Raw genomic sequence first — 57671 nt, forward strand, 5'->3', positions numbered from 1 at the left:
TTGAAATCCGGCAACCAATATCAATACCGATAACAATGTGGTTAGGTTGTTTGCGAGTGTATAGGGCGTTATGTTCTTTTTTTGTTGTTTTCTCTACAATATCATTATTTGTGGTAAGGGAAACAACTTTCATAACTTTTGTTTATACTTGCATACTCATTCACATTACTACACGACTTTGGGTCATCCGTAACGTATTCAGATAAATCTGTCAGGCATATATGTAAGATAAATGTTGAATCATTGTCAAATAAGATAAGCACATTTATATAAAATGTTTAAATCGTGATCCTTCTCACTGTTCGGGCTAAATGTCTCCAAACCTTTTGTGTGGGAATTGTAATAGCAATGTGAAGACTTTATACTGACGCCAGGTCTCCGGATTACCCTGAGTAGGAGTTCCCAGCGTGATCAGTATGCAACTTTATTCAAACATGATGGATTAAAGTTTGTGTTAAGTTGCATTTTGTACCCCTGTCGCTGTCTGATTTCCACCCCAGGTCCGGAGGATGGAAAATAATAAAGAGCTGTGTGGGCAAAATTGTGAAAAAACAAAGACCTGTCAACCTTGATTTGCAGACGATTCACTTTCCGATTACTGCAATATCGTCGATCTTGCACCGTGTCTCTGGCGTCATTACTCTCATCGCAGTTGGTATTCTGCTTTGGTTGCTAGGGACTTCTCTCTCCTCTCCAGAAGGTTTTCAATACGCGTCTGAAATAATGACTGGCTTTTTTGCTAAGTTCATTCTTTGGGGGATCTTAACAGCGCTGGCATACCACATTTGTGGTGGTATTCGTCATATGCTGATGGATTTCGGTTGTGTTGATGAAACCCTTGCTGCGGGCAACTCATCCGCAAAAATTACATTTGTAATTACTGTAATTCTGGCAATTCTGGCGGGGATCTTAGTATGGTAAGTAATGCATCAGCTTTAGGCCGTACTGGTATCCAGGACTGGCTGCTAATTCGTGGTTCGGCGATCGTTATCGTCCTCTACGTACTCTACATTGTTGGCTTCGTAGCAATTAATGATATTACCTATGAAGTATGGCGTGGCTTCTTTGCCTCCTCTGTGACCAAAGTATTCACTATCCTCACATTGTTCTCGATTCTTGTGCATGCCTGGATTGGTATGTGGCAAGTACTGACTGACTATGTTAAGCCGCTGGCGATTCGCTTAGTGCTGCAACTGGCCATTGTGGTTGGTTTGCTGGCTTACTTAATTTACGGAACAATTGTTGTGTGGGGTGCATAAAATGAATCTGCCAATCAGAGAGTTTGACGCTATCGTTATCGGTGCGGGCGGTGCAGGTATGCGCGCAGCACTACAAATTTCTCAACAAGGCCTATCTTGTGCTTTGTTATCTAAAGTATTTCCAACTCGTTCTCATACTGTGTCAGCGCAAGGTGGTATCACTGTTGCACTCGGTAACACACACCCTGATAACTGGGAATGGCATATGTACGATACTGTTAAAGGTTCCGATTATATCGGTGACCAAGACGCTATCGAATACATGTGTAAAACAGGGCCGGAAGCTATCCTTGAATTAGAACATATGGGATTGCCTTTCTCTCGTCTTGATGATGGTCGTATTTATCAACGTCCATTCGGTGGTCAGTCTAAGAATTTCGGTGGCGAGCAAGCGGCACGTACTGCTGCGGCAGCGGACCGTACTGGTCACGCGCTGTTACATACTCTGTATCAGCAAAACTTAAAAAATCACACTACGATTTTCTCTGAATGGTATGCACTGGATTTAGTGAAAAACCAAGATGGCGATATCGTAGGCTGTACTGCAATCTGCATGGAAACGGGCGAGCTGGTTTACTTCAAAGCGAAAGCAACCATCTTAGCAACGGGCGGTGCAGGTCGTATTTACCAATCCACCACTAACGCACACATCAATACGGGTGACGGTGTGGGTATGGCAGTGCGTGCTGGTGTTCCATTACAAGATATGGAAATGTGGCAGTTCCACCCAACGGGTATCGCTGGCGCAGGTGTTCTGGTCACAGAAGGCTGTCGTGGTGAAGGCGGTTATCTGCTGAACAAAGATGGCGAGCGCTTCATGGAACGTTATGCACCAAACGCAAAAGACCTTGCTGGTCGTGACGTTGTTGCACGTTCAATCATGATTGAAATCCGTGAAGGTCGTGGTTGTGATGGCCCATGGGGTCCACACGCGAAACTGAAACTGGATCACTTAGGAAAAGACGTTCTGGAATCTCGCTTACCGGGTATCCTTGAATTATCTCGTACCTTTGCCCACGTTGACCCAGTTAAAGAGCCAATCCCAGTTATCCCAACGTGTCACTATATGATGGGTGGTATTCCAACTAAAGTGACGGGTCAAGCGATTCGCTATAACGAAAAAGGCGAAGACGAAGTGATTCCGGGTCTGTTTGCTGTGGGTGAGATTGCATGTGTATCTGTACACGGCGCTAACCGTTTAGGTGGTAACTCCCTGCTTGACCTCGTGGTATTTGGTCGTTCTGCTGGCTTACATCTGAATGAATCCATCATGGAACAGGGCCCAATGCGTGATGCATCTGAATCAGACATCGATGCAGCAATGGCTCGTTTCAATCGTTGGGAAAATGCGCGTACGGGTGAAGATCCAACTGATATCCGTAAAGCACTGCAATCTTGTATGCAGAACAACTTCTCCGTATTCCGTGAAGGGGATGCAATGGCGAAGGGCTTAGAAGAGCTGAAAGAAATCCGTGAACGTCTGAAAAATGCGCGTCTGGATGACACTTCAACTGAGTTCAATACCCAACGTATCGAATGTTTAGAGCTGGATAACCTAATGGAAACTGCTTATGCCACGGCACAAGCTGCAAACTTCCGTACAGAGAGCCGTGGTGCTCACAGCCGCTTTGACTTCCCAGATCGTGATGATGCAAATTGGTTATGTCACTCATTATATCTACCGCAATCTGAAACGATGACTCGTCGTGAAGTGAACATGCAACCTAAGTTGCGTGAAGCCTTCCCACCGAAGATTCGTACCTATTAATGCGTGGTGTTAATCCAGTTGCGGAGAAATAAACTATGAAACTAGAATTTTCGATTTATCGCTACAATCCTGATGTAGACAATGCGCCACGCATGCAAGATTACACCCTTGAAGTGAAAGAAGGGCGTGACATGATGCTGCTGGATGCGTTAATTCAGTTAAAAGAACAAGATCCAACACTCTCATTCCGTCGTTCTTGCCGTGAAGGTGTGTGTGGTTCTGATGGTCTGAACATGAACGGTAAAAACGGACTGGCTTGTATCACGCCATTGTCTGCTTTAACCCGTAGTGGTAAAAAAATTGTGATCCGTCCATTACCAGGTCTGCCAGTGATTCGTGACCTGATCATCGACATGACACAATTTTATACTCAATACGAAAAAATTCGTCCGTATCTTCTTAATGATAATAAGAATCCGCCGGCGCGTGAAAACTTACAGCTACCAGAACAACGTGAAAAACTTGATGGTCTTTACGAGTGTATTCTGTGTGCATGCTGTTCAACTTCATGCCCATCTTTCTGGTGGAATCCGGACAAATTTATCGGTCCAGCAGGTCTATTAGCTGCATATAGATTCTTAATTGATAGTCGCGATACTGAAACAGATTCACGATTAGATGATCTGAACGACGCTTTTAGTGTTTTCCGCTGTCATAGCATCATGAATTGTGTCAATGTATGCCCTAAAGGACTAAATCCAACGAAAGCTATCGGTCACATTAAGTCTATGTTATTGAAACATAGCGCCTAAATCGATACAGCCTGCGGCGCTTAGGTGCCGTAGGCTAAATTTGGATAGCACAAAATACGTACTTAAAGTAAAAAATAAGCGTAAAGTAAGTATAAGTCTTAAATTGAATCACTGAAACGTAAAGTAAAAAGTCAAAAAGTGAAAGTAAAAAGCCAACTGCAAAACCAGATGAAGACACTTGCGAAAGCAAGGAACCTTTAAAAACCGTAGACAGTTTTTAAAGGTTCCTTAAAAGGGAAACCCTTAATTGATAAGAGGGACTCCCAAAGTGAGAACATGCAAAAAGCACGTCCAAGAGAACCTTTATCGAGGTCGCTTAAATGCGGCGATTAGTTAACCACGGCGAAAACTAAAGCTTATAAAGCTTAAGGGATCACAATGCAGAACGGCGTAATGAAGGACTGGCTGGATTCAAGCTTTCTGGCAGGCGCGAACCAGTCTTATATAGAACAGCTCTATGAAGATTATCTGACTGACCCTAATTCCGTAGATGTCGAATGGAGAGAAATCTTCCAGCAACTACCTGGAGCGGGTAATAGCGGTGAGCAATTACACTCGCAAGCACGAGAATACTTCCGTCGCTTAGCAAAAGATTCTACCCGTTACCACACCTCTGTTAGCGATCCAACGATCGACGCAAAACAAGTTAAAGTTTTGCAGCTTATCAATGCCTTCCGCTTCCGCGGACATCAAAATGCAAATCTCGACCCGTTAGGACTTTGGAAACGCGAAGCCGTTCCAGATCTGGACCCTACATTCCATAACCTAACCAAAGAAGATTTCGACGAAACTTTCAACGTGGGTTCATTTGCAATTGGCAAAGAAACCATGAAACTCAGCGAGCTATATGACCACCTGAAACGCATCTATTGCGGCTCCATTGGTGCGGAATATATGCATATCACTAACACAGAAGAAAAACGTTGGATTCAACAACGTTTAGAGTCTGTGAATGTTGCGCAGCAATTTTCTAAAGAAGAAAAACGTCGCTTCTTAGCTGAATTAACAGCAGCGGAAGGTCTTGAGCGTTACCTTGGTGCAAAATTCCCAGGCGCAAAACGTTTCTCTTTAGAAGGTGGTGATGCACTGATCCCTATGCTGAAGGATCTTATCCATCATGCAGGCAAACAAGACACCCGTGAAGTGGTGCTTGGTATGGCGCACCGTGGCCGCCTAAATGTCCTGATCAACATTCTGGGTAAAAAACCAGCTGAATTATTTGATGAATTTGCTGGTAAGCATAAAGACCATTCAAGTGCTGGTGACGTTAAATATCACCAAGGTTTCTCTTCTGATTTCGAAACTGCGGGTTCCCGTGTTCACTTAGCACTGGCATTTAACCCATCACACTTAGAAATCGTAAGCCCTGTAGTTATCGGTTCTGTACGTGCTCGCCGTGACCGTCTGGACGAAGGGCGCAGCAACATGGTTCTGCCAATCACCATTCACGGTGACTCAGCAGTAACCGGTCAAGGTGTTGTACAAGAAACTCTGAACATGTCTCAGGCTCGTGGTTATGAAGTTGGCGGTACCATGCGTATCGTTATCAACAACCAAGTTGGTTTCACAACCTCCAACCCGAAAGACACACGTTCAACAGAATACTGTACTGATATCGTGAAAATGGTGCAGGCACCTATTTTCCACGTTAATGCTGATGACCCTGAAGCCGTCGCATTTGTGACTCGCTTAGCCTTAGATTTCCGTAACACCTTTAAGCGCGATGTGATGATCGACTTAGTGTGTTACCGCCGTCATGGTCATAACGAAGCTGATGAGCCAAGTGCAACTCAGCCAATCATGTACCAAAAAATCAAACAGCATCCAACTCCACGTAAAATCTACGCAGACCGTTTAATCGAAGCTGGCGTGGTTTCTGCGAATGAAGTCACTGAAATGGTTAACCTGTATCGTGACGCATTAGACCGTGGTGATTGTGTTGTTGAAGAATATCGTGAAATGGGTCTGCATTCTTATACATGGGAACCGTACTTAAACCATGAGTGGAATGAGCAATACAAATCTAACTACGATATTAAACGTTTAACTGAGTTAGCAACTAAGCTGAGCACGATCCCTGAAGGCATCGTTGCGCAATCTCGTGTTGAGAAAATTTATTCTGACCGCGCTGAAATGGCGAAAGGCGAAAAATTACTCGATTGGGGTGCTGCAGAAACTCTGGCTTACGGTACGTTAGTCGATGAAGGTATTCCAATCCGTTTATCTGGTGAAGATGCGGGTCGTGGTACGTTCTTCCACCGTCATGCCGTTGTTCACAACCAAACCAATGGTTCTGTGTACGTGCCTCTGCAAAATGTTCATAGTGGTCAAGGCGTATTCAACGTTTGGGATTCTGTTCTGACTGAAAACGCAGTATTGGCATTTGAGTATGGCTATGCAACAACTGAACCGCGCGCACTGACTATTTGGGAGGCTCAGTTCGGTGACTTTGCTAACTGTGCGCAAGTTGTTATCGACCAATTCATTAGCTCTGGTGAGCAAAAATGGGGTCGTATGTGTGGTCTGGTCATGTTACTGCCTCATGGTTATGAAGGTCAGGGCCCAGAGCACTCATCTGCACGTTTAGAGCGTTACCTGCAACTGTGTGCGGATCAAAACATGCAAGTGTGTGTGCCATCAACACCAGCTCAGGTTTACCACATGTTACGCCGTCAAGCACTGCGCGATATGCGTCGACCTCTGATTGTTATGTCACCTAAGTCACTGTTACGTCATCCATTAGCAGTTTCTAGCATGGATGAGCTGGCAAATGGTTCATTCCAACCAGTTATCGGTGAAATTGACGAAATTAATCCGAAAGATGTGAAACGCGTCGTTATGTGTTCCGGTAAAGTTTATTACGATTTATTAGAACAACGTCGTAAGAAAGAGCAAAAAGATGTGGCTATCGTGCGTATTGAACAGCTGTATCCGTTCCCACGTGAAGATATCCAAAAAGTATTCGCTCAGTATGCTCATGTGAAAGATTTCGTTTGGTGCCAAGAAGAGCCACTGAACCAAGGTGCTTGGTATTGCAGCCAGCACAATTTCCATGAAGCTATCCCAGCAGGCGCAACTTTACGCTATGCGGGTCGAGCAGCTTCTTCTTCTCCAGCAGTTGGTTATACCTCCGTTCACCAGGAACAACAAGCGGCCCTGGTTAATGACGCTTTGAACATTGCATAATTAAAGGATAGAAAATGAGTAGCGTAGAAATTCTTGTTCCCGATCTTCCTGAATCCGTCGCTGATGCAGCGGTTGCCACATGGCATAAAAAACCAGGTGACAGTGTTCAGCGTGATGAAGTTCTGGTTGAGATCGAAACAGACAAAGTTGTTCTTGAAGTTCCTGCAAGTGAAGCAGGTGTTCTGGAAGCCATTATTGAAGAAGAAGGCGCAACTGTTTTATCTAAACAGTTACTGGGTCGCATTCGTTTAGGCGATAGCACCGGTATTCCTGCTGAAGTTAAAGAAGCAGCACCTGCACCAGCAGCACGCCAAACAGCGAGCTTAGAAGAAGAAAGCAACGATGCACTGAGCCCAGCGATTCGTCGTCTGGTCGCTGAGCACAACCTGAACCCTGCGGATATCAAGGGAACTGGTGTTGGCGGTCGTCTGACTCGTGAAGATGTTGAAAAACATTTAGCAGCTAAACCAGCTGCGGCACCTGCGGCTCAAGCACCAGCTGCAGCTCAAGCACCATTAGCTCACCGTAGTGAAAAACGTGTTCCGATGACTCGCCTGCGTAAACGTATTGCAGAGCGTCTGTTGGAAGCGAAAAATAGCACGGCGATGTTAACAACCTTCAACGAAATCAACATGCAGCCTATTAAAGACCTGCGTGCGCAGTACGGTGAAGCATTCGAAAAACGTCACGGTGTACGTTTAGGCTTTATGTCTTTCTACATTAAGGCGGCGGTTGAAGCACTGAAACGCTATCCAGAAGTGAACGCTTCTATCGATGGTTCTGACGTGGTTTACCATAACTATTTCGATATCAGTATTGCGGTATCAACACCGCGTGGCCTGGTAACACCAGTTCTGCGTGATGTGGATGCAATGAGCATGGCTGATATTGAGAAAAATATTAAAGAGCTGGCTGTCAAAGGTCGCGACGGTAAATTAACTGTTGAAGATTTAAGTGGCGGTAACTTCACTATCACTAACGGTGGTGTGTTCGGTTCTCTGATGTCTACTCCAATCATTAACCCACCACAAAGCGCAATCTTAGGCATGCATGCCATCAAAGACCGCCCAATGGCAGTTAATGGTAAGGTAGAAATTCTTCCAATGATGTATTTAGCGCTGTCTTATGACCACCGTTTAATCGATGGTCGTGAATCAGTTGGCTTCTTAGTGGCTATCAAAGATATGTTGGAAGATCCAACTCGTTTACTGCTAGACGTATAGAAACATAACAGGGCAGGGGGACAACCTGTCCGGTCTGAGGTAACCGATGCAGCCAGTTCGCTGGCTGCTAAATCTGTAACAATTGCAAGGGGCGATAAACGCTCCTCCAGACTCAATTATGGATAGAACATCATGAATTTACACGAGTATCAGGCAAAACAGCTTTTTACACGCTATGGTTTACCAGCACCAACTGGTTATGCCTGTTCATCAGTAGAAGAAGCAGTAGCTGCGGCGAAAAAAATCGGTAATGGTCCATGGGTTATCAAATGCCAAGTTCACGCAGGTGGACGCGGTAAAGCTGGCGGCGTAAAAGTTACAAAAGATATCAATGACATCCGCGAATTTGCTGAAAAATGGTTAGGTAAGAATCTGGTTACTTACCAAACTGATGCAAATGGTCAACCGGTTAACCAAATTTTGGTTGAAAGCGCGACTGACATCGCTAAAGAACTGTATTTAGGTGCAGTCGTTGACCGTGGTACACGTCGTGTTGTATTCATGGCATCAACTGAAGGCGGCGTTGAAATTGAAAAAGTTGCTGAAGAAACACCAGAACTGATCCACAAAGCTGTTATCGATCCACTGACTGGTCCAATGCCATATCAAGGTCGTGAACTGGCGTTCAAATTAGGCTTAACGGGTAAACAAGTTAGCCAATTCGCTAAAATCTTCATGGGATTAGCGACCATGTTCTTAGAGCGCGATTTAGCGCTGATCGAAGTTAACCCATTAGTTATCAATACTGAAGGCGATTTAGTTTGCTTAGACGGTAAATTAGGCGTGGATAGCAACGCTCTGTATCGTCAAGCTGAAATGCGTGAAATGCACGATCCATCTCAAGAAGATGCGCGTGAAGCTCAAGCGGCTAAGTGGGAACTTAACTACGTTGCTCTGGATGGTAACATCGGCTGTATGGTTAACGGTGCGGGCCTTGCAATGGGTACCATGGATATCGTTAAACTGCACGGCGGTGCGCCAGCTAACTTCCTTGACGTTGGTGGCGGTGCAACCAAAGAACGCGTAACTGAAGCGTTTAAAATCATTCTTTCGGATAAGAGCGTTAAAGCTGTATTCGTAAACATTTTTGGTGGTATCGTTCGCTGTGACCTGATTGCAGACGGCATCATTGGTGCAGTAGAAGAAGTTGGCGTGAATGTACCAGTAGTTGTACGTTTAGAAGGTAACAATGCAGAGTTAGGTGCGAAAAAACTGGCAGACAGCGGCTTAAATATTATCGCTGCAAACAGCCTGACAGATGCAGCTAAGAAAGCAGTAGCAGCGGCGGAGGCTAAATAATGTCTATTTTAATCGATAAAAACACCAAAGTAATTTGCCAAGGGTTCACTGGCGGTCAAGGTACTTTCCACTCCGAACAAGCTATTGCTTACGGTACAAAAATGGTTGGCGGTGTAACGCCAGGTAAAGGTGGTACAACTCACCTAGGTTTACCGGTATTTAACACTGTGCGTGAAGCAGTAGAAGCAACGGGTGCAACAGCATCTGTTATCTACGTGCCAGCACCATTTTGTAAGGATTCTATCCTTGAAGCGATTGATGCAGGTATCAAACTGATCATCACTATCACAGAAGGTATTCCAACACTGGATATGCTGACCGTTAAAGTGAAATTAGACGAAGCTGGCGTTCGTATGATTGGCCCTAACTGCCCAGGTGTTATCACTCCGGGCGAGTGCAAAATCGGTATCCAACCTGGCCACATTCATATGCCAGGTAAAGTTGGTATTGTTTCACGTTCAGGTACACTGACTTATGAAGCGGTAAAACAAACAACGGATGCAGGTTTAGGCCAATCTACTTGTGTTGGTATCGGTGGTGACCCAATTCCTGGTTCAAACTTTATCGATATCCTGAAATTATTCCAAGAAGACCCACAAACTGAAGCGATCGTGATGATCGGTGAAATCGGTGGTAACGCGGAAGAAGAAGCGGCTGCATACATCAAAGAGCACGTTACTAAGCCTGTTGTTGGCTATATCGCGGGTGTGACTGCACCTAAAGGTAAGCGTATGGGACATGCTGGTGCAATTATCGCTGGTGGTAAAGGTACTGCCGACGAGAAATTTGCTGCTTTAGAAGCAGCTGGCGTGAAAACTGTACGTAGCTTGGCTGATATCGGCGATGCTGTGAAGTCTATGCTAAACAAATAAGCGCAATATGAGCTTATAGCTCGTATAACGTAAGAGACGAAGCCCGTGCTTTCTAGGAAGCGCGGGTTTTTTTATGGCTAATGATTGTACTTATTTCATGTAATTCCTACTAAAAGCTTAAAAGGTAGGATTTTTAATGAGTAATACCAAAATAAATCAGCATAAATAGTAAGTTTTGAGTAAGTTTATTATTGAATATGAAATAGCACAAAATGGGAAATAGCCTAATTTGATATTAGATCAATTTTTTATTTTGAAATTATTTTGATTAACTGAATATAGGGCTTTTTCTACGATAATTATCTTTATTAATAAATAAAGTAATAATTTAGAAATGGGCTGCTATTATAAATAAACATTCTTTTTTAGATTGAGAAAAACAAAAGTTATCATTTTGTTTTAATCTTATTAAAAAAGTAAAAAAACCTATATCAATTAAAATAACAGATAGTTAACAACTGGCTAACTATTATTTGAATCGGGTCGAGAACAATTAACAAGTGAGAAAAAATTGACGTAAATCAATTTATTACCACTAGCTTTATTTGCCCAAATTGCTTAAATTGGTGCTCGATCAAATACTCATTTTTCTATTAAAGGGTATAATTATTGATATAACTTCAGAATTCAAATCTGAATCACGTAAAAGAAGTTTATTGTATGTGAAGATAGGCGTACTATTATTATGGTAGGTTTTTTCTTTTACTTTTGTTAATTATTTGTTGTTTTGAGGCATTTTTTGCTGGTAGTTAAGAGGCTTTCCTGTTTAACACTGGAAGCTGGGTTGCCGCAAGTCGGTGTCTTCCTGCTAGGAGCAAGGAGTCAAGATGTTTGATATTGTCGAACTGTCACGATTACAGTTTGCCTTAACTGCGATGTATCACTTCCTGTTCGTTCCATTAACGCTCGGTATGGCGTTTTTGCTTGCGATTATGGAGACGGTATATGTGCTGTCTGGTAAACAAATTTATAAAGATATGACTAAGTTCTGGGGCAAGTTATTTGGTATTAACTTCGCTCTGGGTGTTGCGACTGGTCTGACTATGGAGTTCCAATTCGGGACTAACTGGTCATACTACGCCCACTATGTTGGAGATATCTTCGGTGCGCCTCTGGCAATCGAAGGTCTGATGGCATTCTTCTTAGAATCTACCTTTGTTGGTTTATTCTTCTTCGGTTGGGATCGTTTAAGCAAAACTCAGCACCTTGCGGTGACTTGGTTAGTTGCTTTAGGTTCTAACTTCTCTGCGCTGTGGATTCTGGTTGCGAACGGTTGGATGCAAAACCCTATCGCTGCAGACTTCAACTACGAAACAATGCGTATGGAAATGGTTAGCTTCTCTGAGCTAGTCCTGAACCCAGTTGCGCAAGTTAAATTCGTTCACACAGTTGCTGCTGGTTATTGTACTGGTGCCATGTTCATTCTGGGTATCAGCTCTTACTATATGCTTAAAGGTCGTGACTTGGCATTCGCTAAGCGCTCTTTTGCAATTGCTGCAAGCTTTGGGATGGCTGCCGTTCTTTCTGTTATCGTTCTTGGTGATGAATCAGGTTACGAAATGGGTGACGTGCAGAAAACGAAGCTGGCCGCTGTTGAAGCAGAGTGGGAAACCCATGCGCCTCCAGCTGCATTTAACCTAATCGCATTCCCAAGCAATGAGAAACAAGAGAATACATTCTCTATCTCAATTCCATGGGCGATGGGTATTATTGCAACGCGTTCTATCGACACGCCAGTATTAGGTCTGAAAGATCTTATGAAGCAACACGAAGTCCGTATCCGTAACGGTATGGTTTCTTATGGTCAATTACAACAGCTGTTAGCTGGTGATAAGAGCCCAGAACTGCGTGCTGCGTTCGAAGCAAGTAAAAAAGACCTTGGTTATGGCCTTCTGTTAAAACAATACACACCAAACGTTGTTGATGCGACAGAAGAACAAATTCAGAAAGCGGTTAAAGACAGTATTCCTAATGTTGCACCACTGTTCTGGGCATTCCGTATCATGGTTGCAGTCGGCTTCGCGTTACTGTTAATCATCGGTTGGTCATTCCTGTCAGTTGTTCGTAACCGTATTGGTAAGAGCAAACTGCTGCTTCGTCTGGCTCTGTTTGGTATTCCATTACCATGGATTGCTATTGAATCAGGCTGGTTCGTGGCTGAGTATGGTCGTCAACCGTGGGCAATTGGTGAAGTGTTACCGGTTTCGGTCGCACACTCTAACTTAACCCCACAAGACCTGATCTTCTCTATGGCTCTGATCTGTGGTCTGTATACACTGTTCTTAATTGCCGAAATGTTCTTAATGTTCAAATTCGCTCGCAAAGGGCCTAGCAGCCTGAAAACCGGTCGTTACCATTTTGAACAGAAAAATAGTTCAGCACACGACGTTCAGTAAACAGGAGTCCACTTATGTTTGATTATGAAGTTCTTCGATTTGTGTGGTGGATCCTTATCGGCGTACTGCTGATTGGATTTGCCGTCACGGATGGCTTTGACATGGGCGTAGGCTTCTTATTACCTATCTTAGGTAAAACAGATACTGAACGCCGCGTTATGATTAACTCAGTAGCACCGCACTGGGATGGTAACCAAGTTTGGTTAATCACAGCGGGTGGTGCAATGTTCGCTGCATGGCCTCAGGTTTATGCTGCTTCATTCTCTGGCTTCTATGTTGCTATGATTTTGGTATTAGCTGCATTGTTCTTCCGTCCGGTTGGTTTCGACTACCGTTCTAAACTGGAGAACCCAAAATGGCGTAGCATGTGGGACTGGGGTCTGTTCATCGGTGGTTTCGTGCCTCCGTTAGTTATCGGTGTTGCGTTTGGTAACCTGTTACTGGGTGTTCCACTGCAAATCGATAACCAACAGTATCTGACTTATACAGGTAACCTGTTTGGTCTGCTGAACCCATACGGTCTGTTAGCTGGTGTTGTCGGTTTAATGATGATTGTTACCCAAGGTGCAACTTATCTGCAAATGCGTACAACGGGCGAACTGCACTTACGTACCCGTAAAGCAACTTACATCTGTGCGTTTATCACTTTAGCTGCTTTTGCTGGTGCTGGCGTATGGTTAGTGATGGGTATCGATGGTTATGTTGTGACTTCAACGATTGATACATTAAGCCCGTCTAACCCACTGAACAAAACTGTAGAAGTTGTTTCTGGTGCATGGTTAACTAACTTTAATACGTATCCAATCCTGTGGGCTTTACCTGGCCTGGGTCTGGCATTACCTCTGTTAACGATGATTGCAACTAAAGCAGATAAAAATGGTTGGGCGTTCCTGTTCTCCTCATTGACTATCGCGTGCATTATCTTGACATGTGGTGTTGCAATGTTCCCATTCGTCATGCCTTCAAGCATCATGCCAAATGCAAGTTTGACCATGTGGGATGCGACATCTAGCCTGTTCACTCTGCAAGTTATGACTGTTGTTGCTATCATTTTTGTTCCAATCATCCTGTGCTACACCGCGTGGTGTTACTACAAAATGTTTGGTCGTTTGGACAAAAACTTCATCGAAAGCAACAAGCATTCACTGTATTAAGGAGCATAACATATGTGGTATTTCGCCTGGATCCTCGGCACTCTGTTAGCTTGTAGTTTTGCAGTGATTGCAGCATTAGCCCTTGAGCACTCTGAAAGTGCAAAAGAAGCTAAAACAGCTAAAGATGGTGAGTAAATAGTATGCTGATGGATAAATCCTATCAGCTATTAGGAAAGGGCCCGATAAGGGCCCTTATCCTTATATTAGCTTTAGTAACCGCTGGTGCAGTAATGTGGGATCCTTCCCTGTTTGCAGCCAATACCAGTGCATTTCCAATCTGGCAAGGTCTTCTCATGATATGGGCAACTTGCAGCGCCATCATTTTTGGAGTGGGTTTCCTACCCAACAAATTGACGTGGCGAGTGCTGTTCCACCCATTACCTGCAGCCATCATTCTTATCTGGGGACTTGTAAAAGTCTTTAGTTAATCTAAATTCAGATTGTGGGTCATGCGACCCGCAATTATTTTTGATATCTTTACCTGCAAAGTGATTCCAAAGCGGCACTGTCTTGCGTATAGTGACACCGTTAATTAATTTAACCTAAGACGGAGTGGTTTTTTTATGTTATTTCGCTGGCCTGTTCGCGTGTATTATGAAGATACAGATGCGGGCGGAGTTGTATATCATGCACGTTATCTGGCTTTTTTTGAGCGGGCAAGAACGGAAATGTTGCGGAATAAAGGTATTAACCAACAAAGTTTACTCGCTGAGAGCCTTGGTTTTGTCGTCCGTAGTATGACCATCGACTTTATTAAGGGGGCTCGGTTAGATGACCTGCTGGAAGTAGAAACGGAAGTCGTTGAAATAAAACGCGCTTCTTTACTCTTTCAGCAAAGGTTAGTTGATTTGCAAGGTAACTTGCTTTGTGGGGCAACAGCCCTAATTGCTTGTGTGGACACATCTAAAATGAAGCCGAAAGCGCTTCCTAAGTCTATTGTCGCGGAGTTTAAGCAGTGACTGACATGAATATCTTGGATTTATTCCTAAAAGCGAGCCTATTGGTTCAGCTGATTATGTTCGTTTTGATCGGTTTTTCTATTGCATCGTGGGCGATTATTATCCAGAGAACGAAAGTTTTAAATGCCGCCACGCGCGAAGCGGAAGCATTTGAAGATAAATTCTGGTCAGGTATCGAGCTGTCCCGCTTATATAAAGAAAGCCAAGCTCGTCGTGATGCATTAGGTGGCGCTGAGCAAATTTTTTACTCTGGCTTCAAAGAATTTGTTCGCTTACATCAAGCAAATATTCATGCGCCAGATGCAGTTGTGACTGGTGCATCTCGTGCTATGCGCATTTCCATGAACCGTGAGTTGGAATCCGTTGAATCGCATATCCCATTTTTAGGTACCGTAGGGTCAATTAGTCCTTATATCGGTCTGTTTGGTACCGTTTGGGGGATCATGCACGCATTTATCGCACTGGGTGCGGTAAAACAAGCAACACTACAAATGGTTGCTCCGGGTATTGCGGAAGCTCTGATTGCAACAGCAATCGGTCTATTCGCGGCAATCCCAGCTGTTATGGCATACAACCGTTTAAACTTACGTGTGAATAAACTTGAGCAAAGCTACGATAACTTTATGGAAGAATTCCTCGCTATCTTGCATCGTCAAGCATTCTCGGCTGATAAGAAATAAGACGAGGGAGAAAAGCGAATGGCGCGCAATAGTAGACGCAGACGTGAGCTAAAATCCGAAATCAACATTGTTCCATTACTGGATGTATTGTTGGTGCTTTTGCTGATTTTCATGGCAACGGCACCCATTATCTCTCAGAGCGTGGAAGTTGACTTGCCGGATGCAACAGATACCCAAACCGTCTCATCCAGTGATAATCCCCCCGTCATTTTAGAAGTGGCGGGTGTTGATCAATATAATTTATTGGTCGATGGTGAGCGCATGGAATTACTGCCACCTGAACAAATTTCAGCGGTCGCAAAAGAACAGTTAGAAAAAAATCCGAAAACGATTTTCCTAATTGGTGGTGCGAAAGAAGTTCCTTATGACGAAGTCATTAAGGCGCTGAATATGTTACACAGTGCCGGGATCAAATCTGTTGGTTTGATGACTCAACCTCTTTAATTTGCTGATGCCACTTTGAGAGTGGCGCAGATATAATTGAAAAGAATCGATTCTTTTTTTGGAAACCAGAGTGGGAAAGACAAAAGAGAAACAGGATGACTTGAAGCGCTCATTAATGATGTCAATTGGATTGCACATCTTACTGATCGCTTTAATTGTTATAGGCTCTTTAGTGACTGTCGTCCAACTTGGCGGCGGTGGGGAAGAGGGGACTGTCATTGATGCAGTTATGGTCGACCCTGGTGCAGTTGTTGAGCAATATAATCAATCTCAACAGCAGCAAAAAAGTTCCCAGCAAGCAGCTAAAGAGCGTAAAGAACAGCAACAAAAACAAGATGCTGAGCTAAGAGAAAAGCAAGAGCAGGAACAAAAACGTCTGCAAAAACTTGAAGAAGAACGGATTCAAACTCAGCGAGAAACGGAACAACAGCAGAAACAAGCTGAAGAGCAGAAAAAGCAAGCCTTAGACGCAGCTAAAAAAGCGAAGGAAGAGCAAAAAATAGCGGAAGAAGCCGCTGCTCAAGCTAAAGCTGAAAAAGAAAAACTCGTGAAAGAACAAGCGGCAGCGAAAGAAAAAGCTGACGCACAAGCTAAGAAAGAAGCTGAAGCTGCTAAGGCTAAGGCAGAAAAAGAAGCTAAAGAAAAAGCGGAAGCGGACGCTAAAGCTAAAGCAGACAAAGAAGCTAAAGCCAAAGCGGATGCTGATGCTAAAGCAAAAGCTGAAAAAGAAGCTAAAGCTAAGGCAGATAAAGAAGCTAAAGAAAAAGCGGACAAAGAAGCGAAAGCAAAAGCTGCGAAAGCCAAAGCTGAAGCTGCGAAAAGTGCATCATCGGTTGATGATTTGCTGGGTGATTTAACTGCATCAGGACCAAGCAAGCAAGGTGGACAAACGGCTGCGGGTAGCGGTGGTGGTAAAAAATCAGGCGCATCAAATGCTGATGTTGATAGCTATGCCGGTAAAATTAAGGCTGCAGTTCAAAGTAAATTCTATGATTCAGAAAGTTATCGTGGACGTACTTGTGAATTGCAATTGAAGTTAGCACCAGATGGATTGTTGGTGAATATTTCACCGAAAAATAATCCAGCAAATGATCCTGCGTTATGTGAGGCGGCAATGAGAGCAGCAAAACTTGCGACTATGCCAAAACCACCTAGCAGAGAGGTCTATGATACGTTTAATAAATCGGGTAGCACATTGGTATTTAAGCCTTGATTTTCAATAACTCAGAGCAGTCTGTATTGTAAGTTTTGAGGCAATGTAATAAATAGTTTGTGTGCTATCTAGTTTTGTTAGTATACCTTTGTTAAAATTCAGCGAATTATTGCGGTGGTGAATATCGCAGTAAGGGAGATTAGGATGAAGCATGCGTTTAAAATAGTTCTCGGGTTCTTAATGCTATGGGCTACTGTTGCTCAGGCAGAGATCCGTATTGAGATTACTGAAGGTGTTAACTCAGCTCAGCCAATCGGCGTTGTCCCATTTAAATGGGCAGGTGCAGGTGCACCACCACAAGAAGTGGGCGGAATTGTTGGTGCTGATTTACGCAATAGCGGTAAATTTAACCCTATTGAACCAAGTCGCATGCCTCAGCAACCAGGCACGGCTTCAGAAGTGACGCCAGAGGCTTGGACTGCGTTAGGTATTAACGCGGTTGTTGTTGGTCAAGTTCAACCAGCAGCTGATGGTAGCTTTGTTGTTAGCTATCAGTTAGTGGATGTTGCCGCTAACCCAGGTGCAGTTTTAGCGCAAAACCAATTTAAAGTGACCAAAGATTGGTTACGCTATGCGGCGCATACTGCAAGTGATGAAGTATTTGAGAAATTGACTGGTATCCGTGGTGCTTTCCGTACGCGTATTGCTTACGTGGTGAAGACCAATGGCGGTCAATATCCGTTTGAATTACGAGTTTCTGACTATGACGGTTTTAACCAATTTACGGTTCACCGTTCACCAGAACCTTTAATGTCGCCAGCTTGGTCACCAGATGGCCAAAAGATTGCGTACGTAACGTTTGAAAGTGGTAGTTCTGCGCTAGTTATCCAGACTCTATCAAGTGGTGCCGTTCGTCAGGTTGCATCATTCCCACGTCATAATGGGGCACCTGCATTCTCACCAGATGGGACTAAACTAGCTTTTGCTCTGTCTAAGACAGGCAGCCTGAATTTATATGTGATGGACTTAGGTAGTGGTCAAATTCGTCAAGTAACAGATGGTCGTAGTAACAATACTGAACCAAGCTGGATGCCGGATAGCCAAACTTTAGTTTATACCTCAGATCAGGCAGGACGTCCGCAGATTTATAAAATGAATATTAATGGTGGTAGTCCTGTGCGTGTTTCCTATGAAGGATCGCAAAATCAGGATGCTGATGTAAGCCCGGATGGAACTTTCTTAGTGATGGTCAGCTCCGGGGGCGGTCAGCAGCATATCGCCAAACAGGATCTGGCAACGGGTAACGTTGAATATTTAACGTCAACGTTTCTAGATGAAACGCCGAGTATCGCACCTAACGGCACTATGGTAATTTATAGCTCCTCTCAAGGCTTGGGGACTATATTGCAGCTAGTTTCGACCGACGGGCGTTTCAAAGCGCGTCTTCCGGCAACCGATGGACAGGTTAAATTCCCTGCCTGGTCGCCGTATCTGTGATGCATAATAATAATGTGTGGCAAAAATATTAAGGATCAAAACGATGCAACTGAATAAAGTGCTTAAAGGGCTGATGATCGCATTACCAATCATGGCAGTCGCAGCTTGTAGCTCTAACAAAAACAACGACCAAACTGGTGACGATTCTTCTATGAATCAAACTAACACTGGTCTGTCTGCGGAAGAGCTGGCACGTCAGCAAATGGAACAACTGCAACAGAACAACACTGTTTACTTTGGTTTCGATAAATACAACGTATCTCCAGAGTACGCTGAAATGTTAGATGCACACGCAGCATTCCTGCGTAGCAACCCATCTGTACGTGTTGTTGTTGAAGGCCATGCGGATGAGCGCGGTACTCCAGAATACAACATCGCACTGGGCGAGCGTCGTGCTAACGCAGTTAAAATGTATCTGCAAAGCAAAGGCGTTTCAGGTGACCAAGTTTCACTGGTTTCTTACGGTAAAGAAAAACCAGCTGTGTTAGGTCACACTGAAGCAGACTACGCGAAAAACCGTCGTGCAGTCATTGCATACTAATAGATAAGCGAAATTATCTATTATGAACAGTAACTTCAGACAATTACTAGTTGGTCTGTCGTTATTGGTTGGCGTAGCGGCCCCTTGGGCCGCTATTGCCCAAGCGCCAATCAACAATGTCGGATCGGGTTCTTCCGCAGACCGCCTCACTCAACTTGAGACAGCTGTTAGCTCTCAAGGTCAAATGATTTATCAAATCCAGCAGCAATTAGCCGATAACCAACGTGATATTGATATGTTACGTGGACAGATTCAAGAAAGTGAATACAAATTGAATCAGGTTGTTGAGCGCCAAAAAGATTTGTATATGCAATTAGACAAAGCGAGTGGTGGTGATTCTTCAAGCTCTTCAGATGCAACTGATACTAGTGCATCAAATGCGCAATCATCTTCTTCAGATACGCCAGCTGCAAGCTCTGGCGGTAATGAAAAAGATGATTACAATGCAGCTGTTAAACTGGCGATGGAAAGTAAGTCCAAAGCACAGATTGACGAAGCGATTGGTGCATTGCAAGGGTTTATCAAAGCATATCCAAAATCTGGATATCAATCGAATGCCAACTATTGGCTAGGACAGTTAAACTACAACAAAGGTAGCAAGGATGACGCCGCATTCTACTTTGCGACTGTAGTTAAGCAGTATCCGAAGTCTCAAAAAAGCAGTGAAGCCTTATTTAAAGTGGGCTTGATCATGCAAGATAAGGGACAGAAAGATAAAGCGAAGGCTGTTTACCAGCAGGTATTACAACAATACCCAAATAGTTCTGGTGCAAAACTTGCAGAGAAGAAGCTCAGTACACTGTAATTGATAACCCCGAAGCGATGTAGCCGAATATTTCGGGGTTATCCGTATGTTTAGTGTGCACTTAATCTTTTTTTTAAAAAAAAGCATTGCACCCTCGTCAGAAATCAGTAATATAAGCCGCCGTTGATACGAGAAAGCGCGGGTTGATAAATCCGAGCCATATCAGCAAGAATCGATTAAACATTGATTCTAAAAACATTTAGATGGGTCGTTAGCTCAGTTGGTAGAGCAGTTGACTTTTAATCAATTGGTCGCAGGTTCGAATCCTGCACGACCCACCATCTAAAAGCAGTAAATAGTTCAAGCAGTTCAGATGGGCCATTAGCTCAGTTGGTAGAATTGTTAACTGTTAATAAGATGGTTGCAGGTTCAGCCCGTAGGGTGAGACCAAAGGTCGAAGAATCCTGTACGTTCTCGACATTATATTAGTACAGAAAATCAAAAATTAGATGGGTCGTTAGCTCAGTTGGTAGAGCAGTTGACTTTTAATCAATTGGTCGCAGGTTCGAATCCTGCACGACCCACCATCTAAAAGTAGTAAACAATTCAAGTATTTCAGATGGGTCGTTAGCTCAGTTGGTAGAGCAGTTGACTTTTAATCAATTGGTCGCAGGTTCGAATCCTGCACGACCCACCATCTCAAGTAAAACTCCAGTGATTGAATCATACCTCGACAAGATGGTTGCAGGTTCAACACGAAGTGTCAGTTCGAAGAACTGAAATCCTGCACGACCCACCATCTCAAGAAAACTCCCCAATCACAAACAACTCTGTCATTTGCATATTGTACATTGAGTGCGAGTGAGAGGCTGCGTTCAGGTTTGAGCCGAGCGAAGCGAGACAGCGTTGCGCTTGCCGCAACGACCCGAAGGGCGAGGGCAAAGCCCGAGTGATCCTGCACGACTATCTCTTTCTGTACCCTTAGAAAATCCCAAAAAACTAGCATTCCCTCGCCAGCCTAATACCATTTATTCCAGATTTTCAGGAATTAACCCATTATCCTTTAAGATCCCGATAACGATTTCTTGCACTTTTAAACCCACCGCACGGTTATCTTGATAACCAAACAGTTCAATGGCCTCAGTCATCGCTTCCATAAAATGACCCATCAAGCAATGTAGAGATAATGCAGCTTTTTGCGCAGTACCGCAGTCAAAAATCGTTTCAGTAGCTTGAATAACATGCTCTGGCATCCATTGTTGGTAATGTTTACCGTTATACCAAACATCGTGTTGTGTATTTCCATGAGCAACAGTTTGCTCAAGTAAGCTGAGAAAGAAACGTTTCATGTCAGTACTTCTTGACCAAGCGCTCCATAGCTCATTACGCGTTAATGCAATTGCCACTTGGTGAGCCTCAAACCAAAAATCCGTAATCAGCTCATTAAACTGATGCCCACTCAACGGCGCGGGCTTTAATACGCTAGGGTTGGGTGACGGTAGTGCATCTGTGATCCCAGTTTTATCTAATAGCACCATAAAACCACGTGAGTAAGTACTATCTAACCCTTGTTGCTGCATTTTGAGTAATCGAGAAGGTTCTGCAAATGTAAAATCAACTTTGCGTCCTTCTTCATAAATCACTAAACAGGTGGGATTTTCTGGCTCATTTTCACCACCATTTTCTAAATGTAATGCGATTAATGGATTGGCAATAAGGCTAACCCATTGCTTATCATTGAAAAGTGCAGTCACACCATGACCAATAAGTTCAATATCAATGTCTGAATAGCCATCGATGTCTAATTCTCGTCCTCTAGAGCCCGTCAGTATGACGGCTTCAATTCTAGGTTCGAGTAATGAAATAGAAATTATTTTATTTAATAGCGTTGCAGGTGATTCCATAACTAACCTATTGGAGTTAACAGAAGCCGCTAAGATACCGACAAATGAAGAGAAAAGCGAAAAACAAATCGTGAAAAAGGGCGCTACGGTAAAATCATTCGCTCATTGATGAAAAGGTTGGAGACATCTTAGCCAAATAAGCGTATCGTGTTTAGTATATAAAACAAAAATATGCAGAATTAGGGGTTTTATGAATATTTTTAAGCATAAAATAACTTTCTGCTAAACAGAGGCGAGAAATGAGCGAGTTTATCGATTTTGACCATGCTGTTTATCCTTTTCCTCCTAAACCAGCACCGTTAAATACCGATCAGAAAGCGTTTTACCGTGAGCGCATTAAACAATTATTGGTCGAAAAAAATGCGGTGATTGTCGCGCATTACTATACCGATCCTGAAATACAAGCATTAGCGGAAGAAACTGGCGGCTGTGTTGCTGATTCTCTTGAAATGGCGCGCTTTGGCGCTCGGCATGATGCATCAACCCTGGTTGTTGCTGGCGTACGATTTATGGGGGAAACAGCCAAAATCCTAAGCCCAGAAAAAAATGTCTTGATGCCAACACTCGACGCACAATGCTCGTTGGATATTGGCTGTCCAGATGAAGAATTTACCCGCTTTTGTGATGCTCACCCAGATAGAACGGTGGTGGTTTATGCGAATACCTCCGCAGCGGTAAAAGCCCGTGCAGACTGGGTGGTGACCTCCAGTATTGCAGTAGAGCTGATTGAGCACTTAGACAGTCTCGGAGAAAAGATCATTTGGGCGCCGGATAAGCACTTAGGACGCTATGTTCAACAACAAACCGGCGCGGATATTCTGTGCTGGCAAGGGGCCTGTATCGTTCACGATGAATTTAAGACCCAATCATTAGAGAAAATGAAAGCCATGTACCCAGATGCGGCGGTACTGGTTCACCCTGAGTCACCCCAAGCTGTTGTTGATTTGGCGGATGCGGTTGGTTCCACGAGCCAATTAATTAAAGCTGCACAAACATTACCGAATCCATCCATGATAGTGGCGACTGATAAGGGCATTTTTTATAAAATGCAGCAAGCATGTCCAGATAAGTCACTGTATATCGCTCCAACGGCAGGTGAGGGGGCCACATGCCGTACTTGTGCTCATTGTCCTTGGATGGCGATGAATGGCTTACAGGCAATTACAGAGGCCTTAGAAGGCAATGGTATCGAGCATCAAATACATGTAGATGCACAGTTGCGTGAAAAAGCCCTATTACCATTGGATAAAATGTTAAAGTTTGCAGAAAGTCTAAAATAACAACCAAGAATACGCGGTTTAATTTCAAATAAGTTAACCGTGTGATATTGATGAGCAATGCTATTTTAACTATGAATGATAAATAGGATTTAAAAATGGAGTTTTTTAGCACCGCAAATACGTTAGTGCAGATCCCTGTATGGGGTTCTGTGTATGATCTGTCTTATATTGAAGCCGTAGGGACGATCGCGGGTTTATTGTGTATTTTATTGGCAAGCTTCGAAAAAACCATTAACTACTTATTTGGTCTGATTAACGTGACCTTATTCGCAGTGATTTTCTTTCAAATTCAGTTATATGCTAATTTGCTTTTACAGGTGTTTTTCTTTGGTGCCAATATTTATGGTTGGTATGCTTGGAGTCGAGTATCAAACTCTCAAGAAGCCGAGTTGAAAATCCGCTGGCTAAGCCTTCCTAAAGCGTTAACAACGCTAGTCATCTCTGTGTTAGCTATCATTTTCCTCACCTTTAATATTGATGCGGTATTTGGACGCCTTGCGACTTGGGCTGTTGAATTATTAAACCTCTTTGGTGCTAATTTAACCTTACCAACAATAGACCCAGATGCTTTCCCATTCTGGGATTCCACGATGACGGTGTTATCTGTGGTTGCGATGATTTTAATGACCCGCAAGTATGTCGAAAACTGGCTACTTTGGGTGGTGATTAACGTTATTAGCATTGTGATTTTCTTTATCCAAGGCGTGTATGCAATGTCACTGGAATATTTAATTCTGCTTGGCATTGCATTGAATGGTTCTCGGTTGTGGATCAAATCCGCGAAAGAAAATGGCTCAACGGCGTTATCTCGTGACTAAGCCTCTTGTTGAGTCAGTTACTCAATAGGAAAAAATGCAAAAAACGGCTAAAGTAACATCATCGTTATTTAGCCGTTTCTTTATATTTTTACTCTGTATTATCCCTCAACTGTTTAGCTATTGTGCTAGATATCACAGTTTCACCTCATTTTATAATTGGAAGCGGAATAATGAGTGATTATCTCGCCATTTTGGCTGTTTACAGATGGCTGGGGAACAGTTAGATTGAAATTTCGATACCTGTCGCATTTTAAGTTAATTGTTAGCTATTGAGACTCAAAAAGGTATGTAACTCAACTTTAGGAAAAATAATAAACATTGGATATACCAGTATGAACTATCAGAACGATGACGTCAGAGTAAAACAAATAAAAGAATTATTACCCCCTATTGCACTGCTTGAAAAATTTCCAGCAACCGATAAAGCGGCGTTTACCGTTCATGAAGCTCGTCATGCTATTCATAATATCCTAGTAGGGAAAGATGACCGTCTTGTGGTTGTTATTGGCCCTTGTTCGATTCACGATACAAAAGCGGCTTTAGAGTATGCCGAGCGCTTGAAAAAATTACGCGAAGAGCTAAACGGTTCTTTAGAAATAGTGATGCGAGTTTATTTTGAAAAACCGCGTACTACCGTCGGTTGGAAAGGGTTAATTAACGATCCTCATATGGATCACAGCTTTGATATTAACGAAGGCTTACGTATTGCGCGTGAATTGCTGTTAACAATCAATGACCAAGGTTTACCAACGGCAGGTGAATTCCTTGATGTGATCAGCCCACAATATGTGGCCGACTTAATGAGTTGGGGTGCCATTGGTGCGCGTACGACTGAATCGCAAATTCACCGTGAATTAGCTTCCGGCTTATCTTGCCCTGTAGGGTTTAAAAACGGAACTGATGGCACGATTAAAATTGCGATTGATGCGATTAACTCAGCACGCTCGGCGCACAGTTTCTTATCGGTCACTAAATGGGGGCACTCTGCTATTGTGAATACGAGCGGAAACCCTGACTGCCATATTATTTTGCGTGGTGGTAAAACGCCAAATTACAGTGCTGAACATGTTAAAGAAGTGCGTGAAGGACTGACGAATGCAGGGCTTATCCCAAGCATTATGATCGACTTTAGCCATGCTAACAGCAGCAAGAAATTTGAAAAACAGATGGAAGTTGCAACGGATGTCAGTGCACAGCTGAGTAATGGTGATCGCTCAATCACGGGCGTGATGATCGAAAGCCACTTAGTTGAAGGTAACCAGAATTTAGAATCTGGCGAACCTCTAGTGTATGGCAAGAGCGTAACTGACGCGTGTATTGGCTGGGATGATACCGAAAAAGTTTTACGTCAATTATCCGATGCAGTGATTGCTCGTCGCCAAAAGTAATTAATAAAAAACGCGTTTAAAATCTGAAAAAAGCCAGTTCGTTAATTTAGGAACTGGCTTTTTTTGTGATTATTTCTGCACTCGATTTAATAATTTTTCAATGCTTGCCTGATCTTCAGGTGCCATATTTGCAGGATTAGCAGAGAGCTGAATATCTGAACCATCCACTTTGGCTATGAAAAATAATTTTCCTTTTTCACTTTTTACGTAGAACACATCTTTGAGTGGAATACGGTAGCAATAAGCAAAGATATTCGGGCGAATATAAAAATGCGCATCTTTAATTGCTAAGTAGGTACTGGTGCTGGCTTTTTTACCAAAGAAACCTAAGAAAACGGCCAGTACGAATAAAAACATACCTAGGCTTTGGCTTAATATAATCAATACAATACCTAAAATCGCAATTGGGAATACCATCATTGTATTGCTGCGTTTATTCATCGGGATACTGACGTCGAAAGGGACATTGATGGTGGTATCAAATGGCGTGAGTGGGTGGTAACGCCAGCGAATGGCAGAAAAGACCATCCCCATCGCAAATACAATAGTAATTGGCATGAGTGCGACGCTGCTGATCACGGCAAGAACAATGGCGAATGTAGGTTTATAATTGAGTACCATCATACTGACGATTTGCAGTGGGAAGCTGACACACGCAATAATCATCAATGTTTTCATCAGCTCAGGGTTTGCACTCCCCGCAGGTCCTTCAAGGGTCATTTCCCCCGTTTGTAACATATACAGTAGCGCACCTAAAATACTGGCGCTGAGGATTAACCCCACCCAGACATAAAGATTAAACTTATTCATTTTCTTGATTTATCAACCTTTCAGTGAATTTTTCCCTATGATAGTCGGTTATCGGTATTTTCGACACTCCGAGGTGATGGATTTTATAATCAAACTCGAAAAATAAAGAAAAATGCCAATAAAAAAGGGCTAAGCCATTGGCTTAACCCTCAATAGGCATAAAGAAAAGTTAGTAATTACTTCGCTTTACCTTGGTTTGCAACCGCGGCTTGTTTTGCTGCGATTTCATCTTGGTTACCCAGATAGTAGCGTTTGATTGGTTTCATGTTCTCATCGAACTCATAAACCAGTGGCACTGCTGTTGGGATGTTCAGGTTCAGAATCTCTTCTTCACCCATGTTGTCCAAGTATTTAACCAGTGCACGCAGTGAGTTACCGTGAGCTGCGATGATCACTTTCTCGCCTTTTTCAACACGTGGTTTAATCACTTCTTCCCAGTAAGGAACAACACGGTCGATAGTGGTTGCTAAGCTTTCAGTGACTGGCAGTTCAGATGGTTTCAAGTTTGCGTAACGTGGGTCATGACCAGGGAAACGCTCATCATCTTTAGTCAGGTCTGGTGGAGTGATAGCAAAACCGCGACGCCACAGTTTTACTTGCTCATCACCGTATTTTGCAGCAGTTTCTGATTTATCTAAACCTTGCAGTGCACCGTAGTGACGCTCGTTTAGTTTCCAGCTTTTTTCAACTGGCAGCCATTGCTGTTCAACTTGATCCAGAATGTTCCATAAGGTGTGGATAGCACGTTTTAGAACGGAGGTATAAGCGAAATCAAAAACAAAGCCTTCTTTTTTCAGCAGTTGACCTGCATTTTTGGCTTCTTCACGACCTTTTTCTGACAGTTCTACATCAGTCCAACCGGTGAAGCGGTTTTCTTTGTTCCACTCACTCTCACCGTGTCTTACTAAAACCAGTTTAGTTACAGCCATAGCTAAAACTCCTATCAGTACATTCAAATTAGAAATGAATTATTGCTGACCTACATTATAGGGATAGTCGCCCCGAACGCTAGTGACAACATGACGTTTTCTCAGTTTTAAGCCAAAAAAATCAATAATATCTAGGGATTAGTGATTTTAATTTAACTTAAGGTTAGGCGAAACGATTTAGTTTATTAGGTGTTTTAGCACCGTGTCACTGACTCAGTAAATCAGAAGGTATGGCATAGATTTAACCCTAAGTGAATCGATACAGCAAGTGAAAAATTCAATAATAATATGTGCTGGATTAATTTATTGGGGAATTTGATAAGCGGTAATAAATGATGCTGGTAAGTAAATACTTACCAGCAAGATAACGGAGTTATAGTTCTGATACGACTTCAATATCGTAGTGGTATTTATCCCCATCAGGAACAAATTTCAGTCGATGGGTAATGCACGATGGAGCATCTTCTTGGTGATGTGAAACAAACAATAGCTGAGTATTTCCTCGGCTAAGCATAATATCGATAAAACGCAGAACCAGCAGGCGATTTAGCCCATCAAGCCCTTGAAGAGGTTCATCCAAAATAAGCATGGTAGGGTGTTTAACCAAAGCGCGAGCAATCAGAATTAATCGCTGTTGACCCCACGATAAGCTATGAAATGGTTGTTGAGCCGTTTGTGGCGCAAATCCAAGTAGTGCTAGCCATTCATAAGCTAATTGAACTTGGCGGTCTGAAGGTGTTTGATACAGACCAATGGAGTCATGGAAACCGGAAATAATGACGTTGAGTACACTGGTTGCCACACGATATTCTTGATGAATACTGTTACTGACATAGCCAATATGGCGCTTAATATCCCAAATCGTTTCTCCACTGCCGCGACGGTGTCCAAACAAGGTTAAATCATTACTATAACCTTGAGGATGGTCACCAGTGATCAGGCTTAATAGCGTGGATTTACCTGCACCATTTTCACCAATGATCTGCCAGTGTTCTCCGGGATTAACTTGCCAGCTTAGCCCATGCAAAATGGGTTTATCGTTGTAGCTAACGACGCCATTATTTAAAACAATACGTGGTGTCTCTTTATCAAGCGTATCTTCAAGAGTTGGGTCTTCTTGTTCAGGAATAGTAAGTTGCTTGATTTTTTCGCTGTGCTGTAGCTGGTGGATCAGCGTGTTAGCAAGCACTGACTCTCTCTCGCCACTTAGAGTGAGTTTACAGTCAGCGACAACACCAATGTGCTCAACAAAATCGGGGATCTCATCAAAGCGGTTGAGCACCAATACGACAGTGAGTCCTTTATCATGCAGGCTAAAGAGCAGTTCGCTAAGGTTGCTTCGTGAATAAATATCTAAGCCATCAAAGGGTTCATCGAGGATCAGTAAGTCTGGAGAACCCATCAACGTTTGGCACAGTAGGACTTTGCGAGTTTCCCCCGTAGACAGGTATTTAAAGCGACGTGATAGCAAATCGCTGATACCAAATCTAGCCGCAAGCTCTAAGCACAATTCATTATCTTTATGATGAAGTTGAATAATCTCCGCGGCAGTAAAGCCAGTATCTTCTTCATCGTCACTGAGTAAGTCGGTGTTATTACGTTGCCACTCTTCTGCGATGATTTTTTGTAGCTGCTCAAAAGAGAGGCGAATAGGGGATTTGAGGCCGCTTTGGGTGATACCGGAAAGGGATTGCAACTCCCCAGAGAGTACGCGTGCTAGCGATGACTTTCCGCTACCATTGGCACCAATAAAAGCCCAGCTTTCACCCGAATGAATTTCGAGATGAGGAATATCGAGCGTTTGGGTTTCGCTCAGTTTAAAGCACCCATTTTGTATTGTTATCGAGCTCATTTAGCTTCCTTATCATTGACCTGCCTGCTATCACAAATAATCAGGTTTACAAGTAAAGTCAATAAGTCGACATGAGAGGAAGCTAAAAAATAGTGAATCAGGGACAATATTAGGGGCATTAACCCCTAAAAATCTAGCAAAGTGTAGCGATAATCACTTGATCAGCATTAAATAGCGCTGTAATTGGATCGTTAATCGCCAGCTTTAACGCATCAACTTCTTGATTTGATAAGGTGGAGCAGAGTGTTTCTCCACCCGCTAAAGTGACAAGGATTTCGCTGTTTTCAGGGCCTCTTTCGAGGGTTGAAACGGTGCCTGAGAGTTGATTATCAAAATGGGTTTCGCTTGGTTTCTTGGTCAGTTTGACCCACGGCGCTTTAATCAGGGCGAGGACTTCTTTTCCTTCAACTAAGCCAAGGCGGTTAGCGCTAGATTCGGTGAGTGCGGCGTTAATGACGGTTTTCTTGTCGGCCAGTTTCACTTGAACGTGCTGTAAAACATGGTTGTGATCTCGTGCAATCAGAGTGCCGAAAAACTGGTTGCGGGCACTGGTTTGTAATGAAAAGCGAGAAATTGCAGCGAGCAGGCTATCAAGAGGAAGGCTATCATCTTTGAGCACATCAAAAGCTTTTTGTTGAATTTGCCCCAGTAAATCATAGAGCTGGATTAATCTTTCCCCATATTGGGTGAGCGTGGTTCCGCCACCACCTTTGCCTCCGGTTGATCTATCCAACAGAATGTCATCAGTGAGTTGGTTCATTTCATTGATGGCATCCCACGCACTTTTATAGCTGATCCCTGCAAGTTTAGCACCTTGGCTAATTGATCCTGTCGCTTTTATTTGCTTTAGTAAAGCAATTCGGCGAGGGTCGGCAAATAAACTTCCCTGTAGCTTCAATGTAAGTAAGATTTCGGCCTGCATTGTTAAGATCTCCCTGCTAGGATTGTGGCGGCAAAGGCAAAAAGCACGTTTCGTATCTTGCTAGTATAATAATTTGTCTAAAATAGTATGCAATATAATGCTATTGTGCGTTATTATTTTCATTGTATCGATTTTTCCCTCGTCAGCGTATCAGAATGCTGGTGAGCACAGTATCACTGAAGAGGCTTAGATGTTAGAACTTATCAAAAGTTTGGGCTTTGCCCTGTTAATGGTTCCGGTTGTAATGGTAATGATCATGGGTCTGATCTATGGCTTAGGTTCATTCTTTAACCTATTGTCTAAAGCGCACGTCCCGCATCACCATCATGAAGAAAGAAAATAACCTTTTAAAGGTTTATTTTCGTGCTAATTATTGCCCTCTGGCTATTCCATAGTCGGGGGGCAAGTCATTTTTATCCCCTAAAAAATAGTCCGTTATGCTAGCGGAGCTACGGTTATGGGAAGCGCATCAAAAATTATCAATTATAAATTTATTTCCGCTGTAATTATCCTACCTAATTCGATATACATAGCTATGCGCATTAAGACGCTAAATTATTAAATTGATAATTCATATTACATTAATTCTGTACGTATTATTTAAAAGGATGGTTTACTATGAAATTAGTTATGGCTGTTTTTATTCAATTATTATTTATATTTGGTATTAATATAGCGAATGCTTCAACTCTAATAGAGTCTTTATCGCAGTGTAATGCGGAATTCTTTAAAGATGCTAGTAAAAACAATAAATTAAATCCTATTATTGATGAATTTTACCAGCAAAAAATAGTTGATGGTCAGGATTTTATAAAACCTATCGAACTGAAAGAAGATAATTTAGTTTTCGAACAATTTGCGGTTAATTACACGAATTTTAACAAATATAAGGATGTTTCTCCTAGTGCGCCTTCTGGTGAATACTATTATTGGGGATTTGAAACAACTCAGCCTTTTAATGATGTAATTAAAGCATTGTCTAAAAAAATAGACCTCGTTAAAGTTGCGGATGGTGCTTACGTATATAATGCGATGTATCGTAATTCAGTATCGGATAAATGGTTAAAAAATAATTCTCCTGCATCAAGCATTGCACCAGATGAAGAGTCTGCTGAAAAATTATTTATCGTTGAAGAAGGTCGCGATAAAACTGTGACTTTGTTTTGTACGGTTCAAGGTAAACTCGATCAGAAAGATCTACGAGAAGCAGGGCTAATCAAATGAATATTAAATTGATTATCTTTTCGTTGGCCTGTTTTGCTGTCATGGGTTGCCAAAATATCAGTAAATCCCCAACGCAACCTGATACTCAATCTTCTGAATTGCCCGAAGGATATGTAAAGTGGCTTGAAACTAAATCGAGCCATTTGTATATGGCTAAACCAGATTCCCATTACTACCAAGGTAATCCTGATCTTGTTCAAATCGATATCGTTACATCATTTAAAAAGGAAGAAGAATTCCGTGGCGTTAAAATGAAGTCGATGAGAGCGACTCATGTTTTTGATTGCCGAAAACCCAATAAATACACAGAACGGCCAATTGGTTTTTTCGCTAATCAATACGCCACTGGCAAGCCAGACATTCCTTATCCCGAAACAAGCAGTAAATGGGAAATAGCAGGGGAAAACAATTTCAATGCTATGTTTTGGAAAAAATTATGTGAAATCCGTGCCGATGTTGATAAATCTACTGATATTTTTGTCGATGTCTTAAACAAGCAAAGCCCGATAAAAATAAATGATTGGTTAAGTGTAACTGGGGCTGAAAAGCAAGCCAATGTTATTCGTATGTCATATCAAGTTGATAACATGACAAAAGCGGCATTCCATCAAAAATTTGACAATGAAATTAAGCATCAACAGATTGAAAGGTACTGTGACCTGTTTATGAATAAGTTTGGTATGGCGAAACCTAAAGCGATGTATTTAGATTTTTACATAAAAGGCTCAGTTGCTGAATCTCTCGAGATTGATGACCAGCAATGTCAATCTTTCGTTAAGTAGTTTAATCATCACTATAGGATAGGCAATAGAAACACTAATGTTGTCTATCCTCCTGTCGATATTATTGTTATGAGTTCGTAAATTCATCAATTATTGAGCTAGCACACCTTTATGCATTGTTTGACTTTAAGTTAACGCTGTATCTTGATATATATAGCGTGTTAAATAATACAATGGTGGATTAACATGAAAAAAGGTTTGATATCTCTGGTTGCGGGTGCCACGTTAACACTGACTATGGTGGGTAATAGCTTCGCGGCTGAAAAAATTACCGTGTTTGCAGCAGCGTCACTGACTAACGCACTGAATGAAATTTCAGAGCAATATAAGAAAGAAACGAATGTTGAAGTGGTGGCTTCTTATGCTTCTTCTTCAACGCTGGCTCGCCAGATTGAGCAAGGTGCACCGGCAAATATGTTTATCTCTGCTGATCAGCAGTGGATGGACTTTGCGATTGATAAAAATCTGATGGTTAAAGACACCCGTTATACTTTATTAGGTAACGAGTTAGTGCTGATTGCACCGAAAGATTCAAAAATCGATAAAGTGGAAATTAACAAACAGACCGATTGGAAAAAACTGTTAGATGGCGGCCGCTTAGCAGTTGGCGACCCTGATCACGTTCCTGTTGGGATTTATGCAAAAGAAGCATTGACCTATTTAGGGGCTTGGGAAACGGTTGACCCATTATTAGCGCGTACTAACAACGTACGTAGCGGTATGGCACTCGTTGAGCGCCAAGAAGCACCATTAGGTATTGTGTACGGCTCTGATGCTGTTGCAAGCCAAAAAGTAAAAGTAGTGGGTATTTTCCCTGCTGACACTCATAAACCTGTTGAATATCCAATGGGAATTGTGAAAGATCAGGATAATAAAGCGACCCGTGATTACTATGAATACCTGAAAACCCCTGCGGCTTCAGAAATATTCAAGCGTTACGGCTTCACTCCAAATCAAAAATAATTAAGAGATCATATCGTTGCAGATGTTAAGTCCTTATGAATGGGAAGCGATTTACCTCAGTTTAAAAGTTTCCAGCGTGGCGGTGCTATTTAGCTTACCGTTTGGTATTTTGATGGCTTGGGTATTAGTCCGCTGCCATTTTCCTGGCAAAACATTGCTCGACAGTATTATCCACTTACCACTGGTGCTGCCACCAGTGGTAGTGGGGTATTTGCTACTCGTTAGTATGGGAAAGCGAGGGTTCATTGGCGAATGGCTGTATGACTGGTTTGGTTTCAGTTTTACATTCAGTTGGCGAGGAGCCGCATTAGCATCGGCGGTGGTTGCATTTCCATTAATGGTGAGAGCGATACGCTTAGCGCTAGAAGCCGTAGATAAAAAGCTGGAACAAGCCGCACGAACCCTTGGTGCAAGCCCATTAAGAGTTTTTTTCACGATCACCATTCCATTATCGTTGCCGGGAATTATCGTCGGTACGGTTTTAGCGTTTGCACGTTCTCTTGGCGAATTTGGGGCAACCATTACGTTTGTGTCTAATATTCCAGGGGAAACTCAGACAATCCCACTCGCTATGTATACATTGATAGAAACGCCGGGAGCAGAAACTGATGCGGCGCGTCTGTGTATTATTGCGATTGTCTTAGCATTAATTTCGTTATTAATTTCAGAATGGCTCACCCGTTGGGGCAAGAAGCGTCTGGGGGTAGCCTAGTATGTTAGAACTAAATTTTGCGCAAAAATTGGGTGATTTACAAATGGAAGTGAATACCCAGTTACCCACGGAAAGCATCACGGCAGTTTTTGGATTATCCGGTGCGGGAAAAACATCACTAATCAATGTGATAGGCGGATTAACTAAGCCAAATAAAGGGCGGATAGTCCTAAATGGACGTACGCTGGTGGATATCGAAAAAGGCATCTGTCTACCCCCAGAAAAGCGCCATATTGGCTATGTTTTCCAAGATGCTCGGTTATTTCCTCACTACCGCGTAAAAAGTAATTTACGTTACGGTATGGCGCCGCAAATGAAAGAGCGATTCGACGATATCGTTGAATTGTTGGGAATTGAAAAATTACTAAATCGCTTCCCAATGACCCTATCCGGTGGGGAAAAACAGCGAGTGGCGATTGGGCGCGCATTATTAACAGCGCCTGAAATTCTGTTGATGGACGAGCCATTAGCCTCCCTTGATCTCCCACGTAAGCGTGAATTATTGCCTTACTTAGAAAAGCTTTCCCAAGACGTTAAAATCCCAATTTTGTATGTCAGTCATAGCCTCGATGAAATCCTGCGTTTGGCTGATAAAGTTATCGTCATGGCGCAAGGTAAAGTGAAGGCATTTGGCCCCCTAGAAGAGGTGTGGGCAAGTAGTGCTCTGCGACCTTGGTTGCAGCAAGAAACCTTGAGTAGCGTGCTGAGTGTGGAAGTGCATAGCCAGCATCCAGATTATCAGATGACGGCGGTGATGGTTGGCAATCAAAAATTGTGGATCCCCCGCATCGATGTAGATAAAAACAGTGCGTTGCGGTTACGCATTGATGCGTCTGATGTCTCTTTAGTGCTTGAAAAACCGCAAGTTAGTAGTATCCGAAATATTCTATCTGCGGAAGTGGTGGAGTGGATAGAAGATGGCGAGCAAGTGGATGTGAAGTTAGATTTGGGTGATGAACACTATCTGTGGGCGAGGATTACGCGCTGGGCTAGGGATGAACTTTCGATCCGTAAGGGGCGGAAGGTGTTTGCGCAGGTTAAGTCGGCATCTCTTTCTAAAACATTCTAAAGGATTGTCGTTCTTCACACCGCAGCGTTGTTGCCTTCATTAACTCACCCTAGTCACATACTTGTGTATGCTCCTAGGGATGAGTGAATTCGTCGCCTAGCTGCAATGCGAATAACTTAGAGCCTTGCTCCGAGTTATGCATTTATCTATGCGACAGTACTTCTTACAAAACATATTTGCGGATCACTTCGGCGATACCGGGTTCGGTATTAACGCGAGTGACTAGCTTGGCTTGCTGCTTGATTTCATCAACGGCGTTACCCATAGCAACCCCTAGACCCGCAGTCGTTAGCATACTTAAATCATTGAAATTATCGCCGAAAGCAACCACATCATTCATGCTCATGCCTTGGGATTCGACCCATTCTTTCAGGCGCTGGCCTTTGCTATTGCCTTTGCGACCCACATCCACTTGATCTTCCCACGACCATTCGCAATCTAAGTCTAATTCTGACTCAATTTCACGAACAACATCGTGCAGGCGTTGATGGTCTGGGGAGGTGACTGCAAATTTCCAAATATATTCATACTGATTGAGCGCATGAGCGAAGTCTTCGATAAATTCGAAGTTTGGACGCTGGTGTTGAGGTAAAGATTGCGCCCAATTTAATGTCCGCGTCACACCTTCAGTTTTCGTGTGATATAGCATCGCATTATCAACATACATTAAATGTTGAATATCAGAGCCGCGCAGTTTTTCAATCAGTAAAGCAGCGGAATCCACCGTCATTGGGTTCGACTCTAAGACTTTTTTACCTAAATAGTCATACAGATAGGTACCGTTACAGCAAATTGCGGGGGTATCTAAGTCAAGCGTCTGATAAAACGGATGAATGGCCACATGGTGGCGACCTGTCACAATGATGACTTTGACCCCTTGTCGACGGGCTTCATTCAGGGCTTCTAAAGATTCGGGCAGAATTTTTTTCTGGTGATCAAGTAGCGTTCCATCGAGATCAAGGGCAATAACACGGTATGACATAAACGACTCCATATGATTTTTTCGGATTCATTTTAGGGCTTTATGATAACTGAAGTTGATTAGTGTTTATACACTAAACTGTGCTGCGTAGGTTTTTAGTGGTGATTGGGTTTTTAACCGTAATTTGGTTTTTTAGCGGCAATTTGATTTTTTTTCGGTATAGTCAGTCCATCATTTCATTCGATGATTTTACTATCAATCAAGGAGTCAGGATGGATCAGGTTGTTTATGTTGCCAGCCCAGAAACCCAACAAATTCACGTTTGGGCGATGAACCAAGTGGGTGAACTCTCACTGCTGCAAACCGTGAGTACACCGGGGCAAGTGCAGCCAATGGTGGTGAGCCACGATAAAAAGCATCTGTATATCGGGGTCGGGCCTCACCTGAGTGTTGTGACCTATGATATTGAACCTCAAGGCACATTACGTTTTAAAGCGCAGACCAGCGTGCCGGGAAAACCCGTGCATTTGTCGCTGGATAATAGCGGTAAATTCCTGTTTGTCCCTTCTTATCACCAGCACAATTTAACGGTATTACCGATTGGCAGTGACGGCGTTGCAGGGGCACCAATTCAAGTTATCGAAGGATTACGCCATCCGCATTCATCCCATATGGACGCTGATAATCAGCAGCTGTGGGTGCCATGTTTAGGCGAAGATCATATTCGCCTGTTTGATCTGACAGAAAATGGCTATTTAACTGAAGCCACAGCGGATCAAATCACGACAGCATTGAAATCAGGTCCTCGCCATTTAGCGCTACACCCTCAAGAAAAAGTGATTTACTGCTTGAATGAACTAGATTCCACGATCAACGTTTATTATAAATTTACGCGTTACCGTGAAATGCAGAATGTCGCGTTGTACCCTGAGGGGAATCAGAGCCAGCGTTGGGCGGCGGATATTCATATCACGCCAAATGGTCGTCATTTATATGCGAGTGAACGCTCAGAAAGTTACTTAGCTCACTATCAAGTGTCTGAGAATGGGCGCGAGTTAAGTTTAGTTGGACGCTACCCAACGCAAGCGCAGCCTCGTGGTTTTAATATTGACCCATCAGGGAGTTTCTTGGTATCGAGCGGACAAAAATCCGATCATATTTCCGTATCAGAGATTGATTCTATCACTGGAAAATTGACTGAATTAGCGAGTTATAAAGCCTCTGCGGGCTGTATGTGGGTGACATTCCGTTAAAGGTTGAGCAAATGTCGCTGAGTGGACAGCTCAGCGACATTTTACGTTAAGCGGCGAGCACTTTTTCCATTGCTTGAGTTATTTTACTTAGCTGTTCTGGGGTAATAATATACGGCGGCATCACATAAATAAGCTTACCAAATGGGCGTACCCATACCCCTTCAGCCACAAAAACTTTCTGCAATTCGGCCGTATTGACCGGCTGCTTCATCTCAATCACACCTATAGTGCCTAACACCCGAATATCCTGCACACTTGAATAACGGGCAAGGGGAAGTAACTCCGTTCTCAGTTGCTGTTCAATGTTGGCAACAGTTTCTTGCCATGGGTTTTCTAGCAATAATTTCAAACTGGCATTGGCAACGGCGCAGGCCAATGGGTTCCCCATAAAGGTCGGTCCGTGCATAAAGCAGCCTGCTTCCCCATTACTGATGGTTTCCGCGACATGGCGGGTGGCAATGGTGGCAGATAGCGTCATATATCCCCCCGTCAAACCTTTTCCTAGGCACATGATATCAGGTGAAATTTCTGCATGCTGGCAAGCAAATAACTTTCCGGTACGGCCAAACCCTGTGGCGATTTCATCCGCAATCAGCAGTAATCCGTAGTGGTCGCAAAGCTCACGAACGCCTTTAAGGTAATTAGGATGATAGAAACGCATTCCGCCCGCACCTTGTACGATAGGTTCGAGGATGATCGCAGCAATATCTTGATGGTTTTCGGCAAGTTGATGCTTGAGTGGCTGAAGATCATTTTCATTCCATTCATCATGGAAACCACATTGAGGCGCGTCGACAAAAATATGAGGCGGCAAATAACCTTTGTATAAACCGTGCATGGAATTGTCAGGATCACACACCGCCATCGCACCAAAAGTATCCCCATGATAACCATGACGTAACGTGAGAATTCGCTGGCGCTTTTCACCACGAGCTTGCCAGTATTGCAGCGCCATTTTTAAGGAAACTTCCACGGCGACGGAGCCTGAATCGGCAAGGAAAACACACTCTAATGGCTCAGGGGTGATGGCAACCAGTTGCTTGCACAATGCAATGGCGGGTGGATGGGTAATGCCCCCGAACATCACGTGGGACATTTTCGCCAGTTGGTCGGTGACTGCTTGATTGAGTACCGGGTGATTATAGCCATGAATGGTTGCCCACCATGATGACATTCCATCCACCAGCCTTCTACCACCTTCCATAATCAGCTCCGCACCTTCTGCGGCAACGATTGGGTAGGCAGGAATAGGGTGGCTCATTGAGGTGTAAGGATGCCAAATGTGCTTGGCATCAAAAGCAATATCACAGCTGTCCATAATTATTTTCCGTCAACTTTTTTTAGATCATTTAGTTGACATGATAATCGCAATATTTAAACTGGCAACAACTTTTTCAACTGGAGAGTTCCCGTGAGCCAACTAAAACAGTGGACAATAAAACAAGCTAACGAACTGTTTTCAATGCCGTTTTTTGAATTATTATTTCAAGCACAGCAAGTACATCGCCAACATTTTGACCCGCAACAAGTGCAAGTGAGCACGCTGCTATCTATCAAAACAGGGGCATGCCCTGAAGATTGTAAGTATTGCGCTCAGAGTGCGCGGTATAAAACGGGCTTAGAAACTGAGCGCTTGATGGAAGTCCAGCAAGTGGTTGAATCGGCGAAGAAAGCGAAAAATGCCGGTTCTACGCGTTTTTGTATGGGGGCTGCGTGGCGTAACCCGAAAGAGCGTGATATGCCTTACCTTGAAATGATGGTCAAGGAAGTGAAAGCGCTAGGCATGGAAACGTGCATGACGCTGGGAATGATTGATGATTCGCAAGCAGGTCGCTTAGCGGATGCCGGTTTGGATTACTATAACCATAACCTTGATACCTCACCGGAATATTACGGCAATATTATCACCACGCGAACTTACCAAGACCGTTTAGATACGCTGGATAACGTGCGTAATGCGGGAATTAAAGTCTGTTCAGGTGGCATTTTGGGCCTAGGTGAAAAAGTCAGTGACCGTGCGGCATTACTCGTGCAGCTGGCGAACTTACCAAAACCACCTGAAAGTGTGCCTATCAATATGTTGATGAAGGTTGAAGGCACGCCAATGGCAGATAACGACGATGTCGATCCATTTGATTTTATTCGTACTATTGCTGTGGCGCGGATTATGATGCCAAGCTCCTACGTGCGTTTATCCGCAGGGCGTGAGCATATGAACGAGCAAACCCAAGCGTTGTGCTTTATGGCGGGTGCGAACTCTGTTTTCTATGGCTGCAAACTGTTAACCACACCAAACCCTGATGAAAATAAAGATATTGCGCTGTTTAAAAAGCTGAATATCAACCCTGAGCGTATCGAAATGGAAGACGCGGAAGATCTGCAAGCAGCTAAATTGGCAGAAACACTGTTAACCGCTGACAATCCGCAATTCTATAATGCGGCAGTCTGATGGCCTGGTCATCGTTTATTGATGGCCAATTGCAGAAGCGTAAAGACGCTTCTGCATGGCGTGAGCGCCGCTGTATTGAAAAAAGCTCTGGGCGGGAACTCCATTTTCAAGGCAAAAGCTACCTGAATTTTTCGTCGAATGATTATTTAGGGCTGAGCCAACATCCTGAAAGTATCCGTGCTTGGCAGCAAGGTGCGCAAGAGTATGGGGTTGGAAGTGGTGGCTCTGGGCATATCACGGGGTTCACTCACGCTCATTACCAAGCGGAGCAGAAGCTAGCGGATTGGCTAGGTTATCCACGTGCCATTTTGTTTATCTCTGGCTTTGCCGCTAACCATGCTTTGATCACCGCGTTAATGACGGCGGAAGACCGTATTTTGGCTGATAAACTCAGCCATGCTTCTTTGTTAGAAGGGGCGATGCATTCCCAAGCCCAGTTACGACGCTTTAGTCACAATAGCGTTGATTCACTCGAAAAGTTAATCAGCAAACCCCATGCAGCGAAAACGTTAGTGGTGACGGAAGGGGTGTTCAGCATGGATGGGGATAGTGCGCCACTTGATGAACTGCAAACACTGGCTCACGCTCACAATGCATGGTTGATGGTGGATGATGCTCATGGACTTGGGATCTGGGGAAAACAAGGGCGTGGTAGCTGTGATGAATATGGTATTAAGCCCGATATTCTCGTGGCCACCTTTGGTAAAGCCGTTGGCGTTAGCGGGGCCGCGGTGTTGTGTGATGAACGCACTGCGGACTTTTTAATTCAAGCGGCTCGCCATCTTATTTACAGCACCTCAATGCCTCCGGCTCAAGCCGTCGCTATCTCTGCGGCGATAGAAAATATTCAACAAGCGGACGAGGAACGGGCTCAATTGCAGCGCAATATTCGCTATTTTAGGCGCCAGCTTAATTTACCGGATATGCAGTTGGTGGATTCGAATACGGCTATCCAACCGCTGATTGTCGGGGATAACGAAAAGAGTTTGCAGTTATCACAATTTTTGCGCGAGAAAGGCATTTGGGTTCAAGCAATTAGACCGCCGACGGTTCCACCGGGTAGTGCCAGATTACGAATGACATTAAGCGCCGCTCATCAGCAAGACGATATCGACAAATTATTGGAGGCACTCAATGAGTTTGTCTTTGTATCATGATGAGGCGAGTTTATCGCGAAATATTCGAGAAAAAACTAAGATAGCTTCCGCATTTGGGCGTGCAGCTTCTCGTTATGATTCTCTGGCTAGCTATCAACAAAATAGCGGTAAGCAGCTGCTTAGCTTGTTAGAAGGCCACGGGGCAATAGAGACGCCTGTGTTTTCTCAACAGGTATTAGATGCGGGCTGTGGGACTGGATTTTTTAGCCAAATTATCAAACAGAGGGGAGCGCATGTGACGGCGCTTGACCTCTCTGCCGGCATGCTAGATGTTGCGCGAAACAAGCAAGCGGCACACCGTTATGTATGTGGGGATATGGACGCGCTTCCTTTTGAGGATGCCAGTTTTGATTGGGTATTTTCGAATTTAGCCATTCAGTGGTGCGATGATCTATCTCATGCTCTAAGCGAGTTATATCGTGTGACCAAGCCTGGTGGCATTATCGGGTTCACCACATTAGCGGAGCACTCCCTTGGTGAACTCTCGACGGCTTGGAAAGCGTTAGATGACTCCCCTCATGTTAACCGTTTTTTACCCTACTCAAAGATTATTAAGAGCTGTCAGGCGTGGCGTAGCCAACTTTATCAACAAGCGGATACGCTCTATTTTTCTAACCTCATTGAATTGCTTAATTCGGTGAAGGGAATCGGCGCAACTCACTTAACTGCGGGTCGCCAAGCGGGGCTGATGACTCGTCAGCGTTTGCAGCAACTAATCGAGGTATACCCAAATACCGAGAAAGGGCTGCCATTAACCTATCAAACTGTATTTGGAATTATTTATCGTGACTAAAACGTATTTTGTAACCGGAACCGATACTGAAATCGGCAAAACGATGTCGAGTTGTGCATTGTTGCAAGCGGCTAATCTGCAAGGGCTGAAAACCGTAGGGTATAAGCCAGTTGCTTCAGGTAGCGAAATGACGACACAAGGTTTGCGTAATAGCGATGCACTACAACTGCAAGCTAATAGCCGCGTTACAGTGCCTTATGAGCAAATCAATCCGATCATTTTTGAAGTGCCTACATCACCACACATTGTTAGTGAAAAAACAGGTCAGCCCATTGAATTTTCTGTGATGACTCAAGGGCTAAAACAGTTACAGAAGCAGGCTGAATGGGTACTAGTGGAAGGTGCTGGCGGCTGGTATACCCCATTATCTGCCGAACAAACCTACGCAGATTGGGTGGTTGAGCAGCAGTTACCCGTGATTTTGGTGGTTGGTGTGAAGCTTGGATGTATTAACCATGCGGTATTAACTGCGCAAGCTGTGAAAGCCTCTGGGTTATCTTTAGTTGGCTGGGTTGCGAATGAAGTGGAGCCTGCGGGCACATATCAACAAGAATATCTCACTGCATTGAAGCGTATGATCGATGCGCCATGCTTAGGGGTCATCCCGCATATCGAAAGCCAATCTACCGATTGTTTAGGGCAATATTTAGACCTTTCCTTCCTTTAAGATCCCTTAAAAATCGTCATAAACCCGCTATACAATTAGCTATGGCGGGAATACGCCTTTGACTTGTTTTCGCCGATCTTTTTTAACGTTAATGATCCTTTTTTTGTCAAGTTTCATCGGGAAAATACTAAGTAGTTTCCGTAAAAAAACAGAATATTTTTCTTTTGTCGCGAATGGAGAGTAAAAACACTTTCACCATTTCGCCATATTTCTGTCATTTTATTGCCAAACCGTAAAATGAGCATGTTACGGGAGTGCATGAGGCGGAAGGACTTCCAGAGTTATCCACTATTTCTGTGGATAACCTTGTGAATTAACATTCAAAAACCATTCTGATGCTAGGTGACAAGCGGCTTTGCCTTTATTTGATGTGATTCTGGGCTTTTATATAATTTTATTTAAATACAATTAGTTAAATAAAAGCAAGCGTTCTATTTAGATTTGCGTTAAAGCCAAAAAGTCTAAAAGCATAAAATATCCACTTTCGAAAAGGTCAAGTTTTATTTTGGGGATAACATTTTCGTAAACAGATTTCAACCTCATAAAAAGGAAATTTATCGCCAGCACTTGAAGCTGGTTTTTTATCCAGTATCATAGGCGAGAGATTATTAAAGAGGCATAACTATGAGCAAGGATTTTAAACTGTATTCTGATTTTCAGCCGGGAGGCGATCAGCCTGAGGCGATTCGTAAATTAAGAGAAGGGTTAGAAGATGGTCTTGCTCATCAAACCTTGTTAGGGGTTACGGGGTCGGGTAAAACTTTTACAATTGCCAACGTTATCGCGCAAGAAAATCGCCCAACGATGTTGATGGCGCATAACAAAACCTTGGCGGCGCAACTCTACAGCGAAATGAAAGCCTTTTTTCCTGAGAATGCAGTGGAGTATTTCGTTTCTTACTACGACTATTATCAGCCTGAAGCGTATGTCCCCAGCTCGGATACCTTTATTGAGAAAGATGCCTCGGTAAACGAACATATCGAGCAGATGCGTTTGTCTGCAACCAAAGCTTTACTTGAGCGCCGTGATGTCATTGTAGTGGCATCGGTCTCTGCAATTTATGGGTTGGGCGATCCGGACAGCTATTTGAAAATGATGCTGCACTTGACTGACGGCATGATCATTGACCAGCGCTCTATTTTGCGCCGCCTCGCAGACTTGCAATATACCCGTAATGACCAAGCGTTTACGCGAGGGACTTTCCGTGTTCGTGGTGAAGTGATTGATATTTTCCCAGCAGAATCCGATGAATATGCATTAAGAGTTGAACTTTTTGATGACGAAGTGGAGCGATTATCGTTGTTCGACCCGTTAACCGGAGCTATTCAACATCGCGTACCACGCTTTACCGTGTACCCTAAAACTCACTATGTGACGCCAAGAGAGAGAATTCTTGAGGCGATGGAAAATATCAAAGTCGAGTTAGCTGATAGGCGAAGAGTGTTGTTAGAGAATCATAAGCTACTGGAAGAGCAGCGGATCACTCAGCGCACCCAATTTGATTTGGAAATGATGAATGAGCTGGGCTACTGCTCCGGCATTGAAAACTATTCACGTTATCTTTCGGGTCGTGCTCCGGGCGAGCCACCACCAACATTATTTGATTACTTGCCCGCTGATGGATTGCTGGTTGTGGATGAGTCTCACGTAACCATCCCTCAAATTGGTGCGATGTATAAAGGTGACCGTTCTCGTAAAGAGACTCTCGTCGAGTATGGTTTCCGGCTGCCTTCTGCCCTCGATAACCGCCCAATGCGTTTTGAAGAATTTGAAGCTTTAGCGCCTCAAACTATCTATGTCTCTGCGACACCGGGTAATTACGAGTTGGATAAATCAGGGCAGGAAGTGATTGAGCAGGTAGTTAGACCTACTGGGCTGCTTGATCCGCTGATTGAAGTGCGTCCGGTGGCAACGCAGGTGGATGATTTGCTATCCGAAATTCGTATTCGCGTCCAGAAACAGGAGCGTGTGCTGGTCACCACCTTAACCAAACGCATGGCGGAAGATCTCACCGAATATTTAGAAGAGCATGGGGAGCGTGTGCGTTATTTGCACTCGGATATTGATACGGTTGAGCGTGTCGAAATTATTCGTGATTTACGCCTCGGCGAGTTTGATGTACTGGTTGGGATCAACTTATTGCGAGAAGGTTTGGATATGCCAGAGGTTTCGCTGGTGGCTATCCTTGATGCTGATAAAGAAGGTTTCTTACGTTCAGAACGTTCACTGATCCAAACCATCGGTCGTGCAGCGCGTAACTTGAATGGTAAAGCCATTTTGTATGGGGATAGGATCACTAACTCCATGGAAAAAGCAATTGCTGAGACAGAACGACGTCGTGCCAAACAGATGGCGTTTAACGAAGCCCATGGCATCACGCCTAAAGGCTTGAACAAGAAAGTGGGGGATATCCTCCAGATTGGTCACAAAGTGGGTGGTAAAAGCAAAGGGCGCGGTAAAGAGAACATCAAAGATGAATCTCTGCTTAATGTTCAATCCATGTCAACGAAAGAGCTGGAGCAGCGTATTTCTCAATTGGAAGCACAGATGTACAAACATGCTCAAGATCTAGAATTTGAAGCCGCTGCTCGAGTACGTGACGAATTACAAACATTACGAAACCAATTTATCGCCAATTCGTAATTCACGATAATCGTTAAAAACGTAGTAATTTATTAAGTGCCTCTTAGCACTGCAACATGCAGGTTAAGGGGCTTTTTTTATGAATGAAATAAGTAAATAATTCGATTAAAAGCAAAGAGTTACTCTGTCAAGGAATTATCGTAAATTAGGACTAACTTTTTCTCACTCTCCCAAAAATATTGGTTAGTATCTCGTCATCTTATGAACCAAGACGAGGCCGAGATGGTGATCCAATCAATTGTAGCTCCTCATGATTCAACCTTTAAAGGCTTTATGAGCAAAGTGGATAATGCGCGGGATTTTTTTGAAGTCCATCTTCCTAATCGCATTAAACACCTTTGCAATTTTGATACGTTGAAGTTAGCCAGCGCTTCATTTGTGGATAAAACATTGCGCTCTCGTTTCTCGGACATGCTCTATTCCGTTCAAACATTCAAGGGTAAGGGGTATTTTTATTTCTTGGTGGAGCACCAATCTTCCCCCGATAAGCTGATGGGCTGGCGGCTGATGCATTACGCATTTTGCGCGATGAATCAGCATTTGCAGCAAGGACATCAAACTTTGCCGCTGGTGGTTCCCATTCTGTTTTATCATGGGAATCAATCCCCTTATCCTTATTCCCAATCATGGACGGATTGCTTTGAGTGGTCTGATTTAGCTCATAGTTTGTATTGTAATCCACTGCCGTTAGTGGATGTCACGGTGGCAAGTGACGATGAACTGGTGAATCACCGAAAAGTCGCGGCGATGGAGTTAGTTCTCAAACATGCTTCTGTGAAAGATGACCTTATGGTGCTGTCAAAGCGCTTAGCGCAGGTGATCCATGAGAATGAAAACCACCGTGATGACGTTATTTTAATCATCAACTATCTGTTTAGTGTGATGGATACGCCGACATACAAGAAGATAGTCAAAACATTAATAGAAAAAACCGAAGGATATCAGGAGACCGTTATGACCATTGCCGATCGTTTAAGAATTGAAGGGTTAAAAAAAGGGTTTAGGCAAGGAAGAAGAGAGGGCAGAGAAGAAGGAAGAGAAGAAGGCAGAGAAGAAGGTCGTGAAGAGGCTAGACAAGAGGAGCAGGAGAAGGCCAAACAACGTATTTATGCCCAAGTTTTGACCAGCTTAAGTTTAGGTTTAAACATTGAGGTCATTAGTCAAATTACAGGCTTATCCCCGACAGAAATCGAAGCAATTCATTGATACATCATTCATTGAGACATAAAGAAGGCGGAGTTCAGTGAGAAGCCGAACTCCGCCATATTTTTAGTCAAATTTTTTAGCGTGATTACGCGTTCGCTAATTGACCTTTTGCTAATACCGATTGACGGTTACGCTCAAGTTCCAATGCGCCTAAGTGGGACAGCACACAGAAGATAATGCAGCAAACAATCCCGCCTAACAGCAGATAGAAACCTGCATGCCAGCCCATACGGTCAACCACGAAACCAAATAAGCTAGTACCTAAAGTTGCGCCAAGGATATAGCTCATGAAACCACGTAGACCAACTGCTGAACCGACTGCGAAGCTTGGTACGATTTCCATCGTTTGTACTGACGCTAAGAACTGAGGCACATAGATTAAGCAACCAACTACTGCAGCAAAGAAGGTGACGACCGCTAATGATTGGCTCTGCCAGTAACCGATGAGGCAGAAGAAAATCAGTGTCATACAGACAATAGCTAACGGCATTCTACGACCTTTAAACAGTTTGTCTGTTAACCAACCCGCTAATAAAGTGGATGGAATCGCTGCCCATTCGAAGAATAAAAATGCCACGCTCATTTGATCTTTAGAGAAGTTTTTCTCTGTCAGTAGGTAGATTGGTAGCCAGCTGATCACACCGAAACGCACCATATACACAAAGACATCAACAAAAGAGATATACCACGCATTTTTGTTTTTCAGTACATAGGTACAGAAAATCTGGAAGGCGCTCATGTTCTCTGGTGATTGCTCTTTTTGCGCCGAAGTCAGGATCACTTTTTCTTCTGGCATCATTTGGTCAAGTGCAGGTAAACCTTCTTGTTTTGGGGAACCTTTACCTAATACCAACACAACCCCTGCAAATAAAATCGCAATACAAGCGGGAACCATGTAACTCGCACTTTGCCAGTGCTCAGTGCCTAATACAGCGAAAGCAGCACCGACGATTGGGGCAACAATACCACCGCCCACGTTATGAGAAATATTCCAAAATGCACCGATACGACCACGTTCACGACGTGGGAACCAGTTTGCAATGGTGATAAATGACGGACCCACACCCATGCCTTGGAACATACCATTAAGCACTACAAAACCAACGAATAACCAGAATGCGTTACTAAACCCCATTCCGAAGTTGACGATGGCACAGAGGATCAAACCAAATGCCATAAATGCTTTTGGGCTAGCTTTATCGGCAAGGCTACTCATCACGCCTTTGCTGATCCCGTAAGCAATCAGCATACAGCTGGTTAATAGACCAATTTGAGTCGTGCTTAAATCTAAGTTTTCTTTCAAATATGGGGTAGAGAGCGTGAAGTTGTTACGAACAATATAGTAAGCCAAATAGCCTAAGAAAACGCTGAGCAGTGCTTGAACACGATAGCGTTTATAGGCGGCAGGAACTTTTTCTGGTGCAATTTGTTTTTTTGCCGTGGCTGGCGTTAAAAATGACAGCATAGGTTCACCTGTGAAATAGAGTAAAAAGAAATTCCCTGATGTTTTTTGTCGTTTTATTTCTGACAGGCTCATCATGTTCTTGTTGAAAAAATATCGCAATATGAAGGGTTTGAGTCAAAATTGACCCAATTTTGTATAGTGACGAGTCAAATTGACCCATTCATAAATTAACGGGAATGGATTTCAAAAAATGAACAACTAAGGGTTGATTTAATCGCGTAACAATGAGAATAAAGCGGGTAAGTTTTGTCGTATGCCCATAAATCCGAAAAGGGTAAAATTTGTCTCAAATGCACTTTTTGACAAACTCACACTATTGTTACTTTCTTTGATATGAATCACATCTACCCAGGGGATGACTACGCTCATGAGACTAATAACACCAATTCGTCCACTGATAATGCAGCTCTGTTTTTTTATTATCTTTCTAAACAGCGTGGAAATTAGTCATGCGAAAAATGATGAGTTGGTGATAGCGACAACATTTTCACCCGAAGCGACACAGGCGATAGTCACGAATTGGAATGCGCGAGAGGATGGGATGCCTATCCGCACGATTAACCGAACCAGTGCATCATTAGAGCGCTTGTTAGATACCGATGCTTTGGAAAATGTCGATTTAATTCTGACCTCCTCGCCGATGCTGATGCACCATTTGCAGCAGCATAATCGGTTGAGTGCATTGCCGGATATTCCCGAGTATTCCCAGCGCTTAATTCCTGAATCTTTAAAAGGTTCCGTTGCTGCGGTGGCATTTTCTGGATATGGCATTTTGACTAACCGAAAATGGATGGAACAAAACAAATTACCCATTCCAAAGACATGGGATGACCTGACAAATAGCCAATATCAAGGCTCGTTACTGATAAGCAGTCCATCTCGCTCTGATACCTATCATTTAATGATAGAGTCGCTATTACAGCAGCGAGGGTGGGAAGATGGATGGCGTATTTTACTGGGAATGTCGGGAAATTTAGCGACTGTTTCATCCCGCAGTTTTGGGGTTGCCGATAAAATCAAAGTGGGGCTAGGTGGAGCTGCACCGATTATTGATAACTATGCAAATGTGCTATTAGCCGACCCTGAACTCGAGTTTCACTATCTGCCGGATTCAGCCACATCTCCAACATTTATTGCGATCACTCGCCATAGTTTAGCGCCAGAAAAAGCGCGAAAACTGATTGATTTTTTACTCAGTGAACAAGGGCAAAAAGTGTTTGCAGACAGCAGCACAGGAAAATACCCAGTTACGCCTCTTGAGGATGATAACCCTCGAAAAGCGCAGCAAAACCAACTATTAGATTCCCCTAAACCGCTGGATGTCCATTTGGTATTACAGCGTCAACGATTAGTTCAGCAACTGTTTGATGCGGCGATCACGTTTCGTTTAACGGAATCGAAAGATGCTTGGCGTGCGGTGTATATGGCGGAAGCTAAGTTGAAGCATCCTTTACCAGAAGTTCGAGCGCTACTGACAGCGATGCCAGTCAGTGCGAAAGAAAGCGAAGATCCTGCTTACTATTCGCGCTTTGAAGATAATCGCAAAGCGGAAGAGGAATATATGCGCTGGCAGCATTTCTTTCAGGAGCAGCAGCGCCAAGCCATCAGTGTATTGGAAGCGATTAAATGAAAACATCGATAGTGAAATTGATGGGGCGCTTTAGTATTACGGCTATTTTACGTGGAGCATTTATCGCGGGTGCATTGATGACACTGATCGTCAGCTGCGTCAGTTTGTATGCATGGCAAGAGCAAAATAAGCAGATCCGCTACGCACTTGGGGACTATTTTCCCAAAATGCAGGCTTCATTTTTGATTGAAGGACAGCTAAATACCTTAGTTAATGAGTTGAACGAATTTTTAAAAGCGCCAAATACAGCAACAAGATTACAACTACGCAACCAGATCACGGCACATTTGGCGCAAATCGCCGCGTTTAACCAACAATTAAATGGGGAGGATCAACAGCAGATTTCCTTGATTTTGTCGCAAAGTCAGGATCTTTTGCAGCGTCTGGATAAAGCGCTGTATGCCTTGTTTTTAGCACGGGAAAAAATTAATACGCTCTCTTCTCGGATCAACTGGCTACATGACGACTTTAGTACGGAGCTCAACTCGTTATCGCAAGATATCAGCCTGCAGCAAGGCTCTTTACTGGACAAAATTGAGCAAGATCCTCGTCAAGCCAAAGGGCTACAAAGTCGGTTACGTAACGTCCAAGGGGAGTTGCAGTTAATTTATACACTGGCGCGTTTGGAAGAGCAGATCACCAATATTTTGACGGGACGCTTGAAGGATATTCAAGGGGATAATGCTTTTGATGATCCCATCGATGTTGGCGGTTATGCCCGCTATTTAGGGTATTTAAAAACGAATTTGGCAGCCAATGAAGAGGCGTTGAATTTATACCCAAGTTCAGTAACGCTGCGTCAAACCATCGATGAGTTATTAGATATTGGCCTTTCTGATAACCAAATGCTTGAAGTCCTACAAAATTATCAAACAGCAAAAAGAGCCTTGAATGAAGCGACAACCGAAAAGGAGCGAATTTTGGCTGATTTTCGCTCTCAGCTTGATTTGCAACTTGGGAGTAGCCACTTTCAGCTACAAACACTAAACCAGCGTTTAGCGCACATTATGTCGTGGAGTGGCACAATTATTATTATTACCGCAGGGTTGGCGTTACTGTTGGTATTACTGTTCAATATGCTGTTTATTCGCCCTCGCTTGGTCAAGCGCTTTACCGCATTAAATCAAGCAGTGGCTCGGATCAGTATTGGGGATTTGACGACCCATATTCCTGTCGAAGGTCGCGATGAGTTAGGACGAATTGGCACACTGTTACAGCGCAGTATTGCTCAAATTAATCAACAGAAAATTCAGTTAGAACAAGAAATTGCAGAGCGTAAGGCAATAGAAGAAAACTTAAGAACCACGCAAAATGAGCTGATCCAAACGGCAAAACTCGCCGTCGTGGGGCAGACGATGACCACCTTAGCTCACGAAATTAACCAACCGCTAAATGCGCTCTCGATGCACCTGTTTATGGCGAAAAAAGGGTTGCCAGAGCAAGATAATGACACCTCGTTGATGGCGATAAATAAGTCAGAGCAACTTGTGGCTCGAATGGATGGCATTGTGCGTTCACTTCGCCAATTCGCTCGCAAACGTGATGATAATGAGCAATTACAACCTGTGAATTTACGCCAATCAATTCAAAGCGCTTGGGATGTTCTGAAGCTTCAACATAAAACCCGCAAAGTGATATTAAGTTATCCGGATATATTGCCTAAGGTGCTGGGGGATGAAATTGGTATTCAGCAGGTGTTGGTTAACTTGCTCTCTAACGCGCTTGATGCCAGCCCCACAGAGGCAGAAATCACCGTTGATTACAGCGAAACCGCGGATAAGTTGCTGTTGACCTTGTGCGATAACGGAACGGGTTGGCCACTGCATTTGGCGGATACATTAATGAAACCCTTTACGACAAGTAAAGAGATTGGGCTGGGTGTTGGGTTATCCATTAGCCAATCGATTATGCAACAAATTGGTGGTGAGTTAAGAATCGCTTCTACACTGCGTGGAAATGGGTGTGTAATTTTAGAATTTAAAAAGGTACTTGAAGATGCTTGATGACAACCATGACATATTGCTGATTGATGATGATAAAGATGTATTGGAAGCGTATTGTCTATTACTCGAACAAGCGGGGTACCGAGTTCATGCGTGTGATAACTCATTGACAGCAAAAGAGTTAGTCCACCGCGATTGGTGTGGCATTGTTCTTAGCGATGTGTGTATGCCGGAATGTTCGGGCATCGAGCTGATGACACTCTTTCTCGCCAAAGACAAACATCTCCCTGTGGTATTGATCACAGGGCATGGGGATGTGCCAATGGCGGTGGAAGCGGTCAAAATGGGGGCATGGGATTTTCTACAAAAACCCATTAACCCAGAATATCTCTTAGAGCAAGTCGCTAAAGCGTTGGCAGTGCGTAAACAGCGTGTATTGCAGCGCCGGTGGGGTAAAAACCAATTGATGCTCAATTTTGTGGGGAGCAGTGAATGGTCACAGCAAGTTCGCGGGCAGCTTCAAGGGTTATCGGAAACTCTTGCCGCAGTGTTCTTACAAGGGGAGTTAGGTAGCGGCCGCACTTATTTAGCTCGCTATCTACATCAAATTAGCACACTGCAGCACGCGCCATTGGTGATCAAAACATTATTAAATGAGCAAGAAGTGCCTGTTGAAACATGGGTCTCTGAGGCTCGCTCAGGCACATTGGTGATTAAGAATATTGAGTTACTCCCTGTGAACCAACAGCGTTATTTGGTTCAGCATTTACAACAAGACCAACGGGGATTTCGCTTGATTGGGATTTCGGATCAGCCGCTGCTTACTTTGACTAAACAGCAGCAAATCATTGCGGAACTCTATTATTATTTCTCATTAACCCAAGTGAATTGCTTGCCACTATCTCAGCGTAAGGCGGATATTCCGGTTTTGTTCCAGTATTATTTAGAGCTGGCTTGTACTCGATTGAATCAGAAACTACCTGAACTGGATGAGTCTTTTGTCAAAAAATTGAGTCGGCGTCATTGGCCTGGAAATGTAACGGAGCTAGCCAACGCAGCGGAGCTATATGCGGTTGGCATTATGCCGATGGGGGAAACGGCGAATCCGTTATTAACGTCGGTAGCGCCAACGGCATTAGATCAACAAATTGAAAATTATGAACGGCAGATTATTACTGAAGCGCTGAATATTCATCAAGGGCGAATTAACGATGTGTCGGAATATCTGCAAATGCCACGGAAAAAACTCTATTTGCGCATGAAAAAGTATGGATTAGATAAGCACCATTATCGGACATAAATTATTGGAGATAAATAGAGAGAAAGTTGCAGGGATTGACCTGCAACTTGAAATTTCAGGGAATTACAGAAGATGAATGGTCTCTTCGATGGCTTTTAACAGTAAGTTTCTATCATGGCGATAAGGAATATCATCCGCCTCTAATACTCGCTGAGTCACTTTGCGTTCTTGGCGGATTGTTGTGACATCGGTACGCGGTCCAACAATCACCGCATCGATTTTTTTGCGGCCAATATAACGCTCCATCATCACTAATTTTTCAGGAAGTGTAAGGCTGGCAGCGGAGGTGCTGATTTCTTTGCCTAAATTACCGATATACACCATCGGCGCTTGGCTCTCTTTCAGGGCGCAGGCGATATCATCGAGTAATAACAGGGGCATTAAGCTGGTAAAAAAACTACCGGGGCCGATTAAAATCAAATCAGCTCGATGGATAGCATCAAGGGCTTCAGTGGTCGCTTTAACGGGCGGGTATAAACGCAATTCTTGCGGTAACTCCTGTAAAGCATCCACGTTGACTTCACCGTAGACTTCATTTCCCATATCATCAATAGCCATCAGGTCTACTGGTGATTCAGACATCGGGATTAATTGTGCATCCACTTTCAGCATATTGCGGATTAAATTGATGGCTTCAAGTGGGCGAACACTTAAATGGTCAAGGGATTTCAGCATTAGGTTACCGAGATTATGCCCTGATAATTCCCCTGTTCCCGCAAATCGATATTCAAACATCTTAGAGGCAATGGATGGCTCAGTAATCAATTGATTCAAGCAATTACGCATATCACCCCAAGCAATCCCTCCTTCAGAACGACGAATTCGTCCTGTAGAGCCACCATTATCCGTGGTGGTGACAATGCCAGTTAAACGGGAGCCTAAAGATGAGAGAGAAGACATCACTCGACCAAGTCCATGTCCCCCCCCAAGGGCGACGACGTGATTAAGATTTGTCAAACTACGGTTTGGCATAGTGTTCCTATTTAAACAATCAATCTATTTAAACTGTCAATATAGCTAAATTATCAATCTAGAATCAGTGCTAAAACAAAATTGGCGCTAATCTATCATAAAACACGATTCGAAGTTTACTTGCTGTGATAAAAAACAATAAAAGAGAATATTCTCGATCGGTATCACAAATTTCTTGATTATGTTCTGAATAAAAGTACGAGATAAAACTGATCTACAACAAACAATGTGCACAGAGTTAACCTCATTTTGACGAGATTTTGACAGATAGGCGTTTGTCATCACATGGAAATAGCAAAAAATTATCCATAATAATAAGGACTTCTGAATCTAGCGGCTATTTTCTGTAAGTCGTTGTATATTAAGTTATATATCGTTTTTGGATTCGCTTTTTCATCTGCAATGGGCTAAAATCCTTACAGAAAATAAGTGAACCCAGTGATGATCGTCTTAACTCTCTAGGCTTAATCAACTCACAGGGTTCCAGATAAAACTCCTAGCCTTTGTGTCTAAGTTCTCCTGAATATGATGCTCTGGCCGTGACCTTGAGTCACCAGGGTGCAAGATAGAAATGTCTGCATCTCCCGTATTTGGAAAGGTGTGAATATGCAGCAACTTGTCGATCAATTTGACCGAAAATTTTACTATCTTCGTTTATCTATCACTGATGTTTGCAACTTCCGTTGCACATATTGCCTGCCTGATGGTTACAAACCGAGTGGCCGCCATGAATTTCTGACACTTGATGAAATCCGTCGAGTGAGTCGCGCTTTTGCTGAGTTAGGGACTGAAAAAGTCCGTATCACTGGCGGCGAGCCAACGATGCGTAAAGATTTCACCGATATCATCGCCGCTATCAAAGAAAATAATTCCATCAAAAAAATTGCCGTAACAACCAATGGTTATCGTATGGCGCGTGATGTACAAGCATGGCGAGATGCAGGTTTGAATGCCGTGAACGTGAGTGTGGATAGCCTTGATCCTCGCCAATTTGCCGCGATCACAGGGCAAGATAAATTTTTCCAAGTCATGAAAGGGATCGATGCGGCATTTGATGCAGGCTTCGAAAAAGTCAAAGTCAACGCGGTCTTGATGAAAAACGTCAATGATATCGCTCTTAAATCTTTCCTCAATTGGATCAAACACCGTCCAATTCAACTGCGTTTTATTGAACTCATGGAAACAGGGGAAGGCAGCAACCTATTCCAACGTTACCATGTGTCTGGTGAAACCGTTCGTGATCGCCTCATCGCAGAAGGCTGGTATATGCAGCCACGTTCTCGTAGCGACGGTCCCGCCCAAGTCTTTAGTCACCCTGATTACCAAGGGGAAATTGGGCTGATCATGCCGTACGAAAAGGACTTTTGCCAAAGCTGTAACCGTCTCAGGGTCTCTTCTTTAGGCAATCTGCATTTGTGTTTATTTGGTGAAAATGGCATTCCACTGCGTGATTTACTGGGTGATGAAAACCAGAATGAAGCCCTAAAAGCACGTATCCAAAGTGGGTTAATGTCTAAGCGAGAAACCCATTTCCTTCACCAAGGCGACAGCGGGATCACCCCGAATCTTTCCGTTATCGGCGGTTAATAACTTTTTGATTTTCAGGAGTAATTATGTCCCAACTGACCCACCTCAATGCGTCGGGCGAGGCGCACATGGTTGATGTATCAGCCAAAGCAGAAACTGTCCGTGAAGCACGCGCAGAAGCGTTTGTGACGATGAACCCAGAAACTTTAGCCATGATTGTGGATGGCAGTCACCATAAAGGGGATGTCTTTGCGACAGCTCGTATCGCTGGGATCCAAGCGGCAAAAAATACGTGGCAGTTGATCCCGCTGTGCCATCCTTTACTACTGACCAAAGTGGAAGTCACTCTGGAAGCTGAGCAAGCCCATAACCGTGTACGTATCGAAACTTGTTGCCGATTAACAGGGAAAACGGGCGTCGAAATGGAAGCGTTAACGGCGGCTTCTGTCGCAGCATTAACTATCTACGACATGTGCAAAGCGGTACAAAAAGATATGGTTATTGGTCCTGTGCGTTTATTAGAAAAAACGGGCGGAAAGTCCGGTCATTTTAAGGTGGAAGCATGATCACTGTTCTCTTTTTTGCTCAAGTTCGTGAGTTAGTTGGCACTGACCGCTTAGAGTTAGTGGCACAGTACCCAACAGTAGAATCTTTGCGCCAAGCATTGGCACAAAAAGGGGATCGTTGGGCGCTGGCCTTGGAAGATGGCAAATTATTAGCTGCTGTTAATCAATCGTTTGTTTCTGCTGACCATCCCCTGAATGCGGGTGATGAAGTGGCTTTCTTCCCACCAGTTACCGGGGGATGATCATGGACAATACCCATATTGCGGTACAAACCGAGAATTTCAGTGTCGGCGAGCAGTATACGTGGCTCGCTGAATGTGACAGTGATGGCGCCGTAGTGACATTCACAGGTAAAGTTCGTAATCATAATTTAGGGGACAGCGTAGCGGCGCTGACTCTTGAACACTATCCCGGAATGACAGAAAAAGCCTTAGCGGACATTGTGATGCAATCTCGCGAACGCTGGCCGCTGCAACGCGTGAGTGTGATCCACCGTATCGGTACTTTACAACCCGGTGAAGAGATTGTATTCGTGGGTGTGACCAGCGCACATCGTAATGCCGCATTCCAAGCCGCTGAATTTATAATGGATTACCTGAAAACCAAAGCACCATTCTGGAAAAAAGAGTCTCTCCCTGATAATGAACGTTGGGTGGAAGCCAAAGAGAGTGATGAAGCGTCTGCAAACCGTTGGTAGTCTTAAATTGTTACGCGGAAAATGCGAATAAGCCGAATGGTAATGTCAAAATATTGTGATAAACTTTGGAACAAATTTGTCCGATCACAGTAAGGATTACTCTGTTGGTGGTTTTGCTGGGTCGATTTTTCTTAAAATGGAAGGGTAACCATCATGGGTCAATTTGATCAACGTAATGATTCTCTTGTCCAGAATGCCAGCACTGGTGTTCAGGCATTTATGTCGCAAGTCTACGGTTGGATGACCGTCGGGTTATTACTGACAGCTTTTGTTGCTTGGTATTCCTTAAGCAGCGGTCTGTTTTTCACTATCGCAACGAACAAAGTTCTGTTCTTTGGAATGATCATCGCTGAACTCGGTTTAGTGATGGGCTTGTCTTTCTTACTGCCTAAAATGAGCGGCGCGATTGCAACTGGGATGTTTATGCTATACGCATTACTGACTGGTTTAACTATCTCCGTTATTTTAGCGGTTTATACGGGTGAGTCTGTTGTTGGGACGTTCATCATTACTGCAGTTATGTTTGGTGCGTTAAGCTTCTACGGCTACACCACTAAGCGCAGCTTAACAGGAATGGGTAACTTCCTGTTTATGGCACTGATTGGTCTGGTTGTGGCTTCTCTGGTTAACATCTGGCTGCAAAGCTCCATGATGTACTGGGTGATTACTTACGGTGGTGTGTTACTGTTTGCTGCATTAACTGCCTATGACACTCAAAAACTGAAAGAAATGGGTGAGCAAATCAACCAAGATGACAGAGAAAATATGCGTAAATACTCCATTATGGGCGCATTATCTCTGTACTTAGACTTCATCAACCTGTTCCTGATGTTACTGCGTATTTTCGGTGATCGCCGTTAATTGCTAATCAAGCAGATTGAAAATATGAAACCCCGCAATCAGTTAATGGTTGCGGGGTTTTTTTATGATATCAATCTGATTGCTAGGCTATCTTTTTGCGAAATAAGTAATAAGCCAGAGAGCTGGTTATCAGGAAGATAATCAGAAGAGGCCATAAGCTATGAAATACCACGGAAAAATCGGCATCTTTGAGGTAAATCTGCTTAGTGATATCTGTGAAGTGGCGGATGGGATTTACCCACGTAATATCCTGTAGCCAAACGGGCATATTCTCGACGGGGGAGATATAACCGGATAGTAACACCGCGGGCATCATAAACACGAACACACCAATAAACGCTTGCTGCTGGGTTGAGCACAATGCGGAGATAAGTAAACCAAATCCCACGAGTGATAAACCATAAAAAATCATCGTGCCATAGAACAGTAATAGTGAACCCGCGAACGGAATTTTGTAGCAAAAAATCCCAATCACTAACACCAATGTGGCTTGTGTAGTGGCAACGACTAAGGCAGGAATCGCTTTGCCAATAAAGATTTGCCATGTGGTGAGTGGCGAAACTAACAGTTGGTCGAGTGTCCCTTGCTCACGTTCCCTTGCAATAGACAACGAGGTGACGATAAGTACCCCAATCGTTGTAATCAATGCGACTAATGACGGCACAATAAACCATTTATAATCCAAGTTTGGGTTGTACCAGTTGCGGACAATCAACTCACTGTTATTGGGCTGCGCTTGGGTTTGAGTGAGTTCCTGCTGATACTGCATGACAATTTGTTCGATATAGTTAGCCGCTATTTGGGAGCTATTCGAGTTTCGCCCATCCAGCAGCAACATCATATTCGCCGTATGATGGCTAGCGATATCGGCACTGAAATTTTGATTAAAGCGGACGACTAACAAGGCGTTACGGTTATCTAATGTCTCTCGAATCTCAGGTTCATTTTTCAGTAACAGCACATGGGAAAATGCGCTGGCTTTCGCTAAGCGTTGAGTGAGTTCAATGGAATGCTCACCATTATCTTGGTCAAAAATGGC

The 57671-nt window shown here is 43.6% G+C and carries 53 protein-coding genes, 3 tRNA genes, 1 other RNA gene and 1 riboswitch (1 of these 58 running past the window's edge); of the genes, 47 read left to right on the forward strand and 10 right to left on the reverse strand.

Annotated features, from left to right (window positions below; genetic code table 11):
- Positions 1-531: 531 nt before the first annotated feature.
- The 23 genes from sdhC (at position 532) to QS795_RS04760 (ending at position 20898) form a co-directional block, all read left to right on the forward strand.
- Positions 532-921, forward strand: coding sequence for a succinate dehydrogenase cytochrome b556 subunit (gene sdhC, locus QS795_RS04650; RefSeq protein WP_004909059.1), 390 nt, complete (start codon positions 532-534; stop codon positions 919-921).
- Complete coding sequence (sdhD, locus tag QS795_RS04655; protein ID WP_036947812.1) at positions 915-1259, forward strand: succinate dehydrogenase membrane anchor subunit; 345 nt, start codon at positions 915-917, stop codon at positions 1257-1259. The genes sdhC and sdhD overlap by 7 nt, the downstream gene beginning before the upstream one ends.
- A gap of 1 nt (position 1260) precedes the next feature.
- Complete coding sequence (gene sdhA / locus QS795_RS04660; protein WP_108479381.1) at positions 1261-3027, forward strand: succinate dehydrogenase flavoprotein subunit; 1767 nt, start codon at positions 1261-1263, stop codon at positions 3025-3027.
- A gap of 35 nt (positions 3028-3062) precedes the next feature.
- Positions 3063-3779: a succinate dehydrogenase iron-sulfur subunit gene (locus QS795_RS04665; RefSeq protein ID WP_036947808.1), complete on the forward strand. Its 717-nt coding sequence runs from the start codon at positions 3063-3065 to the stop codon at positions 3777-3779.
- 378 nt (positions 3780-4157) lie between these two features.
- Entirely contained in the window at positions 4158-6965 is a 2808-nt protein-coding gene (gene sucA / locus QS795_RS04670; RefSeq protein WP_154639005.1) for a 2-oxoglutarate dehydrogenase E1 component, read from the forward strand.
- 14 nt (positions 6966-6979) lie between these two features.
- Positions 6980-8188: a 2-oxoglutarate dehydrogenase complex dihydrolipoyllysine-residue succinyltransferase gene (gene odhB / locus QS795_RS04675; protein WP_036947796.1), complete on the forward strand. Its 1209-nt coding sequence runs from the start codon at positions 6980-6982 to the stop codon at positions 8186-8188.
- Between the two features lie 132 nt (positions 8189-8320).
- Positions 8321-9487: an ADP-forming succinate--CoA ligase subunit beta gene (sucC, locus tag QS795_RS04680; RefSeq protein ID WP_006660449.1), complete on the forward strand. Its 1167-nt coding sequence runs from the start codon at positions 8321-8323 to the stop codon at positions 9485-9487.
- Complete coding sequence (sucD, locus tag QS795_RS04685; protein WP_036947794.1) at positions 9487-10359, forward strand: succinate--CoA ligase subunit alpha; 873 nt, start codon at positions 9487-9489, stop codon at positions 10357-10359. Before sucC ends, sucD begins: the two co-directional genes overlap by 1 nt.
- Positions 10360-11186: 827 nt before the next feature.
- A complete protein-coding gene (gene cydA / locus QS795_RS04690) occupies positions 11187-12755 on the forward strand; it encodes a cytochrome ubiquinol oxidase subunit I (protein ID WP_154604644.1) in 1569 nt (522 codons plus the stop codon).
- Positions 12756-12769: 14 nt separating this feature from the next.
- Positions 12770-13909 (forward strand): cytochrome d ubiquinol oxidase subunit II, encoded by a 1140-nt coding sequence (gene cydB / locus QS795_RS04695; protein ID WP_154604645.1) that lies wholly within the window; start codon positions 12770-12772, stop codon positions 13907-13909.
- Between the two features lie 12 nt (positions 13910-13921).
- Positions 13922-14044: a cytochrome bd-I oxidase subunit CydX gene (cydX, locus tag QS795_RS04700; RefSeq protein WP_006660445.1), complete on the forward strand. Its 123-nt coding sequence runs from the start codon at positions 13922-13924 to the stop codon at positions 14042-14044.
- A gap of 5 nt (positions 14045-14049) precedes the next feature.
- A complete protein-coding gene (ybgE, locus tag QS795_RS04705) occupies positions 14050-14337 on the forward strand; it encodes a cyd operon protein YbgE (RefSeq protein ID WP_132494279.1) in 288 nt (95 codons plus the stop codon).
- A gap of 135 nt (positions 14338-14472) precedes the next feature.
- The gene (gene ybgC / locus QS795_RS04710; protein WP_318626964.1) at positions 14473-14868 is read left to right on the forward strand and encodes a tol-pal system-associated acyl-CoA thioesterase; all 396 of its coding nucleotides are present in this window, start codon (positions 14473-14475) and stop codon (positions 14866-14868) included.
- Complete coding sequence (gene tolQ / locus QS795_RS04715) at positions 14865-15548, forward strand: Tol-Pal system protein TolQ (protein WP_036947783.1); 684 nt, start codon at positions 14865-14867, stop codon at positions 15546-15548. The genes ybgC and tolQ overlap by 4 nt, the downstream gene beginning before the upstream one ends.
- A gap of 18 nt (positions 15549-15566) precedes the next feature.
- On the forward strand, positions 15567-15992 hold the full coding sequence (gene tolR, locus QS795_RS04720; protein WP_154604646.1) for a colicin uptake protein TolR: 426 nt from the start codon (positions 15567-15569) through the stop codon (positions 15990-15992).
- Positions 15993-16062: 70 nt separating this feature from the next.
- The gene (gene tolA, locus QS795_RS04725; RefSeq protein WP_318626966.1) at positions 16063-17205 is read left to right on the forward strand and encodes a cell envelope integrity protein TolA; all 1143 of its coding nucleotides are present in this window, start codon (positions 16063-16065) and stop codon (positions 17203-17205) included.
- Between the two features lie 144 nt (positions 17206-17349).
- A complete protein-coding gene (gene tolB / locus QS795_RS04730) occupies positions 17350-18642 on the forward strand; it encodes a Tol-Pal system beta propeller repeat protein TolB (RefSeq protein WP_036947763.1) in 1293 nt (430 codons plus the stop codon).
- Between the two features lie 43 nt (positions 18643-18685).
- Complete coding sequence (gene pal, locus QS795_RS04735; protein ID WP_006660438.1) at positions 18686-19183, forward strand: peptidoglycan-associated lipoprotein Pal; 498 nt, start codon at positions 18686-18688, stop codon at positions 19181-19183.
- 22 nt (positions 19184-19205) lie between these two features.
- Positions 19206-19988, forward strand: a complete 783-nt coding sequence (gene cpoB, locus QS795_RS04740; RefSeq protein WP_154600186.1) for a cell division protein CpoB — start codon at positions 19206-19208, stop codon at positions 19986-19988.
- 205 nt (positions 19989-20193) lie between these two features.
- Positions 20194-20269, forward strand: a tRNA-Lys gene (locus QS795_RS04745).
- Positions 20270-20439: 170 nt separating this feature from the next.
- Positions 20440-20515, forward strand: a tRNA-Lys gene (locus QS795_RS04750).
- A gap of 34 nt (positions 20516-20549) precedes the next feature.
- Positions 20550-20625 (forward strand) — tRNA-Lys (locus tag QS795_RS04755).
- Between the two features lie 144 nt (positions 20626-20769).
- Positions 20770-20898, forward strand: a non-coding RNA gene (locus QS795_RS04760) — RtT sRNA.
- 58 nt (positions 20899-20956) lie between these two features.
- Here QS795_RS04760 and QS795_RS04765 read toward each other — a convergent pair.
- Complete coding sequence (locus QS795_RS04765) at positions 20957-21832, reverse strand: aminoglycoside 6-adenylyltransferase (protein WP_286270166.1); 876 nt, start codon at positions 21830-21832, stop codon at positions 20957-20959.
- 239 nt (positions 21833-22071) lie between these two features.
- Between QS795_RS04765 and nadA the strand changes: the two genes are divergently transcribed.
- From nadA to aroG, 3 genes are all read left to right on the forward strand, one after another.
- The gene (gene nadA, locus QS795_RS04770; protein ID WP_154604648.1) at positions 22072-23112 is read left to right on the forward strand and encodes a quinolinate synthase NadA; all 1041 of its coding nucleotides are present in this window, start codon (positions 22072-22074) and stop codon (positions 23110-23112) included.
- Between the two features lie 95 nt (positions 23113-23207).
- Positions 23208-23930, forward strand: a complete 723-nt coding sequence (gene pnuC / locus QS795_RS04775) for a nicotinamide riboside transporter PnuC (RefSeq protein WP_154604649.1) — start codon at positions 23208-23210, stop codon at positions 23928-23930.
- A 332-nt stretch (positions 23931-24262) separates the two neighbouring features.
- Positions 24263-25318 (forward strand): 3-deoxy-7-phosphoheptulonate synthase AroG, encoded by a 1056-nt coding sequence (gene aroG, locus QS795_RS04780; protein WP_286270169.1) that lies wholly within the window; start codon positions 24263-24265, stop codon positions 25316-25318.
- 69 nt (positions 25319-25387) lie between these two features.
- On the opposite strand, the gene QS795_RS04785 is transcribed toward aroG, so the two are convergent.
- The 4 genes from QS795_RS04785 to modE form a co-directional block, all read right to left on the reverse strand.
- Complete coding sequence (locus QS795_RS04785) at positions 25388-26128, reverse strand: hypothetical protein (protein ID WP_286270170.1); 741 nt, start codon at positions 26126-26128, stop codon at positions 25388-25390.
- A 176-nt stretch (positions 26129-26304) separates the two neighbouring features.
- The gene (gene gpmA / locus QS795_RS04790; protein ID WP_036950561.1) at positions 26305-27057 is read right to left on the reverse strand and encodes a 2,3-diphosphoglycerate-dependent phosphoglycerate mutase; all 753 of its coding nucleotides are present in this window, start codon (positions 27055-27057) and stop codon (positions 26305-26307) included.
- 373 nt (positions 27058-27430) lie between these two features.
- On the reverse strand, positions 27431-28909 hold the full coding sequence (gene modF, locus QS795_RS04795; RefSeq protein WP_286270173.1) for a molybdate ABC transporter ATP-binding protein ModF: 1479 nt from the start codon (positions 28907-28909) through the stop codon (positions 27431-27433).
- A gap of 133 nt (positions 28910-29042) precedes the next feature.
- Entirely contained in the window at positions 29043-29831 is a 789-nt protein-coding gene (gene modE, locus QS795_RS04800; RefSeq protein ID WP_154604653.1) for a molybdenum-dependent transcriptional regulator, read from the reverse strand.
- A gap of 190 nt (positions 29832-30021) precedes the next feature.
- On the opposite strand from modE, the gene QS795_RS04805 reads away from it, so the two are divergent.
- The 6 genes from QS795_RS04805 to modC all read left to right on the forward strand — a co-directional run bounded on the left by QS795_RS04805 (position 30022) and on the right by modC (position 34581).
- The gene (locus QS795_RS04805; RefSeq protein ID WP_154604654.1) at positions 30022-30174 is read left to right on the forward strand and encodes an AcrZ family multidrug efflux pump-associated protein; all 153 of its coding nucleotides are present in this window, start codon (positions 30022-30024) and stop codon (positions 30172-30174) included.
- Positions 30175-30449: 275 nt separating this feature from the next.
- A complete protein-coding gene (locus tag QS795_RS04810; RefSeq protein WP_318626970.1) occupies positions 30450-31055 on the forward strand; it encodes a hypothetical protein in 606 nt (201 codons plus the stop codon).
- Positions 31052-31837, forward strand: a complete 786-nt coding sequence (locus QS795_RS04815; RefSeq protein ID WP_318626971.1) for a surface-adhesin E family protein — start codon at positions 31052-31054, stop codon at positions 31835-31837. The genes QS795_RS04810 and QS795_RS04815 overlap by 4 nt, the downstream gene beginning before the upstream one ends.
- Before the next feature lie 186 nt (positions 31838-32023).
- A complete protein-coding gene (gene modA, locus QS795_RS04820; RefSeq protein ID WP_418055370.1) occupies positions 32024-32800 on the forward strand; it encodes a molybdate ABC transporter substrate-binding protein in 777 nt (258 codons plus the stop codon).
- A gap of 22 nt (positions 32801-32822) precedes the next feature.
- Positions 32823-33512 (forward strand): molybdate ABC transporter permease subunit, encoded by a 690-nt coding sequence (modB, locus tag QS795_RS04825; RefSeq protein ID WP_036950542.1) that lies wholly within the window; start codon positions 32823-32825, stop codon positions 33510-33512.
- A gap of 1 nt (position 33513) precedes the next feature.
- Positions 33514-34581, forward strand: a complete 1068-nt coding sequence (modC, locus tag QS795_RS04830) for a molybdenum ABC transporter ATP-binding protein ModC (RefSeq protein WP_286270179.1) — start codon at positions 33514-33516, stop codon at positions 34579-34581.
- A gap of 163 nt (positions 34582-34744) precedes the next feature.
- Here modC and QS795_RS04835 read toward each other — a convergent pair whose 3' ends face one another.
- Positions 34745-35563 (reverse strand): pyridoxal phosphatase, encoded by an 819-nt coding sequence (locus QS795_RS04835; protein WP_286270181.1) that lies wholly within the window; start codon positions 35561-35563, stop codon positions 34745-34747.
- 212 nt (positions 35564-35775) lie between these two features.
- Between QS795_RS04835 and pgl the strand changes: the two genes are divergently transcribed.
- Entirely contained in the window at positions 35776-36756 is a 981-nt protein-coding gene (pgl, locus tag QS795_RS04840) for a 6-phosphogluconolactonase (protein WP_286270183.1), read from the forward strand.
- Positions 36757-36802: 46 nt separating this feature from the next.
- On the opposite strand, the gene bioA is transcribed toward pgl, so the two are convergent.
- Positions 36803-38074 (reverse strand): adenosylmethionine--8-amino-7-oxononanoate transaminase, encoded by a 1272-nt coding sequence (bioA, locus tag QS795_RS04845; RefSeq protein WP_286270185.1) that lies wholly within the window; start codon positions 38072-38074, stop codon positions 36803-36805.
- 93 nt (positions 38075-38167) lie between these two features.
- Between bioA and bioB the strand changes: the two genes are divergently transcribed.
- The 6 genes from bioB to QS795_RS04875 all read left to right on the forward strand — a co-directional run bounded on the left by bioB (position 38168) and on the right by QS795_RS04875 (position 45671).
- The gene (bioB, locus tag QS795_RS04850) at positions 38168-39205 is read left to right on the forward strand and encodes a biotin synthase BioB (RefSeq protein WP_318626974.1); all 1038 of its coding nucleotides are present in this window, start codon (positions 38168-38170) and stop codon (positions 39203-39205) included.
- Positions 39205-40362, forward strand: a complete 1158-nt coding sequence (gene bioF / locus QS795_RS04855; RefSeq protein WP_318626976.1) for an 8-amino-7-oxononanoate synthase — start codon at positions 39205-39207, stop codon at positions 40360-40362. Before bioB ends, bioF begins: the two co-directional genes overlap by 1 nt.
- Positions 40340-41155 (forward strand): malonyl-ACP O-methyltransferase BioC, encoded by an 816-nt coding sequence (bioC, locus tag QS795_RS04860; RefSeq protein ID WP_286270189.1) that lies wholly within the window; start codon positions 40340-40342, stop codon positions 41153-41155. The genes bioF and bioC overlap by 23 nt, the downstream gene beginning before the upstream one ends.
- Positions 41148-41822, forward strand: coding sequence for a dethiobiotin synthase (gene bioD / locus QS795_RS04865; protein ID WP_286270191.1), 675 nt, complete (start codon positions 41148-41150; stop codon positions 41820-41822). Before bioC ends, bioD begins: the two co-directional genes overlap by 8 nt.
- 624 nt (positions 41823-42446) lie before the next feature.
- Positions 42447-44465: an excinuclease ABC subunit UvrB gene (uvrB, locus tag QS795_RS04870; protein ID WP_286270192.1), complete on the forward strand. Its 2019-nt coding sequence runs from the start codon at positions 42447-42449 to the stop codon at positions 44463-44465.
- Between the two features lie 201 nt (positions 44466-44666).
- Positions 44667-45671, forward strand: coding sequence for an Rpn family recombination-promoting nuclease/putative transposase (locus QS795_RS04875; protein ID WP_318626977.1), 1005 nt, complete (start codon positions 44667-44669; stop codon positions 45669-45671).
- Positions 45672-45756: 85 nt separating this feature from the next.
- On the opposite strand, the gene pgtP is transcribed toward QS795_RS04875, so the two are convergent.
- Positions 45757-47136 (reverse strand): phosphoglycerate transporter PgtP, encoded by a 1380-nt coding sequence (pgtP, locus tag QS795_RS04880; RefSeq protein ID WP_286270193.1) that lies wholly within the window; start codon positions 47134-47136, stop codon positions 45757-45759.
- 400 nt (positions 47137-47536) lie between these two features.
- Here pgtP and QS795_RS04885 point away from each other — a divergent pair, with 400 nt between their 5' ends.
- The 3 genes from QS795_RS04885 to pgtA are packed head-to-tail and all read left to right on the forward strand — an operon-like array spanning position 47537 to position 52009.
- On the forward strand, positions 47537-48766 hold the full coding sequence (locus QS795_RS04885; protein WP_318627173.1) for an ABC transporter substrate-binding protein: 1230 nt from the start codon (positions 47537-47539) through the stop codon (positions 48764-48766).
- A complete protein-coding gene (gene pgtB / locus QS795_RS04890; protein WP_318626978.1) occupies positions 48763-50769 on the forward strand; it encodes a two-component system sensor histidine kinase PgtB in 2007 nt (668 codons plus the stop codon). The genes QS795_RS04885 and pgtB overlap by 4 nt, the downstream gene beginning before the upstream one ends.
- On the forward strand, positions 50762-52009 hold the full coding sequence (gene pgtA, locus QS795_RS04895) for a two-component system response regulator PgtA (protein ID WP_286270197.1): 1248 nt from the start codon (positions 50762-50764) through the stop codon (positions 52007-52009). Before pgtB ends, pgtA begins: the two co-directional genes overlap by 8 nt.
- A 63-nt stretch (positions 52010-52072) precedes the next feature.
- Here pgtA and QS795_RS04900 read toward each other — a convergent pair whose 3' ends face one another.
- Positions 52073-52981: a gluconeogenesis factor YvcK family protein gene (locus QS795_RS04900; RefSeq protein ID WP_286270198.1), complete on the reverse strand. Its 909-nt coding sequence runs from the start codon at positions 52979-52981 to the stop codon at positions 52073-52075.
- A 481-nt stretch (positions 52982-53462) separates the two neighbouring features.
- Positions 53463-53598, forward strand: a riboswitch (molybdenum cofactor riboswitch).
- On the opposite strand from QS795_RS04900, the gene moaA reads away from it, so the two are divergent.
- From moaA to QS795_RS04925, 5 genes are all read left to right on the forward strand, one after another.
- Positions 53588-54568, forward strand: coding sequence for a GTP 3',8-cyclase MoaA (moaA, locus tag QS795_RS04905; protein ID WP_154604380.1), 981 nt, complete (start codon positions 53588-53590; stop codon positions 54566-54568). Its footprint overlaps the riboswitch before it by 11 nt.
- 26 nt (positions 54569-54594) lie before the next feature.
- A complete protein-coding gene (moaC, locus tag QS795_RS04910) occupies positions 54595-55074 on the forward strand; it encodes a cyclic pyranopterin monophosphate synthase MoaC (RefSeq protein WP_036949768.1) in 480 nt (159 codons plus the stop codon).
- The gene (gene moaD / locus QS795_RS04915) at positions 55071-55316 is read left to right on the forward strand and encodes a molybdopterin synthase sulfur carrier subunit (protein ID WP_154604378.1); all 246 of its coding nucleotides are present in this window, start codon (positions 55071-55073) and stop codon (positions 55314-55316) included. Before moaC ends, moaD begins: the two co-directional genes overlap by 4 nt.
- Positions 55317-55318: 2 nt before the next feature.
- The gene (gene moaE / locus QS795_RS04920) at positions 55319-55771 is read left to right on the forward strand and encodes a molybdopterin synthase catalytic subunit MoaE (RefSeq protein WP_154604377.1); all 453 of its coding nucleotides are present in this window, start codon (positions 55319-55321) and stop codon (positions 55769-55771) included.
- 153 nt (positions 55772-55924) lie between these two features.
- On the forward strand, positions 55925-56632 hold the full coding sequence (locus QS795_RS04925) for a Bax inhibitor-1/YccA family protein (protein ID WP_036949765.1): 708 nt from the start codon (positions 55925-55927) through the stop codon (positions 56630-56632).
- Positions 56633-56714: 82 nt separating this feature from the next.
- Here the strand turns inward: QS795_RS04925 and QS795_RS04930 are convergent, their stop codons facing one another.
- Positions 56715-57671: the 3' portion of an ABC transporter permease gene (locus tag QS795_RS04930; protein WP_286270204.1), read on the reverse strand. 150 nt of this gene lie beyond the right edge of the window; the window shows 957 of its 1107 coding nt (coding positions 151-1107); its start codon lies off the right edge, out of view — the gene reads right to left on this strand; the stop codon is at positions 56715-56717.

It is taken from the genome of Providencia zhijiangensis (genome assembly GCF_030315915.2).
Lineage (GTDB): Bacteria > Pseudomonadota > Gammaproteobacteria > Enterobacterales > Enterobacteriaceae > Providencia > Providencia zhijiangensis.

What these genes read in the sequence shown, in the direction of transcription:
- sdhD (WP_036947812.1), top strand. Translation starts at nt 915, where the DNA reads ATGGTAAGTAATGCATCAGCTTTAGGCCGTACTGGTATCCAGGACTGG.
- sdhA (WP_108479381.1), top strand. Translation starts at nt 1,261, where the DNA reads ATGAATCTGCCAATCAGAGAGTTTGACGCTATCGTTATCGGTGCGGGC.
- QS795_RS04665 (WP_036947808.1), top strand. Translation starts at nt 3,063, where the DNA reads ATGAAACTAGAATTTTCGATTTATCGCTACAATCCTGATGTAGACAAT.
- sucA (WP_154639005.1), top strand. Translation starts at nt 4,158, where the DNA reads ATGCAGAACGGCGTAATGAAGGACTGGCTGGATTCAAGCTTTCTGGCA.
- odhB (WP_036947796.1), top strand. Translation starts at nt 6,980, where the DNA reads ATGAGTAGCGTAGAAATTCTTGTTCCCGATCTTCCTGAATCCGTCGCT.
- sucC (WP_006660449.1), top strand. Translation starts at nt 8,321, where the DNA reads ATGAATTTACACGAGTATCAGGCAAAACAGCTTTTTACACGCTATGGT.
- sucD (WP_036947794.1), top strand. Translation starts at nt 9,487, where the DNA reads ATGTCTATTTTAATCGATAAAAACACCAAAGTAATTTGCCAAGGGTTC.
- cydA (WP_154604644.1), top strand. Translation starts at nt 11,187, where the DNA reads ATGTTTGATATTGTCGAACTGTCACGATTACAGTTTGCCTTAACTGCG.
- cydB (WP_154604645.1), top strand. Translation starts at nt 12,770, where the DNA reads ATGTTTGATTATGAAGTTCTTCGATTTGTGTGGTGGATCCTTATCGGC.
- cydX (WP_006660445.1), top strand. Translation starts at nt 13,922, where the DNA reads ATGTGGTATTTCGCCTGGATCCTCGGCACTCTGTTAGCTTGTAGTTTT.
- ybgE (WP_132494279.1), top strand. Translation starts at nt 14,050, where the DNA reads ATGCTGATGGATAAATCCTATCAGCTATTAGGAAAGGGCCCGATAAGG.
- ybgC (WP_318626964.1), top strand. Translation starts at nt 14,473, where the DNA reads ATGTTATTTCGCTGGCCTGTTCGCGTGTATTATGAAGATACAGATGCG.
- tolR (WP_154604646.1), top strand. Translation starts at nt 15,567, where the DNA reads ATGGCGCGCAATAGTAGACGCAGACGTGAGCTAAAATCCGAAATCAAC.
- tolB (WP_036947763.1), top strand. Translation starts at nt 17,350, where the DNA reads ATGAAGCATGCGTTTAAAATAGTTCTCGGGTTCTTAATGCTATGGGCT.
- pal (WP_006660438.1), top strand. Translation starts at nt 18,686, where the DNA reads ATGCAACTGAATAAAGTGCTTAAAGGGCTGATGATCGCATTACCAATC.
- cpoB (WP_154600186.1), top strand. Translation starts at nt 19,206, where the DNA reads ATGAACAGTAACTTCAGACAATTACTAGTTGGTCTGTCGTTATTGGTT.
- QS795_RS04765 (WP_286270166.1), bottom strand. Translation starts at nt 21,832, where the DNA reads ATGGAATCACCTGCAACGCTATTAAATAAAATAATTTCTATTTCATTA.
- nadA (WP_154604648.1), top strand. Translation starts at nt 22,072, where the DNA reads ATGAGCGAGTTTATCGATTTTGACCATGCTGTTTATCCTTTTCCTCCT.
- pnuC (WP_154604649.1), top strand. Translation starts at nt 23,208, where the DNA reads ATGGAGTTTTTTAGCACCGCAAATACGTTAGTGCAGATCCCTGTATGG.
- aroG (WP_286270169.1), top strand. Translation starts at nt 24,263, where the DNA reads ATGAACTATCAGAACGATGACGTCAGAGTAAAACAAATAAAAGAATTA.
- QS795_RS04785 (WP_286270170.1), bottom strand. Translation starts at nt 26,128, where the DNA reads ATGAATAAGTTTAATCTTTATGTCTGGGTGGGGTTAATCCTCAGCGCC.
- gpmA (WP_036950561.1), bottom strand. Translation starts at nt 27,057, where the DNA reads ATGGCTGTAACTAAACTGGTTTTAGTAAGACACGGTGAGAGTGAGTGG.
- modF (WP_286270173.1), bottom strand. Translation starts at nt 28,909, where the DNA reads ATGAGCTCGATAACAATACAAAATGGGTGCTTTAAACTGAGCGAAACC.
- modE (WP_154604653.1), bottom strand. Translation starts at nt 29,831, where the DNA reads ATGCAGGCCGAAATCTTACTTACATTGAAGCTACAGGGAAGTTTATTT.
- QS795_RS04805 (WP_154604654.1), top strand. Translation starts at nt 30,022, where the DNA reads ATGTTAGAACTTATCAAAAGTTTGGGCTTTGCCCTGTTAATGGTTCCG.
- QS795_RS04810 (WP_318626970.1), top strand. Translation starts at nt 30,450, where the DNA reads ATGAAATTAGTTATGGCTGTTTTTATTCAATTATTATTTATATTTGGT.
- QS795_RS04815 (WP_318626971.1), top strand. Translation starts at nt 31,052, where the DNA reads ATGAATATTAAATTGATTATCTTTTCGTTGGCCTGTTTTGCTGTCATG.
- modA (WP_418055370.1), top strand. Translation starts at nt 32,024, where the DNA reads ATGAAAAAAGGTTTGATATCTCTGGTTGCGGGTGCCACGTTAACACTG.
- modB (WP_036950542.1), top strand. Translation starts at nt 32,823, where the DNA reads ATGTTAAGTCCTTATGAATGGGAAGCGATTTACCTCAGTTTAAAAGTT.
- modC (WP_286270179.1), top strand. Translation starts at nt 33,514, where the DNA reads ATGTTAGAACTAAATTTTGCGCAAAAATTGGGTGATTTACAAATGGAA.
- QS795_RS04835 (WP_286270181.1), bottom strand. Translation starts at nt 35,563, where the DNA reads ATGTCATACCGTGTTATTGCCCTTGATCTCGATGGAACGCTACTTGAT.
- pgl (WP_286270183.1), top strand. Translation starts at nt 35,776, where the DNA reads ATGGATCAGGTTGTTTATGTTGCCAGCCCAGAAACCCAACAAATTCAC.
- bioA (WP_286270185.1), bottom strand. Translation starts at nt 38,074, where the DNA reads ATGGACAGCTGTGATATTGCTTTTGATGCCAAGCACATTTGGCATCCT.
- bioF (WP_318626976.1), top strand. Translation starts at nt 39,205, where the DNA reads ATGGCCTGGTCATCGTTTATTGATGGCCAATTGCAGAAGCGTAAAGAC.
- bioC (WP_286270189.1), top strand. Translation starts at nt 40,340, where the DNA reads ATGAGTTTGTCTTTGTATCATGATGAGGCGAGTTTATCGCGAAATATT.
- uvrB (WP_286270192.1), top strand. Translation starts at nt 42,447, where the DNA reads ATGAGCAAGGATTTTAAACTGTATTCTGATTTTCAGCCGGGAGGCGAT.
- QS795_RS04875 (WP_318626977.1), top strand. Translation starts at nt 44,667, where the DNA reads ATGAACCAAGACGAGGCCGAGATGGTGATCCAATCAATTGTAGCTCCT.
- pgtP (WP_286270193.1), bottom strand. Translation starts at nt 47,136, where the DNA reads ATGCTGTCATTTTTAACGCCAGCCACGGCAAAAAAACAAATTGCACCA.
- QS795_RS04885 (WP_318627173.1), top strand. Translation starts at nt 47,537, where the DNA reads ATGCAGCTCTGTTTTTTTATTATCTTTCTAAACAGCGTGGAAATTAGT.
- pgtB (WP_318626978.1), top strand. Translation starts at nt 48,763, where the DNA reads ATGAAAACATCGATAGTGAAATTGATGGGGCGCTTTAGTATTACGGCT.
- pgtA (WP_286270197.1), top strand. Translation starts at nt 50,762, where the DNA reads ATGCTTGATGACAACCATGACATATTGCTGATTGATGATGATAAAGAT.
- QS795_RS04900 (WP_286270198.1), bottom strand. Translation starts at nt 52,981, where the DNA reads ATGCCAAACCGTAGTTTGACAAATCTTAATCACGTCGTCGCCCTTGGG.
- moaA (WP_154604380.1), top strand. Translation starts at nt 53,588, where the DNA reads ATGCAGCAACTTGTCGATCAATTTGACCGAAAATTTTACTATCTTCGT.
- moaC (WP_036949768.1), top strand. Translation starts at nt 54,595, where the DNA reads ATGTCCCAACTGACCCACCTCAATGCGTCGGGCGAGGCGCACATGGTT.
- moaD (WP_154604378.1), top strand. Translation starts at nt 55,071, where the DNA reads ATGATCACTGTTCTCTTTTTTGCTCAAGTTCGTGAGTTAGTTGGCACT.
- moaE (WP_154604377.1), top strand. Translation starts at nt 55,319, where the DNA reads ATGGACAATACCCATATTGCGGTACAAACCGAGAATTTCAGTGTCGGC.
- QS795_RS04925 (WP_036949765.1), top strand. Translation starts at nt 55,925, where the DNA reads ATGGGTCAATTTGATCAACGTAATGATTCTCTTGTCCAGAATGCCAGC.